This is a genomic window from Streptomyces purpurogeneiscleroticus (assembly GCF_020024005.1).
Classification (GTDB): Bacteria; Actinomycetota; Actinomycetes; order Streptomycetales; family Streptomycetaceae; genus Streptomyces; species Streptomyces purpurogeneiscleroticus.
This window is the reverse complement of record NZ_NHSG01000168.1, coordinates 1-42,441: the sequence shown is the minus strand read 5'-3', so window position 1 is coordinate 42,441 and position 42,441 is coordinate 1. Positions and strand designations below refer to the sequence as shown.

35 protein-coding genes are annotated in these 42,441 nt (G+C 70.4%); 18 read left to right on the top strand and 17 right to left on the bottom strand.

Features of this window, described 5'->3' with window-relative positions:
- The coding region (locus CCS38_RS09865; RefSeq protein WP_223732828.1) for a family 2 encapsulin nanocompartment cargo protein terpene cyclase at positions 1-2,195 on the bottom strand (2,195 nt) is incomplete at its 3' end.
- Between the two features lie 61 nt (positions 2,196-2,256).
- Positions 2,257-3,669 carry a family 2B encapsulin nanocompartment shell protein gene (locus tag CCS38_RS09860; protein WP_223732831.1) on the bottom strand — a complete coding sequence of 471 codons (1,413 nt, stop codon included), beginning with the start codon at positions 3,667-3,669 and terminating at the stop codon, positions 2,257-2,259.
- A gap of 229 nt (positions 3,670-3,898) precedes the next feature.
- Here CCS38_RS09860 and CCS38_RS09855 point away from each other — a divergent pair, with 229 nt between their 5' ends.
- Positions 3,899-5,005 carry an LmeA family phospholipid-binding protein gene (locus CCS38_RS09855; protein WP_223732827.1) on the top strand — a complete coding sequence of 369 codons (1,107 nt, stop codon included), beginning with the start codon at positions 3,899-3,901 and terminating at the stop codon, positions 5,003-5,005.
- 115 nt (positions 5,006-5,120) lie between these two features.
- Here CCS38_RS09855 and CCS38_RS09850 read toward each other — a convergent pair whose 3' ends face one another.
- Positions 5,121-5,600, bottom strand: a complete 480-nt coding sequence (locus CCS38_RS09850) for a hypothetical protein (protein ID WP_223732826.1) — start codon at positions 5,598-5,600, stop codon at positions 5,121-5,123.
- 366 nt (positions 5,601-5,966) lie between these two features.
- On the opposite strand from CCS38_RS09850, the gene CCS38_RS09845 reads away from it, so the two are divergent.
- Together CCS38_RS09845 and CCS38_RS09840 are read left to right on the top strand one after the other, a co-directional pair.
- Complete coding sequence (locus CCS38_RS09845) at positions 5,967-6,605, top strand: HD domain-containing protein (protein WP_223732825.1); 639 nt, start codon at positions 5,967-5,969, stop codon at positions 6,603-6,605.
- Positions 6,606-6,637: 32 nt separating this feature from the next.
- A complete protein-coding gene (locus tag CCS38_RS09840) occupies positions 6,638-7,630 on the top strand; it encodes a GlxA family transcriptional regulator (protein WP_223732830.1) in 993 nt (330 codons plus the stop codon).
- A 276-nt stretch (positions 7,631-7,906) separates the two neighbouring features.
- Here CCS38_RS09840 and CCS38_RS09835 read toward each other — a convergent pair whose 3' ends face one another.
- The 3 genes from CCS38_RS09835 to CCS38_RS09825 form a co-directional block, all read right to left on the bottom strand.
- On the bottom strand, positions 7,907-8,650 hold the full coding sequence (locus CCS38_RS09835) for a hypothetical protein (RefSeq protein ID WP_223732824.1): 744 nt from the start codon (positions 8,648-8,650) through the stop codon (positions 7,907-7,909).
- Positions 8,651-8,672: 22 nt separating this feature from the next.
- On the bottom strand, positions 8,673-13,313 hold the full coding sequence (locus CCS38_RS09830) for an RHS repeat-associated core domain-containing protein (RefSeq protein ID WP_223732823.1): 4,641 nt from the start codon (positions 13,311-13,313) through the stop codon (positions 8,673-8,675).
- Positions 13,314-13,501: 188 nt separating this feature from the next.
- Positions 13,502-14,140 (bottom strand): hypothetical protein, encoded by a 639-nt coding sequence (locus CCS38_RS09825; RefSeq protein WP_223732822.1) that lies wholly within the window; start codon positions 14,138-14,140, stop codon positions 13,502-13,504.
- Positions 14,141-14,292: 152 nt separating this feature from the next.
- Between CCS38_RS09825 and CCS38_RS09820 the strand changes: the two genes are divergently transcribed.
- A complete protein-coding gene (locus tag CCS38_RS09820) occupies positions 14,293-14,601 on the top strand; it encodes a hypothetical protein (protein WP_223732821.1) in 309 nt (102 codons plus the stop codon).
- A gap of 6 nt (positions 14,602-14,607) precedes the next feature.
- On the opposite strand, the gene CCS38_RS09815 is transcribed toward CCS38_RS09820, so the two are convergent.
- Positions 14,608-15,078 (bottom strand): winged helix-turn-helix transcriptional regulator, encoded by a 471-nt coding sequence (locus CCS38_RS09815; protein WP_223732820.1) that lies wholly within the window; start codon positions 15,076-15,078, stop codon positions 14,608-14,610.
- Between the two features lie 115 nt (positions 15,079-15,193).
- On the opposite strand from CCS38_RS09815, the gene CCS38_RS09810 reads away from it, so the two are divergent.
- The 3 genes from CCS38_RS09810 (at position 15,194) to CCS38_RS09800 (ending at position 17,317) form a co-directional block, all read left to right on the top strand.
- Positions 15,194-16,090 (top strand): NADP-dependent oxidoreductase, encoded by an 897-nt coding sequence (locus CCS38_RS09810; RefSeq protein ID WP_223732819.1) that lies wholly within the window; start codon positions 15,194-15,196, stop codon positions 16,088-16,090.
- A 90-nt stretch (positions 16,091-16,180) separates the two neighbouring features.
- Positions 16,181-16,432, top strand: a complete 252-nt coding sequence (locus CCS38_RS09805; RefSeq protein ID WP_223732818.1) for a GntR family transcriptional regulator — start codon at positions 16,181-16,183, stop codon at positions 16,430-16,432.
- A 42-nt stretch (positions 16,433-16,474) separates the two neighbouring features.
- Positions 16,475-17,317 (top strand): urea carboxylase-associated family protein, encoded by an 843-nt coding sequence (locus CCS38_RS09800; protein WP_223732817.1) that lies wholly within the window; start codon positions 16,475-16,477, stop codon positions 17,315-17,317.
- 9 nt (positions 17,318-17,326) lie between these two features.
- Here CCS38_RS09800 and CCS38_RS09795 read toward each other — a convergent pair whose 3' ends face one another.
- The gene (locus CCS38_RS09795; protein WP_223732816.1) at positions 17,327-18,343 is read right to left on the bottom strand and encodes an AraC family transcriptional regulator; all 1,017 of its coding nucleotides are present in this window, start codon (positions 18,341-18,343) and stop codon (positions 17,327-17,329) included.
- A 271-nt stretch (positions 18,344-18,614) separates the two neighbouring features.
- Here CCS38_RS09795 and CCS38_RS09790 point away from each other — a divergent pair, with 271 nt between their 5' ends.
- Positions 18,615-19,892, top strand: a complete 1,278-nt coding sequence (locus CCS38_RS09790) for a CaiB/BaiF CoA transferase family protein (protein WP_223732815.1) — start codon at positions 18,615-18,617, stop codon at positions 19,890-19,892.
- Complete coding sequence (locus CCS38_RS09785; RefSeq protein WP_223732814.1) at positions 19,885-20,676, top strand: enoyl-CoA hydratase/isomerase family protein; 792 nt, start codon at positions 19,885-19,887, stop codon at positions 20,674-20,676. The genes CCS38_RS09790 and CCS38_RS09785 overlap by 8 nt, the downstream gene beginning before the upstream one ends.
- A 19-nt stretch (positions 20,677-20,695) precedes the next feature.
- Here CCS38_RS09785 and CCS38_RS09780 read toward each other — a convergent pair whose 3' ends face one another.
- Together CCS38_RS09780 and CCS38_RS09775 are read right to left on the bottom strand one after the other, a co-directional pair.
- Positions 20,696-22,063 (bottom strand): SLC13 family permease, encoded by a 1,368-nt coding sequence (locus CCS38_RS09780; RefSeq protein WP_223732813.1) that lies wholly within the window; start codon positions 22,061-22,063, stop codon positions 20,696-20,698.
- A gap of 161 nt (positions 22,064-22,224) precedes the next feature.
- Positions 22,225-22,968 (bottom strand): IclR family transcriptional regulator, encoded by a 744-nt coding sequence (locus CCS38_RS09775; RefSeq protein ID WP_223732812.1) that lies wholly within the window; start codon positions 22,966-22,968, stop codon positions 22,225-22,227.
- A gap of 98 nt (positions 22,969-23,066) precedes the next feature.
- Here CCS38_RS09775 and CCS38_RS09770 point away from each other — a divergent pair, with 98 nt between their 5' ends.
- A complete protein-coding gene (locus tag CCS38_RS09770; RefSeq protein WP_223732811.1) occupies positions 23,067-24,233 on the top strand; it encodes a pyridoxal-phosphate-dependent aminotransferase family protein in 1,167 nt (388 codons plus the stop codon).
- 54 nt (positions 24,234-24,287) lie between these two features.
- Complete coding sequence (locus CCS38_RS09765) at positions 24,288-27,233, top strand: FAD-binding and (Fe-S)-binding domain-containing protein (RefSeq protein WP_223732810.1); 2,946 nt, start codon at positions 24,288-24,290, stop codon at positions 27,231-27,233.
- 83 nt (positions 27,234-27,316) lie between these two features.
- On the opposite strand, the gene CCS38_RS09760 is transcribed toward CCS38_RS09765, so the two are convergent.
- Positions 27,317-27,661: a hypothetical protein gene (locus tag CCS38_RS09760; protein WP_308050774.1), complete on the bottom strand. Its 345-nt coding sequence runs from the start codon at positions 27,659-27,661 to the stop codon at positions 27,317-27,319.
- Positions 27,662-28,092: 431 nt separating this feature from the next.
- Between CCS38_RS09760 and CCS38_RS09755 the strand changes: the two genes are divergently transcribed.
- Entirely contained in the window at positions 28,093-28,734 is a 642-nt protein-coding gene (locus tag CCS38_RS09755) for a class I SAM-dependent methyltransferase (protein ID WP_223732809.1), read from the top strand.
- 37 nt (positions 28,735-28,771) lie between these two features.
- Here CCS38_RS09755 and CCS38_RS09750 read toward each other — a convergent pair whose 3' ends face one another.
- Positions 28,772-29,380 (bottom strand): isochorismatase family protein, encoded by a 609-nt coding sequence (locus CCS38_RS09750; RefSeq protein WP_223732808.1) that lies wholly within the window; start codon positions 29,378-29,380, stop codon positions 28,772-28,774.
- Between the two features lie 165 nt (positions 29,381-29,545).
- Between CCS38_RS09750 and CCS38_RS09745 the strand changes: the two genes are divergently transcribed.
- Entirely contained in the window at positions 29,546-30,574 is a 1,029-nt protein-coding gene (locus tag CCS38_RS09745; RefSeq protein WP_223732807.1) for a GlxA family transcriptional regulator, read from the top strand.
- 23 nt (positions 30,575-30,597) lie between these two features.
- On the opposite strand, the gene CCS38_RS09740 is transcribed toward CCS38_RS09745, so the two are convergent.
- A complete protein-coding gene (locus tag CCS38_RS09740; protein ID WP_223732806.1) occupies positions 30,598-30,984 on the bottom strand; it encodes a hypothetical protein in 387 nt (128 codons plus the stop codon).
- Positions 30,985-31,187: 203 nt separating this feature from the next.
- Between CCS38_RS09740 and CCS38_RS09735 the strand changes: the two genes are divergently transcribed.
- The 5 genes from CCS38_RS09735 to CCS38_RS09715 all read left to right on the top strand — a co-directional run bounded on the left by CCS38_RS09735 (position 31,188) and on the right by CCS38_RS09715 (position 36,276).
- Positions 31,188-31,934, top strand: a complete 747-nt coding sequence (locus CCS38_RS09735; RefSeq protein WP_223732805.1) for an SDR family NAD(P)-dependent oxidoreductase — start codon at positions 31,188-31,190, stop codon at positions 31,932-31,934.
- A 176-nt stretch (positions 31,935-32,110) separates the two neighbouring features.
- Positions 32,111-33,406: an amidohydrolase family protein gene (locus CCS38_RS09730; protein ID WP_223732804.1), complete on the top strand. Its 1,296-nt coding sequence runs from the start codon at positions 32,111-32,113 to the stop codon at positions 33,404-33,406.
- A 102-nt stretch (positions 33,407-33,508) separates the two neighbouring features.
- Positions 33,509-34,813, top strand: coding sequence for an amidohydrolase (locus tag CCS38_RS09725; RefSeq protein WP_223732803.1), 1,305 nt, complete (start codon positions 33,509-33,511; stop codon positions 34,811-34,813).
- Positions 34,814-34,882: 69 nt separating this feature from the next.
- Positions 34,883-35,536: a GntR family transcriptional regulator gene (locus CCS38_RS09720; RefSeq protein WP_223732802.1), complete on the top strand. Its 654-nt coding sequence runs from the start codon at positions 34,883-34,885 to the stop codon at positions 35,534-35,536.
- Between the two features lie 83 nt (positions 35,537-35,619).
- On the top strand, positions 35,620-36,276 hold the full coding sequence (locus CCS38_RS09715) for a maleylpyruvate isomerase N-terminal domain-containing protein (RefSeq protein ID WP_223732801.1): 657 nt from the start codon (positions 35,620-35,622) through the stop codon (positions 36,274-36,276).
- Between the two features lie 12 nt (positions 36,277-36,288).
- On the opposite strand, the gene CCS38_RS09710 is transcribed toward CCS38_RS09715, so the two are convergent.
- From CCS38_RS09710 to CCS38_RS09695, 4 genes are all read right to left on the bottom strand, one after another.
- Complete coding sequence (locus CCS38_RS09710; protein WP_223732800.1) at positions 36,289-38,061, bottom strand: MFS transporter; 1,773 nt, start codon at positions 38,059-38,061, stop codon at positions 36,289-36,291.
- A 123-nt stretch (positions 38,062-38,184) separates the two neighbouring features.
- On the bottom strand, positions 38,185-39,618 hold the full coding sequence (locus CCS38_RS09705) for a carboxypeptidase regulatory-like domain-containing protein (protein WP_223732799.1): 1,434 nt from the start codon (positions 39,616-39,618) through the stop codon (positions 38,185-38,187).
- Between the two features lie 184 nt (positions 39,619-39,802).
- Positions 39,803-41,017 carry an MFS transporter gene (locus CCS38_RS09700; protein WP_223732798.1) on the bottom strand — a complete coding sequence of 405 codons (1,215 nt, stop codon included), beginning with the start codon at positions 41,015-41,017 and terminating at the stop codon, positions 39,803-39,805.
- Positions 41,018-41,087: 70 nt separating this feature from the next.
- Positions 41,088-42,296 (bottom strand): glycosyltransferase, encoded by a 1,209-nt coding sequence (locus tag CCS38_RS09695; RefSeq protein WP_223732797.1) that lies wholly within the window; start codon positions 42,294-42,296, stop codon positions 41,088-41,090.
- Between the last annotated feature and the right edge of the window lie 145 nt (positions 42,297-42,441).

Here is a 42,441-nt window from a genome sequence, read left to right as displayed (position 1 = left end):
CGTTGGGGGTGGGTGGGGAGGTCGCGGCGCAGGTCTTCCTCCTTGTAGCGGTGGCAGCGCTCGTGCCAGGTCAGGATGCCCGAGAGCCAGTTCTCGAGTTCGCGGACGTAGCCGTTCAGGGTGCGACGGGCATCCGCGGAGAGCTTGAAGTCCTCGTAGAGGACGGGAAGTTCGTGCTCCGCCACGTGCTGGAACTGTCGCATCCGGGAGGTCATCAGGTCGTGGATGATGGCGAGGCCGGTCGGGTAGTCGCAGTCGAAGAAGTTCTGGACGACCAGGATGCCGTTGTGCACCTCGCCCTCGTACTCGATCTCCTTCTGGTAGGAGAAGACGTCGTTGAGGAGGCAGGCGTAGTCCGCGGCGGCGTTCTCCAGGGCGCGCATGGGGCCGCTGCGGTAGATCTCGGGTGGGATCTGCTGTCCGTGGCCCAGCCGGCACAGGCTCATGGTGAGATCGGAGCCGAAGGTCATCCGGCGCATCTCGATGTAGTCGACGGGGTCCGGGATGCGGTTCTGTGCCTGGTTGGCCAGTTCCCACAGCCAGCTGGACGTCATGTCCTCGATGGCGGTACGGAAGGTGCGGCGGCCCTGCGGATTCATCGGTCCGGCCGTACGGGCCCAGAGGTCGGCCAGGCCGCGCTCCAACGCGTTGGCGGGCTCGGGCGTCGGGGAGCCGTCCACCGGCATGAAGGCCGAGAGCCGGGTGTTGGCCGCCTTCGCTCCCGCCAGGTCCCGGGTGCGGCCGAAGACGACGGGGAAGTAGTCGTCCCCGTACGTTCCCCAGGTCAACCAGCCGGATGTCACATCAAGTTGGTCGGGCGAGGCATCGGGGTGGATGCCGGCCGCGCACAACGGGAAGTCGAAGCCGGCGAGCTTCTGTTCGTTCCAGATGTCGGAGCCGGGGATGCCGGGCTGGGCTTCGAGCATGCCCATCCGGCGTCCCCACTCGACCACGTTGCGGCGCGCGCCGTCCAGGTGCGGACTGAGCCGGGTGGTGAACGGCATGTAGAAGTCCGGCAGTTGCGAGGGGCCCACTCGCTGGTGCGGGACATGGGTGAAGCTGCGGACCCGACCGGCCTCGGCCCGGCGGGTGGTCGTCAGACCCGTCAGCCCGATGCGTGCAGCCGAGGTCCCCAGACCGCTCGGGAGGAGTGAGAAGCCCCCGAACGAGAGGCCCGACGACGACCCCGAACTGCCGTCGTCCGCGCTCCCGTTCATGTAGCGGCTGGACCGCATGTGCCACTCATGGCCGCCCGACTGCCAGTCCTGCAGCCCCTTGACGTATGCAAGGACGTCCGCGCACTGGTCCGGGCCCAGGCCGGTCTCCGCGAAGAGCGGGGAGAGCTCGGTGAAGACGGTGTTCTCGAACTGCTGGAGGCGGGAGGTGAGCAGATCGTTGACAGCGTCGGCGGCCTCCTGCGTACCGCAGCCGAGGAAGGTCTCCAGTACCAGCACACCGTTGCTGTTCTCGCCCTCCTCCTCGACCTCGCGCTGGTACGAGAAGAGGTCGTTCCGCAGATGTACGGCGTCGGAGAAGCTGTCCCGCAGCACCTGCATCGGTCGTGACGCGGCGATGGGCGCGGGCACCTCGGCCCCGATCGCGTACTCGATGAGCCCCGCCGACCAGGGGGCGCCGCCGACCTTGCGACGCATCTCGATGTACTCGACGGGGTTGGCGATGCGATGGGCGTTGATGTTGGAGAGCTCCCACAACGACTCGTTGAGGAGGTTCTCGGTGCTCTCCGCGAACCGGGCCCGCCAGTCCGCCGACATGCTCGGCACGGTGCGGGCCCACAGGTCGGCGAGGCCCGCTTCGACCGGGTTCGTCGGCTCGGGGATGGCCGCGGCCGGGTCGGTCGGCATGAAGAGCGGCAGGCGGTCGAGGTACGCCTTGCCGCCCTCCCGGTCCTTCGAGTACTTGAAGACCTCGAGGAAGTGGTCGTCGAAGAAGAAGACCCACACATACCAGTCGGTGACCAGGGAAAGGGCCGGGCCGGACGCGTCGGGGTGGGTGTACGCGCACAGCAGCGCGTAGTCGTGCGCGTCGAGGTCGCGCTCCTCCCAGACACCCGAGCCTTCGAGCATGCCCATGTCGCGGGCCCACCGCTTCGAGTGCCGCCGCGCCTCCTCCAGATGAGGGTTCAGGCGCGCGGGATGCGGCATGTAGAAGTCCGGCAGTTCAAAAGGCTGTTTCATTGGTGCCGTCACTGGTGCCCGGCCCTTTCCGGAATGCGAAGTGTGCGTCGGACTTGCTCGGCTAGTTGTCGTAGTGGCCGATCTCGACGTCTTCGAGGATGCCGAGCGCGTCCGGTACGAGTACCGCCGCGGAGAAGTAGGCGCTCACCAGGTAGGAGATGATGGCCTTGTCGTCGATGCCCATGAAACGGGCATTGAGGCTGGGCTCGATCTCGTCGGGGATGCCCGCCTGGTGGAGACCGACGACGCCCTGGTCCTCCTCGCCCGTGCGCATCGCGAGGATGGAGCTGGTACCGGCGGGGCTGACCGGGATCTTGTTGCAGGGCAGGATCGGGATGCCGCGCCAGGCCGGCACCTGGTGGCCCTCCAGCTCCACGCCCTGCGGGTAGAGCCCCCGCTTGCTGCACTCCCGGCCGAAGGCCGCGATCGCCTTCGGGTGGGCCAGCAGGTACTGGGTCTTGCGCCGCCGCGAGATCAGCTCGTCGAGGTCGTCCGGGGTGGGCGGGCCGCTGTGCGTACGGATGCGCTGCTTGAAGTCGGCGTTGTGGAGCAGCCCGAAGTCACGGCTGTTGACGAGCTCGTGCTCCTGCCGCTCGCGCAGCGCCTCGACGGTGAGCCGCAGCTGCTGCTCGACCTGGTTCATGGGCTCGTTGTAGAGGTCGGCGACGCGGCTGTGCACGCGGAGCACAGTCTGAGCGACGCTCAGTTCGTACTCGCGGGGGCTCAGTTCGTAGTCGACGAAGGTGCTGGGCAGCACCGGCTCCCCGGCGTGACCGGAAGCCAGGTCGATGGCCGCCTCGCCCCGCTTGTTCTGCGACAGCTGGGAAGCGGACCGCACCTCCTCCAGGTGCGTACGCAGGCCCTCCGCCCGGCCCTGGATCTCCTCGAAGGCGTCCCGCGACAGGGTCAGAACGGTGCAAGCGGTGACCGCCCGCACCGTGAACTCCCACTCGCCGCCCGAGCCGGTCAGCAGGCCCTCGCCGACGTAGTCACCGTCCGCGAGCACACCGAGCACCGTCGGGTCACCGTACTTACCGGTGCCCAGCTTGTTGCTCTTGCCGTGCGCGATGAGAACGACCTCGTCGGCCGGGCGGCCGGCCTCCACGATCGCTTCCCCGGCGGCCACCTCTCGCTGCGCGAACCGCTCCGCCAGCGCACCCAGCACCGCCTCGTCCTCGAAGGCCCGCAGCGGCGGCAGCTCACGCAGCTCGGTCGGTATGACCCGGACGTCCGCGCCGGTGGCGACGAACTCGACACGGCCGTCACCGAGGGTGTGGGTGAGCCGGCGGTTCACCCGGTACGCACCGCCGGAGACCTGCACCCACGGAAGCAGCCGCAGCAGCCACCGGGAGGAGATCCCCTGCATCTGCGGAACGGTCTTGGTCGTACTCGCCAGATTCCGCGCGGCCGCCGTGGACAGGCTCAGCTGCGGCTGCTGGCCGTTTTGGTCGGCAGAAATCGGATTGAACGGCATAGAAGACATGAAGCGGCATCCATCGTCGAGAACGGGAGCAGAGCGGGAGGAGAGCGGGGGCAGAGCGACAGCAATCGCCGGAAAGCACTGCCGGGGCGAAGATCATTTACGTGCCCGCGCCCCACCGTAACAGGGCCTGTCGTGCCGTCAATAAGCGCTGTTCAGCGGGTGGTTCCCGGCGCCACCGGTATGTCCTGTTCGCCGACTGCGGGCCGGCTGCCGGTGTGACTTGGCCGTAGCGGCCGTCCTGTGGTCGCATGTGGTGGTGATCTCGAACGGACCTCGCGAAGACTCCACGGCACAGATTCCGGCGGCCCGCGCTCCCCATGAGGACGCGGACCGGGACGGTGCGGGCTCGTCAGGCAAGGGCGACGGCGATACGGCCCCCGAGGGCCGGCGCGGTGGCCGGCGCACCGCCCGGAGGGCCGCGAAGACGGTCGTCGGTCTGGGCGTCGTGCTCGCGTTCCTCGCGCTCGGCGACCGCTGGGCCGTGCTGTACGCCGAGAATCTCGCGGCGCAGAAGATGCAGGAAGCGCTGAAGCTCCGCGCCGAGCCCGAGGTGCACATCGACAGCTTCCCGTTCGTCGCGCAGCTCGCCACGGGCCGTCTCGACCGCGTCGAGGTCAACGTCCCCGATGTGTCGGCCGGGCGGGTCTCCGTGGCGCAGGTGAAGGGAACGGTGGACGACCTGCGGATCGTCGGTTCCCTCCTGACTTCGGTCAAGGGCGCGGTCCTGAGCCGGGTGCGCGGCGAGGTGTTCCTCGACTTCGACGACCTGAACCGTGAAGTCGCCGCGTCCCAGGTCCACTTGACCCCCGGGCCGGAGAAGAACACGGTACTGGCCAACGGCGAGCTGCCGGTGGCCGGCAAGCAGGCCAAGATCCGGGCGCGGGCGCACGTGCAGCGCACCGGCGAACACGGCGTGGCCATGACCGTGGCGGACACCCGGCTGGTGGTGCCCGGCCTGCTCACCTACACACCGGGCAAGGGCGGCGGCCTGCAGCTGACCACACCCACCGCCGACAAGGTGGACGAGCGCGGCCTCCAGCAGGCGACCGGGCAGCGGCTCCGGCCGGACCAGCTGATGAAGGGCCGCGCGCTGGACGCACTCGCCGAGCATCCGTCTCTGCTCGCGCCCACCGGCATCGATCCGTCGCTGATCCGGGGCCTGCAGAAGGTCCGGGAGCCGAAGGTCGCGGAGGATATGGAGTTCTCGGCCCAGCTGCCGGACAACCTCCCCGGTGACCTGCGGCTTCGCGGGATCTCCGTAACCAAGGACGGTGTACGGGCGGAGCTGACCGGCGCGGAGGTACCGCTGGGCGGCGGGACGCCCTGACCGGACGGGTCGCGGCCGGGGCCAGGCCGGCCCGGCGGGCCCCTGGCTACCGGCCGCTGGCTATCGGCCCCTGGCTACTGGCCGCTGCGCGCTCGGTCCCGGCTCATTTCCCCCGTCAGGCGCGCACGACCTTGTAGGCGTCCGTCGGAGCACCGTTGCTCGTGAGGGTGGCGATCACGGACGGCTTGGCCTGCGGCGTGATGCTGGCCCGGAAATGCAGGTCGAGCTTCGACAGGCAGAGCTCGACGTAGGGCTGGCAGTCGCGAAGCGTGAAGGTGTTGTCGATCAGACGCCAGCTGGGGCTGCTCTGGACCGTGTTACTGGCTTCGCTCTCCACTCGCCACTCCCACGCCGGCCCGTAGGAGTTCGTCCGCACCGGCGTGGTGAAGGCGGTGTTCTCCGTCAGAGTGCCGGTCTCGTCGTAGCAGCGCTTCGCCTGCGCATCCACCCAGGCGACCTCCGCACCGGTACTGCTGACCACCTTGTACCGGAAGACGTCCGTGGTGCAGGTCTCTGCTGCCTGAGCCTGCCCAATGGGGCCGAAGACCACGGCCACCATGGCGAGGACCACAGGGAGCACCGCCCCGCGCGCCATCCGTCCTCTCTTGCTGGTCGCTATCACTGCTGAAGTCACCATCCCGTTGGTTGCTCGTGGCTCGTGGCGGTACGCATCGTCGCTACGCAACGAGCCCCGCCTCTCACGTGAAAAATCCTGTGGCCCTGCGACACACCAGTCCAGCTTCTGCTGATTCGAGATCGGCGCGCTCTCATAGACGACGACGCATCAACGCAGGTGGCAGTGCAGGTGACAGTGCAGCCGACAGCGCATCCGACAGGCAGATGTCCGTATCTGTGGGACAGGTGGCACCGCAGACCTGGTGGCCGGGCCGCCAGGTCGACAAGACTCATGGTGCTGTCCGGGAAGCGGGCAGGACCGAGGAGTGAGGACGGGTGAGTGGCCATGGCGAAGGACGAAGCCGGGGTGCGCGTGCCGGACACCGAGCTGGCACGTGAGGCGACCGAGCTGGTCCGCGAGAGCACCAGCGAACTGATCTACCACCACTCGCGGCGGGTGTACTTCTTCGGCAGCCTCCAGGGCCGCAACCGTGATCTGAGCTTCGACCCCGAGCTGCTGTACATCGGCGCGATGTTCCACGACCTGGGGCTGAACGAGCAGTTTCACACCAGCGGGCGCCGTTTCGAGGTCGACGGTGCCGATGAGGCGCGCCGCTTCCTGCAGGCTCGCGGTGTGCCGGAGGACAGTGTGCGCCGGGTGTGGACGGCCATCGCCCTGCACACCACGCCCGGCATCCCCGAGTTCATGGAGCCGGAGGTCGCCCTGGTGACCGCCGGCGTGGAGTACGACGTGCTGGGCATCGGCTACGCGGACATCCCCGCCGCGGTGCGCGAGGAGATCGTGGCCCTGCATCCTCGTCCCGACTTCAAAAAGCGCATCCTCGGTGCGTTCACCGACGGTATCCGCCCCAAGCCGGAGACGACCTTCGGCAACGTCAAGGCCGATGTGCTCCAGCACTACGTGCCGGGCTTCGAGCGCGGGGACTTCGTACGCACCATCCTGGATTCTCCGTGGGCGGAGTAGGAGCTGCCACGCCTGGCACGAGCGGCCGGAGCATCGTGATCGTGGCCTTCGATCAGGTGCAGCTCTTGGACGTGAGCGGACCCTTGGAGGTCTTCACCACGGCCAATCGCTACGGTGCCCGCTACGACGTGCGCGTCGTCTCCCCCGCGGGTGCCGACGTGCACACCTCTTCCGGCCTGCGGATCGGGACCACGGCCCGACTCGCGCAACTGCCCCAGCGCGTGCACACACTGCTCGTGCCCGGCCGCAGGGACTGGCGGCGCGCGACCGCCGACGACGCACTGATGTCACTCGTCAGCGGTCTCGCCGCGCGGGCGCGACGGGTGACCTCGGTCTGCGCGGGCGCGTTCCTGCTGGCCCAGGCCGGCATCCTGGACGGCCGGCGTGCCACCACCCACTGGGAGCTGGCACCGCAACTCGCGACCGCTTACCCCCGCGTGCGAGTGGAGCCGGACCCGGTCTTCGTACGCGACCGCCATGTGATCACCTCTGCCGGCGTCACCGCGGGCATCGACCTGGCCCTCGCCCTGGTCGAGGAGGACCACGGAGCCGATCTCGCGCGGGAGGTGGCCCGCCAGCTGGTCGTCTTCATGGCACGCCCCGGGGGGCAGTCGCAGTTCAGCGTCCGGATGACCCCGCAGCAGTCCCAGCATCCGCTGGTACGCCGGGCGATGGACGAGATCACCGCGGATCCGTCGCTCCCGCGCGGCACCGAGGCACTCGCCGCGCAGCTCGGCATCAGCGCCCGGCATCTGGCCCGTCTCTTCCGCCAGGAGACGGGCATGACGCCCGGGCAGTACATCGACGCCGTCCGGGTGGAGGCAGCCCAGGCCCTGCTGTCCTCCGACACCGCCTCCGTGGAGGAGGTCGCGCAACAGGCCGGATTCGGGTCATCGGAGACCATGCGGCGCGCGTTCCAGCACGCCTTCGGCGTCTCCCCCACCGTCTACCGGGCCCGCTTCCGCACCACGGCTGCGCCTGCTGCCTTCCCCGTCGCTGACGGCGGGGTGACGGTCAGCTGTTGATCTGGGCGGCGGCGTACTGCTCGTCGGTGACGGGCTCCAGCCAGGTGGTGCCGCCACCGACCACCATGGCGAGGGCCACCTGCTGCGCGGCGCCCGCGGCGGGTCGGCGATCAGCACGCTCGCCGCACTCCTCGACACCGAACGAGTCATCCTCGCCGGCGCCCCCGCCGCTCCCCGAGGTCGTCGCCTCGGGATTCGGCGACGAGATCGTCTCCGTGGGCGCTCTCGGCCGGGCGTTGGACCACGTCCGCGAACACGCACTGGATATTGCGCTGCCTACTCGGTCAGCCGTGCCCGGCTGAACTCAAGGAGCTCTTCCAGGCCGATTTCGCTGGGCTCGCCGGACTGCGTGGTCCAGTCGGCGATGTGCCAGCCGTCGTACCACATCACACGCCAGACCGTGCCGTGCCGGTTCTCGAACTCGACGATGCTCTCGTAGCCGCCTTCCATGTCGCGAAGCTCCTGGAACAGCCGGCTGGGCTCCGCGAACCCACGGTCGGTTCCTTCGCTTCGGGCACGGGTCTTCGTGTTGATGAACCGCATCTTGAGGTACGGCTGCGGCTCCCTGTCGAAGTGGTTCAACCGCACCATGCGGTAACGCGTCTCCGCCTCCGTGAGGTCTTCCTTGCCGGAGAACTCACAGGCATACGCCGGGAAAGCAAGGGTTACGTACGGGGTGAGGTCCGGCATTTCGAACCTGTAGTGGTTGTGCACCTCGGGTCGCAGCGCCACGACCGTGTCGAATGTATAGCCATCGGGGGCCGTGAATCCGCCGACGGCGCCGAGGTGGGGATTGCCGGAGAAAAGCTCCGCCTCGTGCGACCGGGCGAACTCCAGGACCGCGGTGGCCAGACCCTCGTCATAGCTGTCGCGAGCGCTCAGCTGGAGCAGCCGCTCGCGATCGGCGGAGAGGGCGCCGGCGAAGTCGAGGCCGGGAGCGGGAGACCAGTGCCAGGCATCCTCCAGCCCGGGGAGGGGAGTCGAATTGCTGAAGCTGCCGACTGTCTCTCGAATATCCATAGTGTCTCCGTGTTCGGCAGCCTCAGCTGCACGAATATCCGTTCCCGACTTGCTGGATGTACGTGGTTTTCATGCGTGCACCACCGCTGGAATTCTCGCTCCAGTGCATCGGTTCCATGTGTCGCACGTCGTTGTAGAAATCGTTCCTGGTCGCGCGGTCAGTGAACCTGCCTTGGTTGTTCCAGTGGTCCACCACGGGATCTCTGTGCTCGTAGGTGACGGTTTTGTGGAATGGCTTCGGGTTGTTGGCGTTCGGATTCCAGATCACTTCGTCCCGGCCGTTGTACCAGGTGAGCTGCTCCCGGGGGATGCGGCTCCCGTTGGCGTCCACCGGTGCCTTCCCCTGGGTACGGCCTTCGTCGGTGTAGTGCCTGGTCATGTGGTCGTGGGTGGTCTGACGGTACCCGCCAGGGTACTGGTTCTCGCGCGTGTACTGGCGGGGGCCCGGCGGAAGGCTCGGATCCCGTCCGAAGCGCATGCCGTTGTTCGGATCCTGCCAGACCAGCCCGAGCGGATCGATCCAGCTGTACGGGTTGGAGACATACGCGGTGTCGTTCGCGCTGGGCGCCAGGCCGAGTGGGTCCGGCGAGGTGTACTGCCCGGTCCCGGGGTCGTAATGGCGGTGGAAGTTGTAATGCCAGCCCGTTTCCGCGTCCGCGTACTGGCCGGGGAAGCGGAGCGGGCAGTGGACTCCGTCTGCCGCGGTGTTCTCCTGCAATGCCTCCGGCAGCGGGGCGCCCCAGAGCGTTGCACGGTGCTTCCAGGCCACCTCGCCGGTGGCGGAAATGAGCTCCGAGGGCGTTCCCGACAGGTCCGAGACGATGGCGTGGAATTCGGCGTCGATGTCGGAGTCGGAGTCGGAGTCGTTTCCACCGGACCGGTGGTCGAGCTGCGTCAGCGGGAAGTGGCTTCCCGGCGAGTAATCCCACGACGTGGTGCGGCCCGAGCGCGTCGTCTGCTCGATGAGACGGGCGCCGTCCCAGACGAAGAGCACTTCGTCGGAGACACCGCCGTGCTCGTCGAGCCGCTGCTTCGCTATTCGGCGGCCGGCCGGATCGTACGCGTACCGCCATTGCGTGCCGTCCGGTGTGGTCGTGCCGACGAGCTGGTTCTGACTGTTCCAGGTGTAGGACCGGGTCCGCTTCTGTCCATTGAGCAGCCGGCGGACCGTGCGGATGATGCGGCCTTCGCCGTCGCGCTCGTACACGGTCCGGCCTGTGCGCTGGATCCGGGTGCCGGAGAAGGCGCGTTCCTGATCGCCGTCGTCCATGCCCGGGGTCTGGGCCCGGGTGATGTTGCCGATGCCGTCGTAGGTGTACCGCTCCGTCCACCTGCCGGCGTCCACGGCCGTCACCCGGCCGAGCGGGTCGAGTGTGAAGCGGCGGGTGCCGGTGGCGAGGTCCGACACCGAGGTGAGGTGGGAGTCGGCCCGGTAGGAGTACGTGCGGTGCTGGAGCAGGGTGGCGGCATCTCCGGCGCCCCGGCTGACCTGTTGTTCGGTGAGGCGGTCCGCCCCGTCCCAGGCGTGGGTCAGGGTGACGTCGCCCGGGAGGCGGCGCGAGATCTCCCGGTGTGCGGCGTCGTAGGAGAAGGCGATGCGGTGGCCGGCCGTCTCCAGTGCGTCGGGCTGCCCGGCCGGGTCGTACGACCAGGTGGACTCGATCCCCGTGGGCGTCACACGGCTGACGCGGCGGCCGAGGTCGTCGTAGCGGTAGCGCGTGACGCGACCGTTGATGCTCTCCGAAAGGAGCAGGCCGAGCGGGCTGAACTCGCGCTCGACGGTGACTCCTTCGCCGTCCTCCCGGACGACGTTGTCCAAGGCGTCGTACGTGAAGTGCGATGACTGCCCGTCGTACGCCATCTCGACGGTGCGGCCGAGCCGGTCCCGCCGGAAGTGGATGGACTCGCCCGCGCCATTGGCCCGGGACACCAGCCCGCCCATGGCGTCCACCTCGAAGGTGAGGGTCCTGCCGGAGAAGTCGCGTTCCGAGGTCACCCGGTTCGCGGCGTCATAGGTGTACTCCCAGCTCTGGCCGTACGGATCCGTCACCCGCAGCAGGTTCAGCTCGGTGTCGTAGGTGGAGGCATACGCGGTGCCGTCCGGCTGGATGCGCTGCGCCACCTGCCCGAAAGGACCGACCAGGTACCGGGACACATTGCCGGCCGGGTCCGTCTCCGCCGTCAGGTTGCCTTCGGCATCCCAGTCCAGGGACTCCACGCGTCCGTCCGGGTACCGGCGCCACGACATCCTGCCCTCGACGGTCCAGGCCGTCTCCGTCGTCCGGCCCTGCGCGTCGGTGAACTCGGCCACGCGGCCGAAGGTGTCGCGGACCAGCCGGCTGCCGGCCCCGTGCGTGTCGGTGAATTCCACCGGAAGACCGGCGGCGTTGCACCGGGCCCGGCTGGTGTTGCCGGCCGCGTCGGTCACGGCGACGAGGGCGCCGTTGGCGTCGTACTCGTACTGGACCGCCGCGCCCGAGGGGTCGACGGTGGCGGTGTGGTTGCCGCGGTCGTCGTAGGTGTGCTCCCAGACCTGGCCGCCGGGGGTGACGGCGTGCACGACCTGGTGGAGGTCGTTGTAGGTGGCCTCGGCGGTGCTGCCGTCGGCGCGGGTGATGCGCGTGATGTTGCCGGCGGCATCATAGGTATAGCCGACCGTGTTGCCGAGGGCGTCGGTCTGGGACAGCAGCAGGTCGTTGTCGTCCCACTCGTTGGTCAGCGACGCACCGAGTGCGTTGGTGCTGGAGACCAGTTGCAGCCGCTCGTTGTAGCGGTAGGTGATGGTGTGGCCGAGGGAGTTCGTGTACCGGGTGACGTTGTTCTCGGTGTCGAAGCTGAGGGCGCAGCTGAGGATGCCGTTGATGCCCTCGCCGCGTATGCAGCGGTCCTCGTCGTCGTAGGTGAAGCGGCACCAGGAGCCGTTGCGGTCGGTCCAGGAGGTGATGCGCGCATCATCGTCGTAGGTGAGCCGGAACGGCCGGCCGGAGGAGTTGTAGATCTCGGTGAGATTGCCATTGCCGTCGTAGGCGTAGCGCAGGAGCCGGGTGCCGTCGGATCCTTCGTCCGTGCCGAGCAGGCGCAGGCCGGTGATCCGGCCGTCTGCGGTGTCGACGGCGATGTGGTAGCCGCCGGTATGCCGGATCGCGGTCGGCAGGCCCGCGTCGTTGTATTCGAAGGTGACCTCGTTGCCGTTCCGGTCGGTGATCGAGTGGAGCGGCAGGACCAGCTGTTCCGAGGAGTGCTGCGCACTCGCCGCAGGCGAGGCGAAACGACGGGTGAGGCCGGTGCGCGGGTCGGAGATCCTGATCAGGCCGTTGGCGGTCCCGTCCCATTCCAGCGGCCGGCGCGGACCTGCCGCGGGCATGACGGGGCGGCCGGGCTGGGGCACGGGGTAGGACAGGAGCGTCCCGTCCTCGGCGGCGAAGACGGCGCCCTCTCCGTCGAGTTCCAGGCGCTGGTCGAGGGTGGAGGCCCAGGAGGCACCGAAGCAGCGGCCCCAGCGGTAGGTCGACAGGTGGGTGCGCTGGAGGACGAGCGGGAGCACGCCCGGCAGGGCGACGTCGGTCTGCTCCATGAGCATTTCGCCGGAGACCATGTCGATCGGGTCGCCGTTCTTGCACCGGCCCTTGACCGGCTTGGCCTTGCCGAGAAGCTCCTTGCCGCCCACCCGCACGGCATTGCGCAGCTCGCCGGAGCGCAGCCCCTTGGCCGCGGACTTGATGCCCTTGGCTGCTCCGGCGACAGTGGTCAAACCCTTCATGCCGGGAATGCAGTCGAGCGCGGCCAGGCCGACGTCCAAGAGACTGGCTTTCCCGTTCGCGAATTTCGAGAGGGTGTCGGCGAGCACCACCACCGCCGCGACGAGCACGATGGCGGCGAGGATCGGGCCACCGACGATCATTGCGATGATGCCGACGACGGCGACGATGACCTTGCAGACGGAGACGATCGCGTCCCAGCTGTCGGCGAAGAACTTGGCGACCTCCTCCCACCAGTGGCGGTTCTGGATACCGGCGTCGGAGGCTTCCTCGAGTTTGTTCTGGCATTCCCGGGCGGCGTCCTCGCGCAGCTCCTTGGCCTCCAGAGCCATCGCCCTGGCGGCATCCAGGGCCGACTGGGCACTGTCGACCGATCCCTGGGCGTCGCTGCGGGCGGAGTTGGCCTGCTGGGCGTTGCGGGTCGCGGCACGCACCTTGGACTCGTCCGGGGCCTCGGGGCCCTTGGCGTCGTCGTACGCCTTGGTCTGGGCGCTGGCGGTCTTGACCCAGTCGGTGGCCGAGTCCAGCCGCCCCTGAGCCGCCGTCAGGTCGGTGCGGGCCTCGCGGCCCTTGCGCAACGCCCGGTCGGCCAGCGCCTGGGCGCGTTCGAGCTTCGGCCAGTAGGCGGCGATGGCATCGCCCGCCATGTCGTACGAGGTCCGCAGCTTCCGCAGATTGCCCGGGACGCCGTCGAACTCCTCCTTGAACTTCTTCGCGGAGCGGCCCGACCACTTCAACACCGCATCCTCGGAAGCCATGTTGGTGATCTGCCGCAGGGCAGCACCGACATCCTCCGCGAACTCGTGCAGTTCACCGGCGAGTTTCCGCACCCGGTCCGGATCGCCGGGGGTCGGGTCCTCGTCCAGGTCCAGCACGTGCCAGTCCGTCGGCCGGTGGCCGCCCACGTCAACTCCCCCGTCACACACTCAACTGCAGTCAGCACAATGTTCCGGAACAACCCTAACTGCCTTCACTCACACGGGTGAAGAGAGGTCTGCCGGGGCCTACGGATACGGGCTGGTCAGCGAGGCGCGAAACGCCGCGGTGCGGCGGGGGCGTCGAGTCGGGCGACGGCCGCCGTGCAGCGGAGGCGTTACGAAAAGCGGAACGTGGAGGTGATGGCGTCGAACATGTCGAAGAAGGAGTCCGCCAGATCCAGCACCTGGCTGCTGCCGGACACCAGCGCCACCGCGCCCTGCTGTTCGGGCACGGGAATGAAGGTCTGCATCAACACCGCCCGCACGGTGCGTTCGTCACCGGGGACGGTGATGTCCTCGATCCCGCGGGTCCGCGCCACGGGTCCCACCTGCGGGATGTCGACAGTGGTGACCTCGCGCCACGCATCACCCTCGCGCTTCGCCTTCCGGGGGCTGATCTGCTGGGCGATGAGCCGGGGGTCGGTGGACAGGACCTCGCCGTCGTCGGTCTGCGCGCCGATCACCGACACGGTCACCGAGGCGGTGACGGGTGCCGCGCCACCGAAGGAGTCCGCCATGCAACCGCAGTACAACGCGCCGGACTGCCAGGCGTCGCGGGCCGCCTTCCGCAGGAACGAGGTGAAGGCGTCCCGGTGCTCGGCCAACTCCGGGCGCTGCCGGATGCGTTCGTTGACCAGCTGCCGGATGGTGTCGTCGCGCGACGCGGGGCGGATGTCGAACTCCCACCAGGACTTCGGCACCTTGATGCGGAATCCGCTCCGCTCGATGGTCTGTGCTTCGTTTCTACGGGTCATCGTCTGCTCCCCTCCCGCAGCCCGATCTTGTACCGGGGGTCGCCGCCCACCTTACGGCCGGTCAGAACCGCGGTGGCGCGGTGGTGGGTGCATGTGCATAGGCTGGTTGTTCGCGCGACCGTATGAGGACACTGCTGCAGGGGAGGCTCTGGATGAGCGGCGACGAGGGGCGGCTGGCGATACCGCTGAGCGAGCTCGAAGGGTTCGGCGGCCGGTTGCGGTCCATCAAGAGCCGGATGAACGCCACCAAGAAGATGTTCGACTCGTACGCGGAGGACATCGGCGACGACGGCGTCGTGGACAAAATGGAGAGCTTCGAGTCGAACTGGGAAGACGGCCGCGGCGACATCGACGAGCAGCTGACCGGACTGGCGGACATGGCCGACACGGTGTACCGCGAGGCGACGAAGGTCGACCAGGACCTTGCGAAGCAACTTGAGAAGGGCACCAAGGACTCGTAGCCGGCGTCAGGATTTCTTGGCGGCCTGCTCGGCTCTTCCGGCTCGCCCGGCTTGCTCGCCTTTCCCGGCTTGCTCGGCTTGCTCGTCGAAGCGGGAGCGGTTCCGGGAGATCTCGTCGTGGTGGGTGCCGGCCCAGTCGATCAGCGCGGTGACGGCATCGAGCAGGGTGGCACCCAGCCCGGTCAGTGCATACTCCACCCGCGGCGGCACCTCGGGGTAGGCGGTCCGGGTGACCAGACCGTCACGGCGCAGCTGGCGCAGAGTGTGGGTGAGCATGCGCTGAGAGATGCCGGGGATCGAGCGCTGCAGATCGGTGTAGCGAAGGGGGCCGGTCTCCAGGGTGCCGATCACGAGTACCGCCCATTTGTCGCCGGCTCGCTCGACGATCTGCCGAATGGTCTCGCCCTGCTCCGCCGGCCAGCGCGAGCAGGGCCCGGCAGGAACAGCCGCCCGGCCGGCCTGCGACTCGGCTGTCATCCCGGCCTCCGTTCCGTTGCGCACACGGGTGTGCCTTTTGTATCGCCTTCCATTCTGACCCACCATTCCATTACGCACTCAACGTAAGAAATGACGTCGGAGGAAGATCATGCTCATGCGCGCCGCGACAGTCTCCCGCTTCGGCGGACCCGAGGCGGTCGAGATCACCGAGCTCCCGGTGCCCGCGGCGGGCCCGGGACAGGTACGGATCAAGGTGGCGGCGGCCGCGCTGAATCCCGTGGACGCGGCCATGCGTGCCGGCGTCTTCGGCAGCGACGGTGACTCGATCGGCCTGGGCTGGGACGTCGCCGGCACCATCGACGCCGTCGGCGACGGGACGGGCTGGTCGGCCGGCGACCGTGTCATCGGCCTGGCCACGGGCCACCGCACTCCCCTGGGCACCCACGCCGAGTACGCCGTGCTCGACGCGGATGCCACCGCGGCCGCCCCGGCCACGCTGGACGACGTCCACGCCGCGGCCCTGCCCCTCAACGCACTGTCCGCGTTCCAGGCGCTGGAGATGTTGGCACTGCGCCCGGGGCAGAACCTGCTGGTCACGGGAGCCGCCGGCGGGGTCGGCGGGCACGCGGTGGAACTCGCGCACCACCGCGGACTGAAGGTCACGGCACTCGCCTCCGCCGGTGACGAGGAGTTCGTCGTCTCCCGGGGCGCCGGCCACTTCCTCGCCCGCGGCCGGACCCCCGCGCCTGCCGGCTTCGACGGCGTACTCGACGCCGCGATGCTCGGGCGCGACGCGCTCGCCGCGGTCCGCGACGGCGGCGCCTACGTCGGCCTGTGGCCCGGCCAGGAGCCGGAGCCCGAGCGCGGCGTCCGGATCGACGCCCTGGACGTACGGGCCGACAGTGCACAGCTGGCCGTACTGGCCCGCCTCGCCGACACGGGTGCGCTGTTGCCCCGCGTCGCTCAGACCTACCCGCTCGACGCCGCCGCTGAGGCCCACGCCCGGCTGGCCGAAGGCGGCCTCCGCGGCCGCATCGTCCTCGTGCCCTGAAGCGGTGAGGCGCCCGGCTCCCAGGCGCCGCCGAGGTGCCACTTCGGGCCCGAGCTGTCGACGTAGAAATGCTGGGGTACCGTCCCCGGTATGCCCGAGGAGACCCGCGCCGACAGCGCCCAGGGTGACGTCGCCGCCGACACCGTGGCCGACCGGCTGCGCGAGCGCATCAGCCGCGGTGAACTGCCGCCCGGCACGCCACTGCCGTGGACCGCTTCTTCGGCACCACTGCGCTCCGGCGGGCGGGCCGAGGCCGCGGCGGCCCTGCGGCAGTACCTGGACGACTCCGAGCGCGAGGTCGTCGACATGGTACGGGCGGCCGCCGCGGCCCGGCAGAGCTGACCCGGGCCGACCTTTGCTTCGAGTACTCCGAGGAGGATCCCCATGGCCACCACCGCAGCCGCCTACCAGGCCACCAAGGGCGGCCCGCTCGACGTCGACAAGGACTTCTACGACCGGGTGTCCGGCACCCCCGAGGGCCGCGAGCTCGTCGACAGGTTCGAGATTCCGATCCGCTCCGGCAGGGCGTGGGAGGTGCCGGCCGGGCACCTGTGCCGACTGGTCACCATCGACGGCCCGCAGGTCGGCGACCTCAACGTGTGGAACCGCAACGACCCGCGCGAGCGGCTGTGGGCCTCCCGTACGCGGCAGCTCCAGCGCGCCCACGTCAGCACGTACGACCGGCTCTGGTCGAATCTGCCGTTCCTGCGCCCGCTGCTGACCATCACCGATGACACGCTGGCCGAGTACGGGCGCGACGCCGAGGGCGGCCGGGTGCACGACCTGCTGGGCACCCGCTGCGACCCGTACGTCAATCAGATGCTGACCGGTGAGGCATTCGACTTCCACTGCCACAGCAACCTGACGCGCGCCGTCCTCCCCTACGGCCTCACCGAGTTCGACGTGCACGACGTGCTGAACGTCTTCCAGTGCACCGGGCTGAACGAGGACGACCAGTACTTCATGAAGGACTGCCCGGCCCGCCCCGGTGACCACTTCGAGTTCTTCGCCGAGCTGGACCTGCTCTGCGCGCTGTCCACCTGCCCCGGTGGCGACCTGTCCGTGCCGATGTGGGGCCCGGACGCGCACGACCCCGTCGAGGTCTGCCATCCCATCGGCGTCGAGGTCTACAGGGTCGACCCCGAGCTGCTGGCGGGCTGGCGGCAGCCGGAGCGCGCCGCGTACCGCAACCTCCACGGCATCAGCCTCCCGACGTGGCAGAGCTGACCCCGGCGGTCAGCCCCGGCGCGCCTGTGACGGCAGGGTCCCGTACCTGGCCCGATAGGCGGCGGCGAAGCGGCCCAGGTGGGTGAAGCCCCAGCGCACCGCGACCTCGGTGACCGTCTCGGTGGACCCGGGGCGGGTCAGGTCGCGGTGCGCGCGCTCCAGGCGCAGCGCGCGCAGATACGTCATCGGCGTGGTCTCCATGTGCTGCTGGAACCCGGCCTGCAGGGACCGCGGGGCGACGCCGGCGATGCCGGCCAGTTCGCGCATGGTGAAGGCGTGCGCGGGATCGGCCTGCATGGCGTCGATCGCCCGCTTGACCGGACGCGGGCAGGTGCGCGGCGCCGGCCGGATGAGCTCCTCGTGGTACTGGTGCGGGGTGGCGTACAGCATCGTCGTGAGGAGCGTGTCGGCGAGCTTCACGGTGACGATCTCGTGCTCCAACAGTCCTGTGGGGGTGCGCAGTTCACGCTCCAGGACCTGTGCCAGCCCGGACAGTGTCCGGCCTTCGCCGTCCGTGGGATCGAAGCCGCCGGGGAAGTGCAGCGGCCGGACAGGGTGGTCGAGGTACTCCTCCAGCGTGCCTTCCACCGCGTGCCGGTCCAAGCCCAGTGCGAGCACCTCGGCGTCGTCGCTCATTTCCGTGGTGACCGTGCCCGTCGGTTCGAACACCGGCAGCCGTCCTCCCGCGGCTGTGCAGGTGAAGGTCTCCCCTCGGCGGGTCTCGAGCGCCGTGCCGGTGATGGTGAAGTTGATGTGGTACGCAACGCCGAGGCCACTGCTTCTGCCGAGGCAGTGGGTGCCGTACGTCACCGTGTTGGCATTGATCGGGCCCAGCTGCATCCCGCGCATGTCCAAGGCGAAGCGGGCTGCCTCGGCCAGGGGGTTCAGCGTCACGGGATAGTGCATGACTTCGCTGATCCACGCGCGGGCCCGGTCGACGTCACCGGTGCGGAACTGCAGCGTGCCGTCGCCCTGCCGGTCCGGTACGCGCGCCTGCGACTCCTGGTTTCCGCGCTCCACCGCCATCGCTGCCTCCAGGACCGGGGCCCTGCCCCTATCACACGGCGAACAACCGACTGCGCTTCGTGAGCACATGCTAGCCGGAGCGGGCAACGCCGCGCTGCTTCATCCTCCCGCCGGCCCGGCACCCGCTCGCGGGTAACCAGGCGCTCTTGCCCTGGGGTTGCGCCAACTGTAGACAGTAGACGGCTCTAGACAGCAGACGACTGCGGACAGTGGACGGCTCAGGAGAACCGACCGTACCGCCGGGCTCACCCGGCTGAGAGGCAGGTAGCGGATGGCCCCCTCCCCCGACGGTCCCCCGGACGGTGCCGCCCCGCTCAGTGGCGTGCGGGTCGTGGAGATCGGTGCCTATATGGCGGCTCCCTTCGCGGGCATGCAGCTCGCCGATCTCGGGGCCGAGGTGATCAAGGTCGAGAGCCCCGGCACCGGGGATCCCGTGCGTGCCAACGGGCCGTTCATCGGGTCGGAGAGCTCGCCGTTCGTCCGGCTCAATCGCAACAAACGCTCGCTCGCGGTGGATTTGAAGACGACGCAAGGTGCTGAGCTGCTGCGGGAGTTGGTCGGCACGGCCGACGTCCTCGTGGAGAATCTGCGGCCGGGCGCGATGCGGCGGCTCGGGCTCGGCTACGACGACCTGCGCGCCACCTGCCCGCGGCTCATCTACGTCTCCGCCTCCGGCTGGGGTCAGGACGGGCCACTGGCCCACCTCCCCGGCCTGGACATCATGGCGCAGGCCCGGTCCGGGATGATGAGCATCACCGGGGAGCCGGACAGCGGCCCGGTGAAGGCGGGGGTGCCGGTCTGCGATCTCGTATGCGGGCTGTACGGCGCGCTGGCGGCGGTGTCCGCACTGCGGGCCCGGGAGACCACCGGCGAGGGCCAGTACATCGATGTGTCCCTCTTCGAATCCGCGGTGTCGCTGACGATCTGGGAGGCGGGGCGCTACTTCGCGACCGGTGAGGCGGGGCAGCGGCTGGGTTCCGCGCATCAGACCAACGCGCCGTACCAGGCGGTGCGTTCGCGGGACGGCTGGGTGACGGTGGGTGCGATCACACCGCGGACCTGGAAGGACTTCACCACCGCACTCGGGCTGGAGGAGCTGCTCGGCGATCCGCGGTATGCCACCACCACCGCGCGTCATGCGCACCGCGACACACTGATCCCCGCGATCGAGGAGGTCACCGGGTCGCTCGACAGTGCGGAGATCGTCGAGCGGCTGGACGCGGCCGGGGTGCCCTGCGCTCCCATCGCCACGACCGACCAGGTCTTCACCGACCGGCATCTGACCGAGCGCGGCTTCCTCTGGGACGCCGACCACCCGCTGCTGGGACCGGTACGGCAGCTCGGCTCCCCCATGCGTTTCTCCGCGACCCCGGCCCGCCGGGACACGGCCGGGCCGGTGCTCGGCGCGGACACCGTCGAGGTGCTGGCGGGCCTGGGGTACGCCCCGGCGCGGATCAGTGCGTTGATGGCGGACGGGGTGGTCCACGGGCCGGGGAAAGAAGGGTGGGGGAGAGAAGACACCGACGGGACGGAGCATGGCGATGAGTGAGGCCCCGGCGGCGGACGACGAGCTGCTGGTGGCCCGGCAGGGGGCGGTGCTCACCGTGACCTTCAACCGGCCCGCGCAGCACAACGCGATGACCTGGCAGATGTACGAAGGGCTGCGGGAGGCGTGCGAGCGGGCCGACGCTGACGACGGCATCCGTGTGATGGTGCTGCGCGGGGCCGGTGGGAAGGCGTTCGTGGCCGGTACCGACATCGGGCAGTTCCGGGAGTTCCGGGACGGGCGGGACGGGGTGGCGTACGAGGCGGGGATCACCGAGGTGGCGGACCGGCTGGAGTCGGTCACCGTACCGACCGTGGCCGCTGTCACCGGCCACTGCATCGGCGGCGGCCTGATCCTCGCGTCCGTCTGCGATCTGCGGATCGCCACGCGCTCCTCGCGCTTCGGCGCGCCGATCGCCCGCACGCTCGGCAACTGCCTGTCCATGAACACCATGTCGCTCCTGGTCCAGCACCTGGGCCGCGCGCGTACGCTCGATCTGCTGCTGCGAGCCCGGCTGCTGGACGCGGAGGAGGCGGCGGCCGCGGGATTCGTCACCCAGCTGTGCGAGGACGACGCGGTGGACGCGGCCGTCGAGGAGACCGTGCGTACCCTCGCGGGGCATGCCCCGCTGTCGATGTGGGCGGCGAAGGAGGCGGTGGCACGGCTGCGCCGGGCGGCCGTGCCCGATGGTGACGACATCGTCTCCACCGTTTTCGGCAGCGAGGATTTCCATCACGGGGTCGATGCGTTCCTGCGCAAGGAGCGGCCACGGTGGACGGGGCGCTGAAGCGCCCCTGCCCCGTACTTCAGAGCCATCCCGGTACGACGAAGAACGCCCAGGTCACCAGCGGTGCGGCCAGCGTCATGCCCATCCCCCAGGTCATCAGCCGTCGGAAGACCTGGTCCCGGACCGGTTCGGGGGCGTTGGCGGTGACCAGGGCGCCGCTGGTGGAGAACGGCGAGGAGTCCACGACGGACGCCGACAGCGCCAGTGCGGTGATCATGCCGACCGCGCCGACGTGTCCGCCCAGGAGGAACGGTACGGCCAGTGGGATCAGCGCACCGAGGATGCCGGTGGTGGAGGCGAAGGCGGAGACCACGCTGCCGATGAAGCAGATCAACAGGGCGCCCAGCAGCGGAGCTTGTACCGACGCGACGCTGTCGCCCAGCCAGGTGATGGTGCCCATGCGTTCCATCAGGCTGACGTAGGTCACGATGCCGCAGACCAGGAGCACGGTGGACCAGGCGCAGCGGTCGACCGCGCCCTTGGCGGCCTGGGGCGAGCAGAGGGCCAGGACGACGGTCACGGTGAGCGCCATGAGGCCGACGTCGAGGTCGAAGAAGAGCGCGCCGAGGACGAGGCAGAGCAGACCGAGGAGGGTGAGGGCGCGCATGCGGTCGAGGGTGAGGGGCGGGGCGGCGAGCGGGCTGCCGTCAACTACGGTTGCGGCGGGTGCAGTTGCGAGGTCAGCGGCGGTGCCGCCTCCCGTACCGCCCGTGGGCCGGTCGTCCGTGACCGGCGCGCCGGTCTCCCCCGGCTCTTCGGCAGTCACCTCCTGCGCTCGCCGTCCGATCAGCTTCCGCCCGCCGAACAGGAAGAAGACGAGCACGCTGAGGGCGGCGTTGAAGAGGAAGGAGCTGACGAACAGCAGCATGGGGTCGCCCGGCAGCTGATTGCGGGCGACCACGCCGTTGGTGATGCTGCCGAAGATGCTGATGGGCGAGAAGCCGCCCGCGCTACCGCCGTTGATGACGAACAGGCCCATGAGGACGGGGCTGATGCGGTACCGGGTGGCGAAGCCGATGGCGATGGGGGCCACCACGCCAACGGCGGCCGGAACGACCGCGCCGACCGCCGTCAGCACCGCGGTGACCAGGAACATCATCCAGGGGATCAGCGCGATACGGCCTCGGACGGCGCGGGTGGCGGTATGGATGAGCCAGTCGACGGTGCCGTTGTTCCTGGCGATGGCGAAGAGGAAGGTGACGCCGACGAGGACGACGAACAGATCGCCGGGGAAGCCGCCGAAGATGTCGTCCGCGGTTTCGCCGGCGACCGCCGTGCCCACCACGAAGGCGGCCACGATGGCCAGGGCGCCCATGTGCACGGAGGTGAGGGTGGCGACGGCGAACACCACCACCAGCGCGATGAGGGAAATGACGTGATCTGACACGAGGCTTCCTCGCCTTCGGTCGACGGTCATGAGGAGGGATGCGCGCACACCAAAGAAGTTCCGCATGGCGGAACATTCCCTCCGGTCCGGGCCGAGTATGTGAGCGGCGCCACATCACGTCAAGGGATGCCGCGCGACCACATCGGCCCCGTCCGTCAACCTCAGAGCCGCCCCAGCGCGGCTTCGACCTCCTTCGCCGCCGCGGCGACCAGCGCACCGAGTTCGCTCTCGGACACCTCGGCCATCCGGCTCGTCGGCACGTTGATGCTGATGCTCGCGACCGGGGTACCGGTGTCGTTCCGTACCGCAGCGGCCACCGCCGAGACGTCCGCGCGCCACTCGCCCCCGTTCGTGGCGTAGCCCCGCCGGCGGATCTCCTCGATCTCGGCGCGCAGCCGGTCCGGGTCGGTGATCGTGGTACCGGTGTAGCCGGCGAGCCCCTCGGCGAGGTACCGCTCGATGGCGTCATCGGGGCGCGCGGCCAGGACGGCCTTGCCGTTGGCGGAGGCGTGGGCGGGGAGGTTCTGCCCCAGGGGCAGGATGATCCGCACCGGCCGGCTCGTCTCCAGACGCTCGATCAGAATGATCCGGTCCCCCTCGGGAACGGCCAGATGGACCGTCTCGTCGGTACGCCGGCGCAGCTCCTCCATTACCGGTACGGCCACGTCCCGCAGCCCGAGTTCACCGGCCGCCCGCCGCCCGACCAGCAGCGCCTTGGTGGTGAGGACCCAACGCGTCGGCGTGCCCGCCGCCGGCCTGATCCAGCCCGCGGTGCGCAGCGTGGTGAGCGTGCGCTGCGCGGTGCTCTTGGGCAGCTCCATGGCCCGGGCGAGGTCCGCGACGCCGACCGGCTGCCGGGCGGCGATCTCCTCCAGCGCCCGCAGTGCGTTGAGGACGTTCTGCACCCGTTGACTCCCTCCGCAGGCCCCGCCTATGCTCCGCGTGCCACAAGACGATACGGCGTGCCGTCTCACGGCACAACCCTCGAAGGGGAGTTGACCGTATGACCGCCCGCACCGGCCGCCACTTCCTCCAGATCCCCGGCCCGACGAACGTGCCCGATCAGGTACTTCGCGCCATGGCGGCACCGACCGTCGACCACCGCGGCCCGGAGTTCGCCGAGCTGACGCACCGTCTGCTGCCCGCGCTCAAGGCCGTGTTCGGCGCATCGGGTCCGGTGGTGATCTACCCGTCCTCCGGCACCGGGGCCTGGGAGGCCGCCCTGGTCAACACCCTCAGCCCGGGCGACCGGGTGCTGTGTTTCGAGACCGGCCACTTCGCCGCTCTCTGGCGGGAGATGACACTCCGGCTGGGCCTTGAGGTGGACTTCGTCCCCGGTGACTGGCGCCACGGCGCGAGCCCCGAGGTACTCGCCGAACGGCTGGCCGCGGACCCCGCGCACCGCATCAAATCCGTCTGCGTCGTACACAACGAGACCTCCACCGGCGTGACCAGTCGGATCGCCGAGATCCGCGCGGCCATGGACGCCGCGGAGCATCCGGCCCTGCTGCTGGTGGACACCATCTCCTCGCTCGGTTCGATCGACTACCGCCACGACGAATGGGGCGTGGACGTCACGGTCGCCGGCTCGCAGAAGGGCCTGATGCTCCCGCCGGGCCTCGGCTTCAACGCCGTCAGCCGCAAGGCGCTCGACGCCGCGCGCACCGCCCGACTGCCGAAGGCGTACCTCGACTGGGGCCCGGTCATCGAGGCGAACGAGCGGGGCTTCTTCCCGTACACCCCGGCCACCAACCTCCTCTACGGGCTCGACGAGGCGCTGCGGATGCTCGCCGACGAAGGGCTGCCGGCCGTCTTCGCCCGGCACGCCCGGCACGCCGCGGCGACCCGGGCGGCGGTCCGCGGCTGGGGGCTGGAGGTGCTGTGCGCCGACGAGCGTGAGCACTCGGCCTCCCTCACCGCGGTACTGCTGCCCGACGGCCACGACGCCGACACCGTGCGCAAGGTCATCCTCGAACGCTTCGACATGTCGCTCGGCACGGGGCTCGGCCGGCTCGCCGGAAAGGTCTTCCGCATCGGCCACCTCGGCCACTTCAACGATCTGACGCTGGCGGGAACGCTAGCGGGCGTCCAGATGGGCCTGGAGCTCGCGGGCGTACCGGTCGATCCGGCGGGCACGCTCGCGGCGCTGGCGCACCTGCGCTCCGCCTGATCCGGCCGAACGCATCAACTCCTCGCCCCTACCGGTCACTTGGAGTCGCCACCCATGACAGCGATCAGCGACGAGACCCCCGCTCCCCGGGCCGACGCCCCCGCCCGCGACCTGGAGCGGAGCCTGCGGGCGAACCTCGACGGCGAAGTGCGGTTCGATGACTACACCCGTCACCTGTTCTCGCGGGACGCGAGCATGTACGCGATCACGCCGCTCGGCGTGGTGTTCCCGCGCCACGCGGACGATGTACGGGCGGCGGTCGCGGCCGCGGCGGAGCACGGCGTCCCGCTGCTGCCGCGCGGTGCCGGCACCAGCCTGGCCGGTCAGACCACCGGATCCGGGCTGGTCATCGACCTGTCCCGGCACATGAACCGCATCGTGGAGCTGGACCCCGACGGCCGGACGGCGCTGGTGGAGCCGGGAGTGGTGCAGGACCAGCTGAACCGCGCCGCCGCACCGCACGGCCTGATGTTCGGCCCGGACACCTCCACCAGCAATCGCGCCACCATCGGCGGAATGATCGGCAACAACTCGGCCGGCAGCGGCTCTCTCCGCTACGGCATGACCATCGACCACGTACGCGCCCTGGACGTGGTGCTCTCCGACGCAACCACCACCCGCCTCGGCCCGGTGACGGAGGAAGAACGGCTGCGGCGCGCCGACGCCACGACGCTCGAAGGCCGTCTGTACCGCGACCTCCCCGCCCTCGTACGGGACAACGCCGACGCCATCACCGACGGTTTCCCGCGCTTCTGGCGCCGGGCGGGCGGCTACCGCCTCGACCGACTGGCCCGCGAAGACACCCCCTTCGACCTGGCGAAATTCGTCGTCGGCTCCGAAGGCACCCTCGTCGTCGCCACCCAGGCCCTCGTCGGCCTCGTGCCCAAACCGGCCCGTACGGTCATCGCCGTCGGACACTTCACCTCCGTCGCCGGGGCCATCGGCGCCACCGAGGACGCACTGTCCTGCGACCCGGCAGCGGTGGAACTGATGGACCGGACGATCCTCGACCTGTCCCGGCAGAAGATCGAGTACGCCTCGCTCGGCAGCATTCTGCACGGCGCCCCGGAAGCGCTCCTCTTCGTCTCCTTCACCGGCGACGACGATTCCGAACTCCGAGGAAAGCTACAGAAATTGGTCGCGCTGTGGGACCGGCACGGCCATGGTTACCACACGCTTCAGGCCGTCACCGCGGCGGAGCAGTCCGCGCTCCTGAAAGTCCGCAAGTCGAGCCTCGGTCTGCTGATGGCGGCGAGCGAAGGCACCAAACGGCCGCTGGCGTTCGTCGAGGACACCGCCGTCGACCCGGCCCATCTCGCCGAGTACACCCGCCGGTTCAAGAAGGTGCTGAACCGGCACGGGCTGACGGCGGGCTTCTACGGCCACTGCTCGGTCGGCTGCCTGCACGTCCGCCCGTTCCTCGACCTCACCGACCCACGTCAGCAGCAGACGATGCGGGCCGTCGCCGAAGAGGTCAAGGACCTGGTCGCGGAGTACGGCGGGGTCAATTCCAGCGAGCACGGCGACGGACTGGCGCGCAGCGAGTTCAACCGGGAGCTGTTCGGCCCCGATCTGTACGAGGCAATGCGCCAGGTCAAACGGGTATTCGACCCGGAGAACCGGCTGAATCCGGGGAAGATCGTGGACGCCCCGGCCCTCACCGATCACCTCCGCGACCCGGCCCTGCCGCCCGCCCCCGCGCTGCGCACCCGGCTGGACTTCGAAGTCGTCGGCGGCATGCGCGGCGCGGCCGACCGCTGCATGAACATCGGCCTGTGCCGCAAGGCCGACGCCGGTGCGATGTGTCCCTCGTACATGGCGACGAAGAACGAGGAGGACTCGACCCGAGGGCGCGCCGGCGCCCTGGTGAAGGCGCTCTCCGAACCCGACCCGAAGCGCGCGCTGGGCGACGAGCGGCTGCACGAAGTGCTCGACCTGTGCCTGATGTGCAAGGCGTGCAAGAGCGAGTGTCCGCTCGGCGTGGACATGGCCTCGCTCAAGGCCGAGGCCCTCTCCCACCACCATGATCTGCACGGCGTGCCGCTGCGCTCCCGCGTCTTCGGTGCGATCCGTCTCCTGAACCGCCTCGGCTCGGCCACCGCCCCACTGTCCAACTTGCCCGGCCGGGCACTGGTGTTGCGGCGCCTGATGGGCCGTCGGCTCGGCATCGCGGCGGCCCGGCCGCTCCCCCGTTTCGTACGGCGGAACCTGGTGCGCTGGTTCCGTGGCCACGACCGGGCGGACGGCGGCGCGCGGCCCATGGGACCGGTGACCTGGCTGGCCGACTCCTTCACCACCTACACCGAGCCGGAGATCGGCCGGGCCGCCGTCGAACTGCTGGAACGGGCGGGCTGGGACGTACGGCTGGAGAGCGGTGGCTGCTGCGGCCGGTCCAGCCTCTCCAAGGGGCTGCTCGACGACGCGCGCGACAAGGCATCCGACCTGGCCCACCGGCTCGCCCGGACCGCTCCGCCCGGCTCACCCGTGGTCGGCTGCGAGCCCTCCTGCGTCATGACACTGCGGGACGAGCACCGCGCACTGCTCCCGGACGACACCACCGTCCAGGACATCGCGGACCGCGTCCGCCAGGTGGAGGAACTGCTGACCGAGGCGCTGGACGACGGCCGGCTGCGGCTGCGTACCGACTCCTGGCTGCGCGGGCGGAAGCTCCTGTACCACGGGCACTGCCACCAGAAGGCGGAGGTCGGGACGGCCGCGACGGTCGCCCTGCTGTCGCGCATCCCGGGCGCCGAGGTCGTCGAGCTGGACGCCGGCTGCTGCGGCATGGCCGGGTCCTTCGGCTTCGAGTCCGAGCACTACGGCCTGTCCATGACCGTCGGCGGCGACCGGCTGTTCCCGGCGATCGCCGCGGAGCCCGCCGAGACGGTACTCGTCGCGAGCGGCGTCTCCTGCCGCCAGCAGATCTTCCACGGTACGGAGCGCACGGCGTGGCATCCCGTACAGCTGATCCGGGAGGCGCTGGACATCACCGGCCGTTGATGACCGAGGGTGGCCGAGGGTGGCCGAGGGTCCGGCAACGTCAGCTCATGCGGCAGCGGTCAGCTCATGCGGCAGCGATCAGCTCATGCGGCGGCCCTCTGCGCCACCCGGCGCACAGGCGCCGCGGGAGCCGCGGGAGCCGCGGATGCCACGGATGTCATCGGGCGACGCACCGGCGCGGCCGCCGGGGTACGGGTGGGCCCGGCCGGCCTGGCAGCGGCGTGAGCGGGCTCAGCAGGGGCGTCGGCGACCCACACGCGGTACGTCGTCTTGGCCGGATCCACCAGGGGATCACCGAACGTGATCCGGCCTGCCGCCTCCAGCCGGTCGCACACCTCGGTGGGCAGAGCCATGTAGCAGCCGCCCTTGCCGGTGCGGGAGTCGTACGGCCGCCAGTAGCCGTACCGGCGCCGGCCATTGGCATGCACGGTGATGAAGACCGGGGTACGGGAGTTGGCGATGGTCCGGAGAACCTCGGCGCCGTCAGCGTCGAGAGGGGCGGCCGCCCGGCGAGCTGTCGTCCTGATGCGAGCCGATGCCGTGGCACGGGCCGGTGCCGTGGCATGGGCTGATGCCGTGGCGCGTGCCGGTGCCGTGGCACGAGCCGGTGCCGTAGCGCGTGCCGCTGTCGTAGCGCGTGCCGACGGACGGCGGAACTCCGTCGACACAGCGGCGGCCGGGACCTGGTCGAGGACGGACAACATCAGTGATTGCCTTTCGGAGGACAGCGGCTCAAGATCATCTCCCCCATTCAATCAGGCGTCACCCTCATTCGCCCAACTCTTCAGCCAACTCTTCCCGTTCAAAATGCCGACCACGGCGATCAGCGGGAGAGAGGGAGGCTCTAGTGTCCTCGTTTGTGACTGAACCTTCCTCGCACCTCGCCGCGACGGCGGATGCCTACGATGCCATGGCCGCCCTGTACGCCGATTTCGCCCGGAACTCGCTTGCCGCTCTCCCGCTGGACCGCGCGATGCTCGCCGCGTTCGCCGACCTCGCGCGGTCCACCGGTGCCGGACCCGTTGCCGAGCTGGGATGCGGTCCCGGATACCTGACCGCGCACCTGCGGGACCTGGGGCTGGACGTCTTCGGTATCGACCTGTCGCCGATGATGATCGACCTCGCCCGCGAGACCTACCCCGACCTGCGGTTCGAGGTCGGCTCCATGGACGCCCTGGACCTGCCCGACGGCAAGCTGAACGGCGTCGTGTCGTGGTATTCGGTCATTCACGCCCCGCCGCAGGACGTGCCCTCGTACATCGCCGAATTCCGTCGGGTGCTCGCGCCCGGCGGCCACCTCCTGCTCGCCTTCTTCGAGTCGGAGGGTGAGCCGGTCACGGCGTTCGACCACAAGGTGGCGACGGCCTACCGGTGGCCGATCGACGACCTCGCGAAGCTGGCCGGCGAAGCCGGATTCACCGAAGTCGGCCGGATGCTGCGCGAGCCGGGCGAGGACGAGCGGTTCCGACGGGGCCATCTGCTGATGCGCCTCGGCCAGTAACCAGGCCGCCTCATTTCAGGGCGGAGTTATTGCGGACTTACTTCAGGGCGGAGCCCTGCGCCACGACGACCCCGTAGAGGTCTTCGATCGTGGCCAGTGCGCTCTGATGGATCTGCTCGGCGGACAGTCCGACCCCGGCCCCCGTCAGGGGCCGGGTGGCGCACGCGTCCGCGACGATCGTGGGTGCGTAGCCGCGCAGGAACGCGCCTTCGGCGGTGAAGGTGACGCACATGTGGGTCATAAAACCGGCGATGATCACGTTCTTGCGGCCCGCGGCCTCGACCTGGTGCTCAAGGTCGGTGTGGTGGAAGGCGTTCGGCGCCTGCTTAGCCACGACCGGCTCGCTGTTGACCGGGGCCACGCGGGGGTGGATGGAGCCGATCTCCGCGCGGATGTCGTACGGGGTGCCCGCACCGCCGTCGTTGACGATGTGGATGACGGGCGTACCCGCCTCACGCGCCCGCGCCAGCAGCGCCGCGGCCGAGTCCAGGGCCGCCTGCCAGCCGGACAGCTCCATCACACCCCGGGTGTAGGTGTTCTGAAAGTCGACCATGAGGAGCGTGGCGTCGGCGAGGGTCGCCGGGGTGTCAGCAAAGCCGTTGAGCTGGCGCAGGGTCGTCGCAGTCGTCGCAGTCGTCGTAGCCATGAGTAAAGGCCCTCCTCGGGCGGGGTGTTGGGGCGGGGCGTTGATGTCGTCGTCCGATGCTCTGGCGGCGCCGACGTGTTCGACGCTACGATCACCCGTCGGTGTCTGCAATGACACCCAATTTGCAGATCCAGACATCGGGCAGGCAGAGCAGAGAGGGACGGCATGGCCGCCGCATCGAAACGGCTCGTTGTCATCGTTGTCTTCGACGACGTCGACCTGCTGGACATCACCGGCCCACCGGAGGTGTTCGCCCTGCTGCAACGCGAGCTCGATACGGACACCGACACCGGCACCGGCACCGGTACCGGCAGCAACACCGGCTACCGCGTGCTCCTGGCCGCCGAAACGCTGGACCCGGTCACCACCTCGGCGGGGGTACGCGTCCTCCCCGACATCACGTTCGATGAGGTGGCCGGTCAGAGCATTGACACCCTTCTGGTGCCCGGCTCCGTACGCATCGACGCCGACCGGCGCGTGAGCGCCCTGGCGGACCCGGATGTCACCGCCCGCGTCAAGCAGCTCGCCGGTGCGTCACGCCGGATCGCCTCCGTGTGCGTCGGGGCGCACATCCTGGCCGCCGCGGGCCTGCTCGACGGGAAGCGCGCCACGACGCACTGGTCCACTGCCCGCCAGCTCGCCGCCGATCACCCTGCCGTCACCGTGGACGCCGACCCGATCTTCATTCGTGACGGTGCCGTGTGGACCGGCGCGGGCATCAGCTCCTGCCTCGACCTGTCCCTGGCCCTGGTCGCCGAGGACTTCGGCGAAGCCGTCGCCCTGCGTGTGGCCCGGCAGCTCGTGATGTACCTCAAACGGCCCGGCGGGCAGAGCCAGTTCTCCGTACCGCTCGAACCCGTCTCCACCACTCGCCGGATCGAGGACCTGCGGCACTACATCACCCGTAACCTGTCCCGTCCCCTCAGCCTCGCCGACCTCGCTGCCCACGCTCATGTCTCCGAGCGGCAGCTCTCTCGCATCTTCAAGACCGAACTGGGCATGACGCCGGCCGCCTATATCGAAGCCGCCCGCGTCGAACTCGCCCGTCATCAGCTGGAGTCGACCGACGCGACGCTCGACCGCATCGCCGGAGTCTGCGGGTTCGGTACCGTCGATACCCTCATCCGGGCCTTCCGTCGCCAACTGGCCACCACGCCGACCGAGTACCGCAGCGGGTTCCGGTACTCCAGGTAGCTACCGGCACCTGCCCATCCGTGTCATGAGGCCGCTTCCTTGGGACAGGTCCTGACGAGTTGCAGGCCGGCGGTGCGCAGGGGGCCCAGGTCGGGTTGGCGGTCCTGGGCGATCGCCGTGCGTACCTCGGCTGCCGCCCGGCTGACTGCGGTGGCGGCTTCCTGTACCTCCGCGCCGGACGAGCGCCTCCTGAGTTCGGCGACCGACGCGTCGAGCGAATCGATGGCCGCGTCCGCCTCGCGGTCGAGCGCGGACTCCAGTACGGCATGTTCCAGGTCACCTATGGCATCGGACACCGCGAGTGCGAACCGCGCGCACCCGACGGCCCGGTCCCCGCCCTCCTCCATGTCGCATCCTGCGAGCAATGCCACTGCCAACACCAGCGCCGCGGCGCTTGCCGTCCGCTGCATGTCGTCACGTCCCTCCGGTGAACCGTTCGGTGAGTCACGAGGAAAGCGGCCGCCGCTCGCCCGACAAGGGCAGCCTATGGACGGTGGCTTCGCTCGGGGAGAGGATTTCTCGCAGTTGGCGGTGCAGGTGGGTACGGCGTCGCTACAAGGGACGGGTACCGGCCACCGCGGGGGGACCCGAGGACCGTGACAAGATCCGCTGCATGAAGACGGAGACGCAGCAGGCGGACCGGCCCGTCGCCCTGGTCAGCGGGTCCACGTCGGGCATCGGGGAGGCCGTCGCGCGGCGGCTGGCGGCGGACGGGATGCGGGTCGTCGTGCACTCGCGGCGCAGTACTGAGGCCGGCGAGGCGCTGGCCGCGGAGCTCGGCGGGGCGTACGTACGGGCGGACCTGGCGGTGGAGGAGGAGGCCCGGGGGGTGGTCGAGGCGGCGCTCGGCCGGTATGGGCGGTTGGACGTGCTGGTGAACAACGCGGGCATCAGTTGGCCGATCCCGCACGACGATCTGGCCGCGGCGACACCGGCGGACTGGCGGCAGCTGCTGGAGGTCAATCTGATCGCGCCATGGGTGTTGTGCACAGCAGCGCTTCCGGCACTGCGCCGGTCCCCCGGCGGCGGCAGCATCGTGAACATCACCAGCCATGCCGGGGTGCGTCCCAAGGGCTCGTCGGTGCCGTACGCGGCGAGCAAGGCCGCGCTGAACCATGTGACCCGGCTGCTCGCAGCCGCGCTCGGGCCCGAGGTCCGGGTCAACGCGGTGGCGCCCGGACTGGTGGACACCCCGATGACGAAGGACTGGACGCAGGCGCACGAGCTGTGGCGGGACCGCGCGCCCATGCACCGTCCGGCCCGGCCCGCCGACGTGGCCGGGCTGGTGGCGTCGGTGATCGACAGCAGCTACCTCACCGGTGAGGTGATCGTGCTGGACGGCGGGCTGAATCTGACCTGAGGCTCGGGGCCTCGTAAGCATCGCGCGCAATGGCATACCGAACTCGGGAAACGAGGCGGGGACAACCACCCCATTTCTCCCCATATGCGGGCGGCGATCGGCCGGAAACCTTGCCCTGGTCTTCAATTTGGGATACCAAATGGCATTCGGTTGTACGCAAAGCCCGAGGAGCCCGCATGTGTGTCGAGTCCGTCCCGCCCCCGCCCAGCCGGGTCACCCGCCGCGGTGTGCTCGCCGGTGCCGCGGCCCTGGCCGGTACGGCCGCCGCCCTCTCGGCGGCTCCGGGCGCCGCTGCCGCCCCGGCGCGGGGATCCGCCGCCGGTCCGGCGCGGAGCGCGCAGCGCGGCGGCGACCTGGTCGTCGAGGGCGGCACCCTGCTCGACCCGGCGACCGGTGACGTCATCGAGGACGCTGTCGTGGTGATCCGCGACGGCGTGGTGCAGGCCGCCGGGGCCCGGGCGAAGGTCGATGTGCCGGCCGGCGCGCCGCGCCTCGACGCGCACGGCCGCTGGGTGCTGCCGGGGCTGGTCGACGCGCACATCCACCTCAACACCGCCACCGAGGCGCGCGACGCGGTCCGCCAGGGCGCCACCAGTGCGCGCAGCGGCTCCACCAACTTCTACCAGGACATCGCCGTACGGGAGTTGGCGCGCCAGGCGCCCGAGCTGGCGCCCCGGTTGCGGGCCGCCGGTGTCTTCGTCACGCCCGAGCTGGGCGACACGGTGCTCGCGGACCCGGACCTGACGCCGCTCGCGCGGCTGAAGAACGGCGTGCGGTCGGACGAGGCGCTGCGCCGGGTCGTCCAGGTGAACCTCGCCCGCGGCGCCGACGTGATCAAGACGCGGGTGAACGAGCGCGCCGGACTGCCGGAGCAGGACCCGCTGGCCCAGGTCTACTCGTACGAGCAGCTGTCCGAGATCGTCGCGACGGCGCGGCGCGGCGGCAAGGGCGTGCTGTGCCACAGCTACAGCGAGCGCGGCTGCGACGACGCGGTGCGGGCGGGGATCCGGTCGCTGGAACACGGTGTGTTCGTCGGCGAGCGCACCCTGCACGAGATGCGGCGCCGGGGGACGTACTTCACGCCGACGCTGTCCCCCATCGCGGGGATGATCGACTCGCCCGACCCGGTGCTCGCCGAGCGCGGCCGCACGTATCTGCCGGTCCTCAAGGAGGCGGTGCGTACCGCGCACGAGCTGGGCGTTCCGCTGGCGGCGGGCACCGACTCCTCCGGCGGGACGGTCAAGCCCATCGGCCGGGAGGTGGAGCTGATGCGCGCGGCGGGCCTGCCGGCGCTCGATGCGATCCGCACCGCCACCACGGGCGCCGCCCGGCTGCTCGGTATGGAGCGGACGGCGGGGCGGCTGGCACCCGGCTTCGCGGGCGACGTGATCGTGCTGGACGGCGACCCGCTCGCCGACGTCTCCGTGCTCAAGAAGCCGCAGCGCGTGGTGCGCGCGGGGCTGCCGCTGTAGCCGCACCTCTTGGCCCGTGTACTCCGTCGCCGCCTCCCCGGTGGCTGTGGAGCGCACGGGTCCGTACTGCCCGTCCCACCGCCCCTCCCCGAAGGAGTTCCGATGACGCCTCCGCCCTCCCAGCCGTCCCGTCGCGGTGTTCTCGCGGGTGCCGCCTCGCTCGCGGGCGCCGGCACCGTACTGTCCGCGGCCGTGCCGCAGGCGCGGGCCGCTTCCCCTGAGCGGCCCGCGCGCCCGGTGGTCTTCCGTGATGTGCGGCCGTTCGGGGCGAAGCACGCGGTGGACCTCACCGTCATCGACGGCCGTATCACGGACCGGCGGGCCCCGGAGGGCGCCGAGGTGATCGACGGCGGCGGCCGCATCGCCCTGCCGGCGCTGGTGGACGCGCACATCCACCCCGACAAGACGACGTGGGGCGGCAGTTGGGAGTCGCGCAAGCCGGCGAGCAGCATCGCGGACTACGCGGCCCAGGACGTGGAGCTGTTCCAGCGGCAGAGCCGGTCCGTCGCCGAGCGGGCGCACGGGCTGATGGCGCACGCCGTGACCCGTGGCACGCGGGCCATGCGCGCGCACGCCGACATCGCCCCCGCCTACGGCCTGACCTGCGTGGAAGGCGTCGCGGCCGCGCGCGAGCGGCTGCGGCACGCGCTCGATGTGCAGATCGTGGCGTTCCCGCAGCACGGCGTCATCCGCACGCCCGGTACGGCGGCGCTGCTCCGGGAGGCGGTGCGCAGCGGGATCGTGGACTTCATCGGCGGGATCGACCCGATCGGTTTCGATCAGGCGCTGGACGAGCAGCTCGACCTGGTCTTCGGCCTCGCGGACCGGTACGGCGTCGGTGTGGACATCCATCTGCACGACCGGGGAGAGCAGGGCCTCACGGCGCTGCGCGGCATCATCGACCGCACCCGTGCGCTGTCGCTCCGAGGCAAGGTGACGGTCAGCCATGTGTTCTGCTTGCCGGGCCTGTCCGACGCCGAGCTGGCCGGGGTGGCGGCCGACCTCGGCGACCTGGACATCGCGCTGACGACCGTGGCGCCGAGCGGGGAGCTGGTCCTGCCGATCGCCCGGCTGAAGGAGCACGGTGTGCGGGTCGGGCTGGGCTCGGACGGGGTGCGCGACGCGTGGAGCCCCTTCGGCAACGCCGACATGCTGCACCGCGCGCATCTGCTCGGCTGGGTCCGGGACAACCGTCTCGACGCGGAGCTGACGGGGTGTTACGAGACGGGGTCGCACGGCGGCGCCGATGTGATGCACCTGGACCGCGCCGACCTGTCCCCCGGCTCCCCGGCCGACTTCCTGCTCCTCCGAGGCGAGTGCGTACCGCAGATCGTCGTGGACATGCCGGCGCGGGACATGGTGGTGCACGGCGGCCGGGTCGTCGCCCGCGACGGCGAGCTGACGTAGTACGCGTACCCGTCAGGGGCCCCGTACGGAGTGCCGGACGTGGTGCGGGCCGATGAGAGAATCAACGGTATGACAACAGGGTCTGAAGGGTTCGAGCCCGAGTCGGAGCGGGTCACCCGGCAGCTGCGCAACGAGATCATCGACGGTGTCCGCGAGCCGGGCAGCAAGCTGGTCGAACGGGAACTCGCCGCGGAGCTGGGGGTGAGCCGGCTGCCGATCCGGGACGCGCTGAAGGCACTGGTGACCGAGGGGCTGGTGACGCCGCGTCCGCGGACGTGGGCGGTGGTGCGGGAGTTCGCGCCGACGGACATCGCCGACCTCGACGAGGTGCGGTCGGCGCTGGAGATGCTGGCGTTCCGGCTCGCTGCCCAGCGGCGTACCCGCGCCGGGCTGGCGAGACTCCGCGCGGACCTCGACGCCGAGCTGGCGGCGGCGCGCGAGGGCGACGCGGTACGGGCCCGGCGGGCGGCGGCCGATTTCCACGAGACGGTCACCTCGCTGGCCGACAACGAGCTCCTGAACGAACTGGAGCGCACGCTGCGCAGCAGGATGCGCTGGCTGCTGGGGCAGCACGACGACCTCATGGCCATGGCGAAGGAGCACGAAGAGCTCTACGAGGCCGTCGCGGACCGGGACGTGGCGCGGGTCGAGAAGCTGGTGACGCGGCACCTGGCGACCGGCCGCGACGCGGCCGCCGCCCGCCGGAACGCCACGCAGGACTGACCGGTCCGGGCATCGTCCGGCTACCCGGTCCGGCCGGCCAATTGCGCTTGTCCGCCGCCTCGGCACCGCACTACGTTGCCGAGGTGGATCTCTTCTCACGCTCGTGGACGGCGTTGCGCATGGCGGTCGCCGGGCTCTCGGACGAGGACTTCGCGCGGCCGTCCGGCTGTACCGGCTGGCTCGTGCGGGACCTCGTGTGCCATCTGGTCATCGACGCGCAGGACGTCCTGATCACCCTGGTGACCCCCGCCGATACGGCGCCGACCCACGACGCGGTGACGTACTGGAACGTCGCCGACACGCCGCCGACCGGCGACGACCCCCTCGACGCGCTGACCGTCCGGCTGGCCGCCGCGTACGGGGACCCCGGGCTGCTCACGTTCCATCTCGACGACGTCGGCTCCGCGGCCGGCCGCGCCGCCGCGCTCGCCGACCCGGACCTCCGGGTCAGTACCCAGGACATGGTCCTCACCGCGGGCGACTACCTCACCGCGTACGTACTGGAGTGGACGCTGCACCACCTCGACCTGATCGCGCACCTCCCGGAAGCGCCGGAACCCCCCGCCGAGGGGCTCGCCCGGTCCCGGGAGATGCTGGAGAAGATCGCCGGGGCTGCGTTCCCCGCCTCGTTCTCGGACCGGGACGCGCTGCTGGTCGGTACCGGACGGCGGGCCCCGACCGAAGCGGAGCGGGCCGAACTGGGCAGCCTGGCCGCGAAACTCCCGCTGATCCTCGGATGACCCCCGGACTGCTCAGCTCTGTACCGCGGTACGGCGCTCCCCCGCCGCGGTCGTCGCGGCCGTGAGGACGAGGTCGACCTCGACCGGGCGGTCCTCGCCGGGGTGCACGGCCGACGAGGCGCGCGGGGCGTGCCCGGCGACCATGGCGGCCAGTACGTATGCGCCGCCGTCCGGGACGGCGACCGAGTAACGGCCGTCGTGGTCGGTGAGCGCGGTACCGGCCCGGCGTCCGCGCGGGTCGATCAGCGCCACCCTGGCGCGGGCCACGGGCACACCGGCCGGGTCCAGAACGCGCCCGCGGAAACCGGCGCGGGGCCCCGGGCTCACCGGTACCGCCGCCCGGGTGTCCCGCTCCGGCTCCGGCTCGGCCGCCTCCTCGCTGCTGGCCAGCAGCTGCGGTGTGGACATGCCCCGGCCGCGCGGCAGGAAGACCGCGAGCAGCAGGCCGAGGGCGACCGCCCCGGTGGCGATGAGGAACGAGATGCGGAAGCCCTGCATGGTGGGTATCGCCACCGATCCCGCGTGGTGGGCGGTGTTGGCGAGGACCATGCCGATGACGGCGCTCGACACCGACGTACCGATGGAACGCATCAGGGTGTTGAGTCCGTTGGCCGCGCCCGTCTCGGAGGGGTCGACAGCGCCGTTGATCAGTGCCGGGAGGGAGGAGTAGGCGAGGCCGATACCGGCGCCGACGATGACCGAGATGACGATGGTCTGCCATGCGGCGCTCATCAGGCCGAGCCCCGCGCCGTAACCGACCGCGATGATCAGCATGCCGACCATGAGGGTGAGCTTCGGACCGTACCGCGCCGACAGCCGGGCGTAGACGGGGGCGGTGAACATCATCGTCAGGCCCAGCGGCGCCACGCACAGCCCCGCGACGACCATGGACTGGCCCAGGCCGTAGCCGGTGGCGGTCGGCAGCTGGAGCAGCTGCGGCAGGACGAGCGAGATCGCGTAGAACGCGACGCCGACGGTGATCGAGGCGAGGTTGGTGAGCAGTACCTCGCGGCGCGCGGTGGTACGCAGGTCGACCAGCGGGGCCTTCATCCGCAGTTCCATCAGGCCCCACAGGACGAGGACGACGAGCGCGGCGGCGAAGAGACCGAGCGTGGTGCCGGAACTCCAGCCCCAGTCACTGCCCTTGGTGATCGGCAGCAGGAACAGGACGAGACCGAGGGAGAGGCCGAGCGCGCCGACGGCGTCGAAGCGGCCCTCGGCCCGGACGCCGCTCTCCGGCACGACCGCCAGGGTGAGCAGGATCGCCAGGACACCCAGGCCCGCGGCGCCGAAGAACAGTGCGTGCCAGTCCGCGTGCTGGGCGACCAGGGCGGCGAGCGGCAGTGCGAGCCCGCCGCCCACGCCTATGGAAGAGCTCATCAGGGCCAGGGCGGAACCGAGCTTCTCGCGGGGCAGCTCGTCGCGCATCAGGCCGATGCCGAGCGGGATGGCGCCCATGGCGAAGCCCTGGAGCGCACGGCCGACGATCATCACCAGGAGGTCGCTGGTGAACCCGCAGACCAGCGATCCCCCGACCATCACCGCGAGACTGGTGACCAGCATGCGGCGCTTGCCGTACAGGTCGCCGAGCCGGCCCATGATCGGGGTGGCGACGGCACCGGCGAGCAGGGTGGCCGTCATGATCCAGGTGGCGTTCGTCGGCGCGGTGTTCAGCAGGGCGGGCAGGTCCTTGATGACCGGTACGAGCAGCGTCTGCATCACCGCGACCGTGATGCCGGCGAAGGCGAGGACGGGGACGATCCCGCCTGTGCGTCGATGGGCCATCGTTCGGGGCATTACCTGGGACCTCCGGAAGCGGGAAGAGTGGCGGGCTCGCCGAGTACGAACTCGCCCGCTCGCATGGGTATTCCGAAGGACATCGTACGACGGGAAGTCTTTACTGATCCCTTACGTTGCGGGAGCCGAGGCTCCGCCACTCCCGGGTGCCGGGTCCTGCGGCCGCGGCCGCAGCACGAAGTCCTGGTGGGCGAGGTTCCCGTACTTGATGTACACCCGCTTGATGGACGGGATGCGGCGCGGCCCGCCGGCGATGACGTTGATGAAGCCCTCCGGGAGCCCGGTCAGCCTGTACTCGCCGTGTTCGTCGGTCCGCGTGCGCGTCAGCTGCCGTCCGTCGGTGGTGGTCACGGTGATCAGTACACCGTGCAGCGGTTGCGACTGGGTGTCCCGGATGCGGCCGGCCAGCAACGGCTCGGAGGCCCCGATGTAGTGGGTGGCGGCGCGTACCGGCATCGGCTGCGGCATCTCGAACGTCGGGTCCTGGACCGACTCCTCCAGGTCGGAGGCGGTGAGTTCGTCGTCCCCACCGGAGCGCGCCACGTTCACCCGGTGCCGTTCCCAGAAGTACCCGACGCAGATCAGCACGATACCGACGGCGATCCAGATGCTCAGCGCCAGCAGCGGCCTGAAGAGCTCCGCGCCACCGAAGTACATTTCGTTGCGCAGCGCGTCGACCAGATTGCCCAGCGGCATGTACGGATGCAGCCAGCGGAAGAAGGACGGCACCATGGCGACCGGGATCGCGCCGTCGCTGGCCGGCATGGACAGCAGCACGAAGATGACGATGGCCACGCCGGGGAAGAACTGCCGCACGAACGGCACCAGCCCGTAGCAGGTCAGCGAGACCGCCAGGCTCAGCATGAACATATAGAGCAGGCAGATCGGCCGGTCCACGATGCAGTCCATCGCGAGCGCGATGTAGAAGGCGGCCACGGCCATCACGGCCCCGGAGACGACGAAGGTGACGACCTTCTTCCAGCGGCTGAGGCCGGTGGCCCGCAGCATCATCATCACCATGATGTACGAGGGGATGGTGAGCCCCAGGCAGAGGTAGAAGAGGCTGGTGCCCATCCCGTCCTTGGGCGCGGTGGGCGCGAGTTCGACCTGCTTGAGCCGGGCGCCGCCCCGCTCGGCGATCGGCGTGAACACCTGCTGCAGCACAGCCTCGATCTCGAAGCCACCGGCCTTCGCGGTGTACAGGGCGGGGTGGGCCGGATCCGGGAGGTAGCCGCCGGCGGCACGGCGGTCCTTCACCGCGCTGCGGAGGGCGGCGTCACCGCCGGATACGGGTGTCACCTCGAACCCGCCCGGGACGGCCTTGTCGAGCGTCTGCTGCACCTGGGTCGCCGCCCGGGCGGGCACGGCCACCCGGATGTCGTGCGGGGTGGGGTTGTGAAAGGCGAGCAGGTAGCAGAAGAGGAAGCCGAAGAAGAAGAGCGCCGGGAACCAGAGGCTGCTGACAATCACCTTCGCCGTGTGCGTCCACCGATGGCGCGGTTCACTGTCGGCCGGTGCCGCGTCCTCTTGCTGTGTTCCGGACATGCCGCACCCTTCCCGTACCGTGCCCTTCCCCGACCGTCCCTGCGCGGGTCGCTGACGCTCCGCTGCTGGGAGATCTCCGCCGGCACGGTCCGGCACACCTGCTTTGCTGCACTCGGCCCAGCATGTTGGCCCGCGCGTGGGAGGCCCCGCGCGCGGGAGGCCCCTGGCGTGAAGGCGCTGCCGGTCAGTTGTGCCTTGAGCCGCGCAGCAGGTGGACGGCCGTGCCCGCGGCCAGTACGGCGACGCAGGCCGTGAAGGTCAGCCCTGCGGCGCGGAGGCCGAGGGCGACGGTGAGGGCACCGACGCCGACGACCGGGAGGGAGATTCCGGTATAGGCGACGACGAAGAAGGTGGAGATCGTGCCGCCGCGGTGTTCGGCGGGTGCGGCGGCCGCGACGGACGTCAGGGCCGCGCGGAAGGCGAGGCCCTGGCCGATGCCGCCGCACAGGGCACCGACGACCAGGGCCGGCAGGGACTCGACGGCGAGGGACGTCGCCACGAGGGCGAGGCCCACCACGAGGACCAGGCAGCCGACCGGGAGTGCCCGGCGTGCGCCCAGTTTTTCGGTCAGCGACTGGCCGGCCGTCGAGCCGAGGAAGACGGAGAAGACGACGGCGCCCGAGACGGCCAGGTTCGCCACGCCGAGGGTCTGGGACACGAAGGCCGGCGCCACCGCGGTGAACAGGCCGAGGAGCGAGAAGCCGGCGAAGGCGGCGAGGGCCGAGGGCGCGAACACACTACGCACTTCAGGGGGTACGACCAGGCCCTGCGGCCGGAGGCCCGGCCACCGCTCACGGTGGTCGACGGTCTCGGGCAGGAGCAGGACCAGTACGCACGCCACCGCGATGAGTGCGAGGTGTGTCAGGTAGGGCAGGGCGAGCGGCCAGGGGGCGTACTGGGCCAGGAGCCCGGCGAGCAGCGGGCCGCAGCCGAGGCCGCCCATGTTGGCGGCGGCCGCGGCGAAACCGGCGCGCGACTTCCTTTCGGGCGGCGCCAGTTCCAGTACCGCCGCCGTGGCCGCGCCGCTGAAGAGCCCGGCCGAGAATCCGGAGAGCAGCCGGCCGGCGAAGAGGAGCGGCAGCCCGGCCCCGGATGTGAAACCGGACAGGAAGTCCGCCACGAAGCAGACCGCGCTGAGTGCCGAGAAGGCCAGCGCCACGAGGAGCACGGGGCGGCGGCCGACCCGGTCGGAGTAGTTGCCCGCGAGCAGCAATACGGCGATGACGCCGATCGCGTAGACGGCGAAGACCACCGTCACCATCAGCTCGGAGAAGCCCAGCTCTTCGCGGTAGAGGCCGTACAGCGGGGTGGGGAGCGTGGTGCCCGCCATGCCCACCGCGAACACCGCCGCTGCTGCCGGGTATGCCGGGCGCCGGCCCGTCCCATGACGAACGATCATGTCCCCACGGTACGAGCCGGCCCGGTCTCAAGCGATCAGGCGGCCCCAAGCGGTCAGGCGGCCCAAGCGGTCAGGCGGCCCCGGCCTTCGCGCCCGTCGCCGCCGCCGCGTCCGCCGCGAGGCGGGTCAGGTCCGGGAGCGCGTGGGAGCGGCGCTGGAGGGACTGGGCGCGGGCGCGGTAGGTGCGGTCCTCCAGGACGGTGCGTACGGCCGCGGTCAGCGACGCGCGCGTGACGTCCTGGACGTCGATCCGGCGGCCGGCGCCGATCTCCTGCAGCCGGGCGGCGTTGTACGACTGCTCGGCGAAGAGCGGTACGGCGACCACGGGGACGCCGGCCGCCAGCGCCTCCCGGGTCCCGTTGAAGCCGGCGTGTGTGAGGAACACATCGCTGGACTGCAGGAGCAGTTCCTGCTGGACGAACGAGGTGAGGTGGACGTTGTCGGCGCGGGCGCCCTGCCACTCCCGCGGGTCGGTGCCCGCGCCGAGCGCGACGACACCGGTGACCGGCAGGTCCCCGAGCGTCTCGATGATGGTGTCGAGGAGGGGCAGGACTCCGCCGCCGGGAAAGTGGGTGGCGTTCGAGCCCAGCGTGGCGAGGACGAGCGGGCGGTCGGCGGGCAGCCGGGCGATCTCGGGGTCGAGGGGCGCCCCGCCCGCAGGCATCGGCAGGCGGTAGTAGTGGGCGCTCGGCAGGCGGCTCGCCTCGGGGTAGAACTCCTCCGGTACGACGCCGGCACGGAAGGCACGGAAGACGTGCCAGGGGTCGGTGATGGAGCTGAGGCCCAGGTCGGCGCGGTGCTTGTTGAGCTCTTCGGTGACGGCGGGGTGGTCGTACGGCGCCATCGGGGCGATGTCCAGCGCGCCGTGCGGGATGCCGAGCCGCTCGCCCGCCAGATAGCCGCCGAACTCGGTGGACTCGTGCAGGATCAGGTCGGGGCGCCAGTCCCGGGCCACGTCGATGAGGTCGTGCGCCGAGGGGCCGGCCAGCTTTCCGACGAAGGCGGAGGCAAAGAAGTCCGGGTCCAACTCGATGGTGACGGAGCCGAATTGGCGCATGGCCGCGGGCGGACGGACATCGCCCCGCTGCAGTACGTCCGCCATTCCCTCGACGTTCGGCAGCCGCAGCGCGGTCAGCCCGCGCTTCTCGATGTGCTCCGCGACAGCGTTGCCGGTGGCGACGGCCACCTCGTGGCCCGCCTGCCGGGCGCTCTCGGCCGCCGGCAGCACCAGCGGTGCGAGGTGCGAGTAACTCGCCTGGGCGGTGAACAGGATGCGCATGGCGCTTCGCTCCCTCGGATGCCGCGCGGCCGCCACAGGGGCGCGCGCAGCTGGGACTCGGGAAAATCAACAACTGTTGAACAGCCTATCCGTCCCGGTTCCGCGCCATCCGGGCGGGTCATCCGGATGAGCCATCCGGGCGGGT

Bases quoted from the DNA above. Each gene is read 5' to 3' on its own strand.
- CCS38_RS09860 (WP_223732831.1), bottom strand. From the start codon at position 3,669: ATGCCGTTCAATCCGATTTCTGCCGACCAAAACGGCCAGCAGCCGCAG.
- CCS38_RS09850 (WP_223732826.1), bottom strand. From the start codon at position 5,600: ATGGCGCGCGGGGCGGTGCTCCCTGTGGTCCTCGCCATGGTGGCCGTG.
- CCS38_RS09845 (WP_223732825.1), top strand. From the start codon at position 5,967: ATGGCGAAGGACGAAGCCGGGGTGCGCGTGCCGGACACCGAGCTGGCA.
- CCS38_RS09835 (WP_223732824.1), bottom strand. From the start codon at position 8,650: ATGGATATTCGAGAGACAGTCGGCAGCTTCAGCAATTCGACTCCCCTC.
- CCS38_RS09825 (WP_223732822.1), bottom strand. From the start codon at position 14,140: ATGACCCGTAGAAACGAAGCACAGACCATCGAGCGGAGCGGATTCCGC.
- CCS38_RS09820 (WP_223732821.1), top strand. From the start codon at position 14,293: ATGAGCGGCGACGAGGGGCGGCTGGCGATACCGCTGAGCGAGCTCGAA.
- CCS38_RS09815 (WP_223732820.1), bottom strand. From the start codon at position 15,078: ATGACAGCCGAGTCGCAGGCCGGCCGGGCGGCTGTTCCTGCCGGGCCC.
- CCS38_RS09810 (WP_223732819.1), top strand. From the start codon at position 15,194: ATGCGCGCCGCGACAGTCTCCCGCTTCGGCGGACCCGAGGCGGTCGAG.
- CCS38_RS09805 (WP_223732818.1), top strand. From the start codon at position 16,181: ATGCCCGAGGAGACCCGCGCCGACAGCGCCCAGGGTGACGTCGCCGCC.
- CCS38_RS09800 (WP_223732817.1), top strand. From the start codon at position 16,475: ATGGCCACCACCGCAGCCGCCTACCAGGCCACCAAGGGCGGCCCGCTC.
- CCS38_RS09795 (WP_223732816.1), bottom strand. From the start codon at position 18,343: ATGGCGGTGGAGCGCGGAAACCAGGAGTCGCAGGCGCGCGTACCGGAC.
- CCS38_RS09790 (WP_223732815.1), top strand. From the start codon at position 18,615: ATGGCCCCCTCCCCCGACGGTCCCCCGGACGGTGCCGCCCCGCTCAGT.
- CCS38_RS09785 (WP_223732814.1), top strand. From the start codon at position 19,885: ATGAGTGAGGCCCCGGCGGCGGACGACGAGCTGCTGGTGGCCCGGCAG.
- CCS38_RS09770 (WP_223732811.1), top strand. From the start codon at position 23,067: ATGACCGCCCGCACCGGCCGCCACTTCCTCCAGATCCCCGGCCCGACG.
- CCS38_RS09765 (WP_223732810.1), top strand. From the start codon at position 24,288: ATGACAGCGATCAGCGACGAGACCCCCGCTCCCCGGGCCGACGCCCCC.
- CCS38_RS09750 (WP_223732808.1), bottom strand. From the start codon at position 29,380: ATGGCTACGACGACTGCGACGACTGCGACGACCCTGCGCCAGCTCAAC.
- CCS38_RS09745 (WP_223732807.1), top strand. From the start codon at position 29,546: ATGGCCGCCGCATCGAAACGGCTCGTTGTCATCGTTGTCTTCGACGAC.
- CCS38_RS09740 (WP_223732806.1), bottom strand. From the start codon at position 30,984: ATGCAGCGGACGGCAAGCGCCGCGGCGCTGGTGTTGGCAGTGGCATTG.
- CCS38_RS09735 (WP_223732805.1), top strand. From the start codon at position 31,188: ATGAAGACGGAGACGCAGCAGGCGGACCGGCCCGTCGCCCTGGTCAGC.
- CCS38_RS09730 (WP_223732804.1), top strand. From the start codon at position 32,111: ATGTGTGTCGAGTCCGTCCCGCCCCCGCCCAGCCGGGTCACCCGCCGC.
- CCS38_RS09725 (WP_223732803.1), top strand. From the start codon at position 33,509: ATGACGCCTCCGCCCTCCCAGCCGTCCCGTCGCGGTGTTCTCGCGGGT.
- CCS38_RS09720 (WP_223732802.1), top strand. From the start codon at position 34,883: ATGACAACAGGGTCTGAAGGGTTCGAGCCCGAGTCGGAGCGGGTCACC.
- CCS38_RS09710 (WP_223732800.1), bottom strand. From the start codon at position 38,061: ATGGCCCATCGACGCACAGGCGGGATCGTCCCCGTCCTCGCCTTCGCC.
- CCS38_RS09705 (WP_223732799.1), bottom strand. From the start codon at position 39,618: ATGTCCGGAACACAGCAAGAGGACGCGGCACCGGCCGACAGTGAACCG.
- CCS38_RS09700 (WP_223732798.1), bottom strand. From the start codon at position 41,017: ATGATCGTTCGTCATGGGACGGGCCGGCGCCCGGCATACCCGGCAGCA.
- CCS38_RS09695 (WP_223732797.1), bottom strand. From the start codon at position 42,296: ATGCGCATCCTGTTCACCGCCCAGGCGAGTTACTCGCACCTCGCACCG.